This is a genomic window from Streptomyces sp. NPDC002994, from assembly GCF_040611155.1.
GTDB lineage: Bacteria > Actinomycetota > Actinomycetes > Streptomycetales > Streptomycetaceae > Streptomyces.
Genome location: NZ_JBEXNQ010000005.1, coordinates 1 through 43,461 on the forward strand (window position 1 = coordinate 1; position 43,461 = coordinate 43,461).

Consider the following 43,461-nt stretch of genomic DNA (forward strand, 5'->3'; position numbering starts at 1 on the left):
GAAATCGGTGTGGGTGTCGACGCCGCCGACCACCGCTGTCTCGTCTGCCATGCTGATACGTGCTGCCTTCCGTGCGACGCGTGAGGACAGTGCACCCGCGCCGGTCGGAAAGCCGGACAAGACAGTGACGGGACCTTTGGCCGGGCTCCTATGAAGTCACAGGCCTTCCGACCGGCGACGCGTATGACGGCACCGCCCAGACGGCCGACGATTCCGCCGAAGGACAACCACAACGTCAGTCAAGGGACGAGTCACACCCCCCAAGCAGCGCCACCCCCATCCTCACTGTCAAGGGTTAAGCGCAGCGCAATCGCCGTAGGCGACGCGACGCAGGAGCGCCCTTGAGGGGCGGGCCTCCGCCGCCACACTTACATGTGGCGGCCCCCATCGCAGAAGCGACCAACGCCCCAGGCCGCCCGAAGCCCCGCGACCCACCCAACTCCTGGCGTCCTTCCCCCCGCCGCCCCCGTCCGGGATGCTCCTGTGCCATGAGTAGACCCGTGATCCGCGCCAAGCGCCGCACGTTCCCTACGCCCCGCACTCCCCGTACCCTCCTCACTCCCCGCACCCTCCTCACTCGCCGCACTCCCCGCACCCCCCTGACTCGCCGCACGGCCTCCACCGCCATCGTCGCCGTCGCCCTCGCCTGCACACTCACCTGGAGTTCAACAACCACAACCGTCGCCGGCCCCTCCGACACCGGCCTCAAGGGGGCCATCGACACGATCCTCACCGACTCCCGCCTCGACGGCGGCGCCGCCGGCGTCGTAGTCGCCGACGCAACCACCGGCGAAACGCTGTACCGGCGCGACGGCGCCGACCGCCTGATGCCCGCCTCCAACACCAAGGTTCCAACCTCCGTCGCAGCCATGGCCCTGCTCGGCCCCGACTACCGCTACCGAACCGAAGCCCTCACCACCGGCAGCCGCAACGGCTCCGTACTCCGCGGCGACCTCTACCTGCGCGGCACCGGCGACCCCACCACCCTCGCCGCGGACTACGACAAACTCGCCGCCCAGGTCGCCGACTCCGGCATCAAACGAATCACGGGCCGCCTGATCGCCGACGACACCCGCTTCGACGCCCAGCGCCTCGGCCGCTCCTGGGCCGCCGACGACGAATCGTCGTACTACTCCGCTCAGATCTCGGCACTGACCGTCGCCCCGGACACCGACTACGACTCCGGCACGGTCATCGTCGCGGCCACCCCAGGCGCCGAACCGGGCGCCGCTCCCGAACTCGCCCTCACCCCCCGCACCGACTACGTCGATCTCGACATGCGCGGCGCCACCACCGTCCCCGCAGGCCAACCGAACACCCTCACCATCGAACGCCGGCACGGCTCGAACACCATCAGCATCACCGGCAACATCCCCCTCGGCGCGAACGCCACCAAGGAGTGGGTCACCGTCTGGGAGCCGACCGGCTACGCCGCCGCCGTCTTCGCCGACGCCCTGACCGCCCGCGGCGTACGCATCACAGGCCGCACCCACCTCAGCCGCCCCACCCCCAAGGACGCCAAGCCCCTCGCCGCCCACACCTCCATGCCGCTCAAAGAGCTGATCCGTCCCTTCATGAAGCTCTCCAACAACATGCACGCCGAGGCCCTCACCAAGACCATCGGCTACGAGACCACAGGCAAAGGCACCTGGAGCGCGGGCCTCGCCGGCATCGCCACCTACCTCAAGAAGGAGGGCGTGAACACGGCCACCCTCCGCCAGGTCGACGGCTCCGGCCTCTCCCGGATGAACAACATCCCGGCCGCCGAATTCGCCAAACTCCTCCTCGCCGTACGCACCGCGCCCTGGTACGCCGACTGGTACGCGTCCCTCCCCGTCGCCTGCGCCCCCGACCGAGCGACCGGCGGCACCCTCCGCTCCCGCATGTGCAAGACCCCCGCCGCCTTGAACGCCCGGGCCAAAACCGGCACCCTGACCGGCGCCTCCGCACTCTCCGGATACGTCACGGACGCGGGCGGCCGCGAGCTGGTCTACAGCATCGTCCTCAACAACCACCTGGCCTCGTCAGTCAAAAGCATCGAGGACGCGATCGTGACCACCCTCGCCTCCTCAACCAAGACCACCACCACCCTCGTACGCCCCACCACCCAACGCGCCGCCACCCCCACCACCGAGGCCACCGACTCCACCCTCGAATGCTCCTGGCGCAAGCCGTCGCTCTGCTGAGAAAGCGCACCCGACCGACTCACTCACTCACTCGTTCGGCGGAGCTACAGAAAACCCACGTACGTAAACGGCATGGATGCGCGAGCGTCTGCACCATGAGCAAGAGCACCGACAGCAAAGCCTTGGTCCCCGCCCAGCCCGGAACCCTGCCGTCCTGGTACGGCGACCTGCTGGGCGAGGTCAAGGAGTCCGTCTCCCGTGCACGCACCCGCGCTCGGCGGGTAATCAACACCGAACTCATCCAGATGCACTGGGAGATCGGGCACCACATCCTGGCCCGCCAGAAGGAGGAGGGCTGGGGCACCAAGGTCGTCGACCGTCTTTCGGCGGACCTGAGGACGACGTTCCCGAACCAGCGGGGCTTCTCCCGGCGCAATCTCATGTACATGCACCAGATGGCCCGGTCCTGGCCGGAGCCAATTGTGCAACAGCCCGTTGCACAATTGCCGTGGGGCCACATCGTCACCCTCGTGACCCGCCTCAAGACCCGCTCCGAGCAGGACTTCTACGCGTCCAACGCCGTCCAGCAAGGCTGGTCGCGCGACCGGCTGGAGCAGTCCATCGCGCAGCAGCTGCACCTCACCCAGGGCGCCGCCGACAACAACTTCTCCGCCACCATCCCCGACGGAGCCGCCGTGCTCCAGGAGATCGCCAAGGACCCGTACCGGCTCGACTTCCTCGGCCTCGACTCCCGCCACACCGAACGCGAACTCGAGGACGCGATCGTCGCCGACATCATCCGGTTCCTCACCGAACTCGGTTACGGCTTCGCCTTCGTCGGCCGGCAGTATTCCGTCTTCATCGGCGGCGACGAGTTCCGGATCGATCTGCTCTTCTACCACCTCAAGCTGCACCGCTACGTGGTGATCGAACTCAAGACCACGGCAGCTCTCCCCGAGCACATCGGCAAGCTCAGCTTCTACACCAACGTCGTGGACAAGATGGTCCGCGACCCGGAGCGCGACGACGAAACCCTCGGCTTCCTCGTCGTGGCCGAGCGCAACAAGGCAGTCATGCAGGCCGCCCTGGAGACCAGCAACCGCCCGCTCACCGTCAGCACGTATTCCATGCTCCCGCCCGCGGCCAAGGCCCTGCTGCCCACCGAGGAAGACCTCGCCCGCGTCGTCCAGGGCGCCATCGACAGCAGCAGCGACAACCACGGCAACGGCAACAACAACGGACATGCGTAAAGGGGTGGCCCCGGAAACCGAATGGTTCCGGGGCCACCCCTTTGCAGGGCGCTGTTACGCGTCCTTCGACATGTTCGGGCCGCTGCTGCCGCCCGTTGCCTGCTCGATCGGGGGGACGTCGGGCAGGGCCGACTTCTCCTCGCCTCGGAAGGTGAACTTCTTCGCGTCGCCTTCGGCCTCGACGTCGACGACCACGATGTGGCCGGGACGCAGCTCGCCGAAGAGGATCTTCTCGGACAGGATGTCCTCGATCTCCCGCTGGATCGTCCGGCGCAGCGGCCGGGCGCCCATGACCGGGTCGTAGCCCTTCTTCGCGAGCAGCGACTTGGCTTCCGAGCTCAGCTCGATGCCCATGTCGCGGTCCTTCAGGCGCTCGTCCACCTTGGCCAGCATGAGGTCGACGATCTGGATGATGTCTTCCTCGGTGAGCTGGTGGAAGACGACCGTGTCGTCCACACGGTTGAGGAACTCGGGGCGGAAGTGCTGCTTCAGCTCTTCGTTGACCTTGTTCTTCATGCGCTCGTAACCGGTCTTGACGTCGCCCTGAGCCGCGAAGCCCAGGTTGAAGCCCTTGGAGATGTCCCGGGTCCCGAGGTTGGTCGTCATGATGATGACCGTGTTCTTGAAGTCCACGACCCGGCCCTGGGAGTCGGTCAGGCGACCGTCTTCCAGAATCTGGAGCAGGGAATTGAAGATATCGGGGTGGGCCTTCTCGACCTCGTCGAAGAGAACGACGGAGAACGGCTTGCGGCGCACCTTCTCGGTGAGCTGTCCACCCTCTTCGTATCCCACGTAACCGGGGGGAGAACCGAAGAGACGGGAAACCGTGTGCTTCTCACTGAACTCCGACATGTCGAGGGAGATCAGTGCGTCCTCGTCGCCGAAGAGGAATTCGGCGAGCGTCTTGGAAAGCTCGGTCTTACCGACACCGGACGGACCGGCGAAGATGAACGAGCCACCGGGGCGCTTCGGGTCCTTCAGGCCTGCTCGCGTACGGCGGATCGCCTGCGAGAGGGCCTTGATGGCGTCCTTCTGGCCGATGACGCGCTTGTGCAGCTCGTCCTCCATGCGCAGCAGGCGGGAAGACTCTTCCTCGGTGAGCTTGAAGACCGGGATGCCCGTGGCCGTGGCCAGGACCTCCGCGATCAGTTCCTCGTCCACCTCGGCGACGACGTCCATGTCGCCGGCCTTCCACTCCTTCTCGCGCTTGGCCTTGGCCGCGAGGAGCTGCTTCTCCTTGTCGCGCAGAGAAGCTGCCTTCTCGAAGTCCTGGGAGTCGATCGCCGACTCCTTGTCGCGACGGACGCCCGCGATCTTCTCGTCGAACTCACGGAGGTCCGGCGGTGCGGTCATCCGGCGGATGCGCATCCGGGAACCGGCCTCGTCGATCAGGTCGATCGCCTTGTCCGGCAGGAAGCGGTCCGAGATGTAGCGGTCGGCCAGAGTGGCCGCCGCGACCAGCGCCGAGTCCGTGATGGACACCCGGTGGTGCGCCTCGTAACGGTCGCGCAGGCCCTTGAGGATCTCGATCGTGTGGGGGAGGGAAGGCTCCGCCACCTGGATCGGCTGGAAGCGGCGCTCAAGCGCTGCGTCCTTCTCGAGGTGCTTGCGGTACTCGTCGAGCGTCGTCGCACCGATGGTCTGGAGCTCACCACGCGCCAGCATCGGCTTCAGGATCGAAGCCGCATCGATCGCGCCCTCGGCGGCGCCCGCACCCACCAGGGTGTGGAGCTCGTCGATGAACAGGATGATGTCGCCGCGGGTGCGAATCTCCTTCAGGACCTTCTTCAGCCGCTCCTCGAAGTCACCGCGGTAGCGGGAACCGGCGACGAGCGCGCCGAGGTCGAGGGTGTAGAGGTGCTTGTCCTTGAGGGTCTCGGGCACCTCACCCTTGACGATGGCCTGCGCCAGTCCCTCGACGACCGCCGTCTTTCCGACGCCGGGCTCGCCGATGAGGACCGGGTTGTTCTTGGTACGACGGGACAGCACCTGCATGACCCGCTCGATCTCCTTCTCGCGCCCGATGACCGGGTCGAGCTTGGATTCGCGGGCGGCCTGCGTCAGGTTGCGGCCGAACTGGTCCAGGACGAGAGAGGTCGAGGGCGTGCCCTCGGCCGGGCCGCCGGCAGCGGCGGTCTCCTTGCCCTGGTAACCGGAGAGCAGCTGGATGACCTGCTGCCGCACCCGGTTCAGATCGGCGCCCAGCTTCACGAGGACCTGGGCGGCGACGCCCTCACCCTCGCGGATCAGGCCGAGCAGGATGTGCTCTGTACCGATGTAGTTGTGGCCGAGCTGGAGGGCCTCGCGGAGCGACAGCTCCAGGACCTTCTTGGCACGGGGGGTGAAGGGAATGTGACCGGACGGAGCCTGCTGGCCCTGACCGATGATCTCCTCCACCTGCTGGCGGACCGCCTCGAGCGAAATCCCGAGGCTCTCCAGGGCCTTAGCGGCGACACCCTCACCCTCGTGGATAAGGCCCAGGAGGATGTGCTCGGTGCCGATGTAGTTGTGGTTGAGCATCCGGGCTTCTTCCTGAGCCAGGACGACAACCCGCCGCGCGCGGTCGGTGAACCTCTCGAACATCGTTAATCGCTCCTCAGAGCGGTCGGTCAGTGAGGGGTCGGTCCCCTCCCAGTCCTTCCGCATGCTAGTCCCGCAGGACGGGACAGCTCATTCCAACTGCCGACATCCGTCCGGATCACCCCCGCCTCCGCGGGGAATCGAGCTGCCGAACAGCCGACACCTGCTCCAACCTGATGGTGGGAGACGATGTTCCCGCAGGCCAAACAGATACCCGTCCATCCACTACGCCCATGGCGAACGTGAGACGGTTCGGCAGCCGTGTCGACCCTTCCCACTAGGAATGTCTTACCCGTAAGCACTGACACTCCATGCGGCGCGCCCCAGTTCCCTCAGCTACGGGCGAACATCCTTGCGCCGCCGAATGCCTCCGCACGCCCCCACAACATCGACGCAGCGCAGTCGGACGCGGACGCAGCGTAACTCCGGAGCATCTCAGGAGTTGGTCCGGACATGACGCCCATGGTCCCGTTCCCGCGCATGCCGAGCACACCGATGCCTTCGCCGCCCGAAGACGGCATCGCGCGGTGGTACGAACACGAGCTCGGCTGGGCCACCGCGGTGAGCGGCGCCGGCCTGCCGGTGCAGCTGCTGACCGGTCTGCGCTTCGACGTACTGGAGCTGCCTGCGGACGCGGGTTTCGCTGTACTGCGGCGTCACGCGGGGCTCATGGGTCCCGTCGCGCTCATGGGACAGCGCATGCGGCTGCTGGTGGCCGCGGGGAGCGCCGAGGAGCTCCCCGGCCTGCTCGACTGGCTGGAGTGGGGCGGCGTGGCCCTTGACCTACGCGCGCTGGGCGCTGGTGGGCGGATGACCGCACCCTCACCGCCCGGATGGGCTCACTCGCAGGGGGCCGCCATTTGGCTGCGGCCCCCCGAGCCGCGGCACGAGGTGGAACCGACCCTGCCGGCCTTCGCCGGACTCGGGTGCCGTGGGGAAACACCCGGTCTCGTACGACTCGTGGGCACGGCGGCGACGGAATGCCACCGGGCCCGCTTGTTGCGTGCGAATTCCGCTTACGCGAATGCTCAGCCGTTGGCCTTCTCGTAGGCCTCACGGATGTCGGCCGGGACACGGCCGCGGTCATTCACGTTGTAACCGTTCGCCTTGGCCCACTTACGGATCTCGGCGGTGTTCTGGTTGCCGCCCGCCGCCGCGCGCGCCTTGCCACGACCGGAAGCCGCACGGCCACCGGTGCGCCGCCCGCTCTTGGCGTACGGGTCGAGCAGACTACGGAGCTTGTCCGCGTTCGCGGTGGTGAGGTCGATCTCGTAGGTCTTGCCATCCAGAGCGAACGTCACAGTCTCGTCCGCCTCGCCACCGTCGAGGTCATCGACAAGAAGGACCTGAACCTTCTGTGCCACCGGATTTCCTTTCATCGAAAATGCAGTACGCGGAAAGGAAACCGCTTTTCCCTGGAAAACACAAACCCCCGGTGGAGGTTCAGTACCTCAAGAAGACGGGAAACGTGCGCGTTTCGGACATAGGGCTCTGACAGCTTCTGACGATCACAGGTGCAGAAGCATCCGACTGTTGCCCAAGGTGTTCGGCTTCACTCGTTCGAGACCCAGGAACTCCGCTACGCCCTCGTCATAGGAACGCAGCAGCTCGCTGTAGACATCTCCGTCGACCGGCGCCTCTCCGATCTCCACGAAGCCGTGCTTCACGAAGAACTCGACTTCGAAGGTGAGGCAGAAAACCTTGCGTACGCCGAGCCAGCGCGCGGTCTGGAGCAGCTTGTCCAGCACTTGATGTCCCACTCCGGCGCCCTTGAAGGACGGATCCACGGCGAGAGTTCGCACTTCGGCGAGGTCTTCCCACATCACGTGCAGCGCACCGCAGCCGACCACGGCGGCATCCTCGTCGCGTTCCGCGACCCAGAACTCCTGGATGTCCTCGTAAAGCGTCACGTTCGCTTTGTCGAGCAGGATCCTCTTCTGCGCGTACGTGTCGACGAGACTGCGTACGGATGGCACATCACTGGTCCTCGCCCGCCGGACGGTGATGGCTTTTTGCTCTGACGGCATACGTCGACGCTATCGCCCCGGGCCCTCGGGGCTCTCGGCGCCCTCTTGGGGGCCGGCGGGTCGAGCGGGCGCGGTATCTGCCGCGGGATCTGCCGCGGGATCTGCCGCGGGATCTGCGCGCTGAACGACGCGCATCGCGTCCTCAAGAGCTTCGCGCTGCTCCGCCGACATCATGCCGAAGAAGGCGACAAGAGCCGCTGCGGGGTTGTCACTGGTCGACCATGCTTCGTTCATCAGTGCGGCCGAGTAGGCGGCCCGGGTGGAGACAGCCGTATATCGATAGGCGCGGCCCTCGACTTCCCTGCGGACCCAGCCCTTCTGATGGAGATTGTCCATTACGGTCATGACCGTGGTGTAGGCGATGGACCGTTCCTTCTGAAGGTCCTCAAGGACTTCCCTGACGGTCACCGGTCGGTTCCACTGCCACACGCGCGTCATGACGGCGTCTTCCAGCTCTCCCAATTGGCGAGGCACAGCGCCACCATAGTGGGAGATTTCGGTAATGGCAGGTTATTTGCGCAGCGAAAAGGGCGTACGACTCGAAATGAGCCGTACGCCCTCGTGAAGTACGGGCTGCGCCGGGTCAGGCATCGCCGGTCTTGGGCGTTCCCGCCTGCCGGGCGGACTCGGCGCGGGCGATCGTGGCGTCCACGGCCGCGTCTTCCTTGGCTTTGTTGGTACCACCCTGCGACTTGACGATCGTCGTGACCAGGGCGATGAAGAACGCGGCCATCACCACGGGGGGCAGGAGCGCGGAAACGTAGTCCATGCCGACCAGAGTAGCTACCCCGCCACCATTTGTTCCCGCGGGGGCACCGGGCGCTTACGTGGTGGGAAGACCTCGGAAGGCTTCGGCATAGGACGCTCCGATGGCTCGCGGTCGGGCGCCGGCTGCTTGGGCTTCGGCGGCTGGTCGGCGCCGGCGGTACGGCCGCCCGCGATGGCCAGCAGCCGGGTGCGCGGCAGGGGTGCGGCGCTGCGGCCGGCCAGGCGGGCCCGTACGGACTGTTCCGCGATGGCCCGGCAGCGGTCGAGGAGCGCCGCGCCGGCTGGCGTGCCGCGCAGCCCGCGCAGCGCCACGAGATCGTCCGGGACCGGCTGGTAGCCGGTGGCCAGGGCGTCCTGGAGCAGCCCCAGATAGCCGCCTGCGGCCGCTGGGAGTGCGTCGCGGTAGCGGGCGAGGTCGGCGAGGAGAAAGGCGCGCAGCCGGCCCGCCTCGCGGACCGCCTCGTCCAGGGAGCCGGCGAGGCGCAGACAGTCCTGGACGTCTTCGTCGGACAGTGACGCGGGATGGAGGGCGATGGCGAGGGCGCGTCGGAGCACACGCAGCTCGTCCGCGCTGAACGCCATGCCGCCACGGGATCCGTATGGCGTGGGCATGCAGTAACAATACGCACCAAACGGACAAAATCTGTTTAATTGATCTACGACGGCGCGGCGGACGGCCCGCAGTGAACGCCCGCGGTCACATCCGGGCGACGTTCCGCTCGTACACCAGGCGCAGGCCGATCAGGGTCAGCCACGGCTCGTGCTCGTCGATCTCCGAGGACTCGCCCAGCACCATCGGTGCCAGGCCGCCCGTCGCGATGACCGTCACGTCGTCCGGGTCGCCGTCCGGGCCCACGAGCTCGCGCGCCATGCGCTGGGTGACTCCGTCGACCTGGCCCGCGAAGCCGTACACGATGCCGGACTGCATGGCTTCGACCGTGTTCTTGCCGATCACGCTGCGCGGCCGGGCCAGCTCGATCTTGCGGAGCTGGGCGCCCTTGACGCCGAGCGCCTCGACGGAGATCTCGATGCCCGGGGCGATGACGCCGCCCGCGTACTCACCACGCGCCGATACGGCGTCGAAGGTCGTCGCCGTACCGAAGTCGACGACGACAGCCGGGCCGCCGTAGAGCTCGACGGCCGCGACCGCGTTGATGATGCGGTCCGCGCCAACCTCCTTCGGGTTGTCCATCAGGATCGGTACGCCCGTCTTGATGCCCGGTTCGACGAGCACCGCGGGGACGTCGCCGTAGTACCGGCGGGTCACCTCGCGCAGCTCGTGCAGCACGGACGGGACGGTCGAGCAGATCGCGATGCCCTCGATGCCGTCGCCCAGCTCGTCGCCGAGCAGCGGGTGCATGCCCATGAGGCCCTGGAGGAGTACGGCGAGTTCGTCGGCCGTGCGGCGGGCGTCGGTGGAGATGCGCCAGTGCTCGACGATCTCCTCCCCGTCGAACAGGCCGAGGACGGTGTGGGTGTTGCCGACGTCGATGGTGAGCAGCATGGGTTACTTCGCCTCGCGCAGGTCGAGACCGATGTCGAGGATCGGGGAGGAGTGCGTGAGCGCCCCGACGGCGAGGTAGTCGACGCCCGTGTCGGCGTACGCGCGGGCGTTCTCCAGGGTGAGGCGGCCGGACGATTCGAGCGTCGCGCGGCCGTTCACGAGAGCGACCGCTTCGGCGGTCTGCTCCGGGGTGAAGTTGTCCAGGAGGATCAGGTCGGCGCCGGCCTCCAAAACCTCGGTCACCTGGGCGAGCGTGTCGACCTCGACCTCGATCGGGACCTCGGGGAACGCCTTGCGTACGAGCGTGAACGCCTCGGCCACGCCGCCCGCCGCGACCACGTGGTTGTCCTTGACGAGCGCCGCGTCCGAGAGGGACATGCGGTGGTTGACGCCGCCGCCGCAGCGGACCGCGAACTTCTCCAGGGAGCGCAGCCCGGGAGTGGTCTTGCGGGTGTCGCGGACCTTGGCGCCCGTACCTTCCAGAACGTCCGCCCACGCGCGCGTGGCGGTCGCGATACCCGACAGGCGGCACAGCAGGTTGAGCGCGCTGCGCTCGCCGGTGAGCAGGTCGCGGGTGCGGGTGGTGACGCTGATCAGCTTCTGCCCGGCCTCGACGCGGTCGCCGTCCTCGACGTGCCGCTCGACCTCGAACTCGTCCGTACAGATGATGGACAGGACCGCCTCGGCGACGCGCAGGCCCGCCACGACGCCCGGCTCACGAGCCGTGAAGTCGCCGGTCGCGACGGCGTCCTCGGGGACCGTCGCGACGGTCGTCACGTCCACACCGTGGGCGAGGTCCTCGGCCAGGGCGACGTTCGCGACGTCCTCGACCTCCATCGGGTCGAGGCCCGCCGCGACGAGGAGCTGCGCGAGGTCGGGGTCGAGGCCGCACTCGGCGGTGTCGAGTTCGTACGTCTCCTCCTCACCGCCGCAGCCGCAGGAGTCGCCGCAGCCGCCGGACGCGGTCGGCAGGAGCTGGGGGTTGTCGGGCGTACTCACGGTTACTGCTCCCTCTGAGCTTTTACGGGCGGGAATGACGCGGATTCGGTGCGGTGTACGGCGAGGGTGCGCTCGGGGGTGAGCCGCACGACCAGGTGGCGGCGCCAGCCGGCGTCGTCGCGGTCGGGGCGGTCCTCGCGCCAGTGGCAGCCGCGGGTCTCCTCGCGGGCGCGGGCGGCGGCGACCAGGACGCGCGAGACGAGGAGGAGGTTGGTGGCCTCCCATGCGTCCACGCCGGGCTCGGCTTCCTTGGTGTCGTGGGCGGCGTCCTGGGCGATGTCCTGGGCGGCGCCCTGGGCGCTCCCCTGGTCCTGATCCGCTTCGGCGGCCGCGCTGCGGTACAGGATCTCCAGGGCGTCCGCGGCATGGTCGAGGCTGGCCGCGGAACGGAGCACTCCGGCGCCCGCCGTCATGATCCGCTGGATCTCGATGCGGGTGGCCGGGTCGAGGAGCGGACCGGGAGCCTCCGCACTCTGCACGGCCGGGCCGGGGGTGGCGGGGCGGGCGGCCGCGATGTCGTCGGCGATGCGTTCCGCGAAGACCAGGCCCTCCAGGAGGGAGTTCGAGGCGAGCCGGTTCGCGCCGTGCACGCCCGTGCAGGCGACCTCACCGCACGCGTACAGGCCCGGGACCGACGTACGGCCGAACAGGTCTGTCCGTACGCCACCGGAGGCGTAGTGGGCCGCGGGGGCCACCGGGATCGGCTCGGTGACCGGGTCGATGCCGTGGGAGCGGCAGGCCGCCAGGATGGTCGGGAAGCGGGACTCCCACATCTCGGCGCCGAAGTGCCGGGCGTCCAGGTACATGTGCTCGGCGCCCTGCTCGCGCATGCGCCGCATGATGCCCTTGGCGACGATGTCGCGCGGGGCGAGTTCCGCCAGCTCGTGCTGCCCGAGCATGAAACGGACGCCGTCCGCGTCGACGAGGTGGGCGCCCTCACCCCGTACGGCCTCGGAGACGAGCGGCTGCTGGCCCTCCGCGTCCGCGCCGAGGAAGAGCACGGTCGGGTGGAACTGGACGAATTCGAGGTCCGAGACCTCGGCGCCCGCGCGCAGGGCGAGCGCGACACCGTCACCGGTCGAGACGGAGGGGTTCGTGGTGGCCGAGAAGACCTGCCCCATGCCGCCGGTCGCGAGGACGACGGCCGGGGCGCGGACGGCGCCGACGCCGTCGTGCTGGCCCTCGCCCATGACGTGCAGCGTGACGCCCGCCGTACGTCCGTCGGCGTCCGTCAGCAGGTCCAGGACCAGGGCGTTCTCGATCGTACGAAGAGAGGCGAGCCGTACGGCTTCGACCAGCGCCCGGGAGATTTCGGCGCCCGTCGCGTCGCCGCCCGCGTGGGCGATGCGGCGGCGGTGGTGGCCGCCCTCGCGAGTGAGCTGGATGACGCCCGACTCGGGGTCGGTGTCGAACAGGGCGCCGGTGTCGATCAGCCGGCGTACGGCGTCGGGGCCCTCGGTGACCAGGGTCCGTACGGCCTCCTCGTCGCACAGGCCCGCGCCCGCGACGAGCGTGTCGTCCAAGTGCTGTTCGGGGGTGTCCCCGTCGCCGAGGGCGGCGGCTATGCCGCCCTGCGCCCAGCGCGTGGAACCGTCGTCCAGGCGGGCCTTGGTGACGACGACCGTACGCAGGCCGGCGGCGGTGCAGCGCAGGGCGGCGGTCAGGCCCGCGACGCCGGAGCCGACGACCACGACGTCGGCGTCGACGGTCCAGCCGGGGGCGGGGGCCTTCAGCCGTATGCCAGTGCGGGTCATGCCGAAGCTCCCTGCTCGAAGGTCAGCGGGACGTTGTCGATCAGGCGAGTGGCGCCGACCCTGGCGGCCACGGCGAGGATCGCGTCGCCGCTGTAGGTGTCGGGGACCTCGGTGAAGTCGGAGGGGTCGACGAGGGCGACGTAGTCGAGGGTGAGGGCGGGGTCGAAGCGCGAGGCTTCGTCCAGGACGGCGGCCGCTGCCGCGCGGACGGCGGCCGGGCCGCTCAGGTCGGCGTGGCCCGCCTGCTCGACGGCGTGCGCGTCGGCCGCCGCACGCGCCTCACCGATGCCCGCGAGGGCGGCCACGCGCGCGGGCGTCGTCACCGCGCCCTGGGCGACCGCACGCTCGTGCAGGGCCTCCAGGGCGATCAGCCGGTCGCGGGCGGCGAACAGCGCGCGGGAGAGGGAGAGCGCGGTGCGGCGCTCGGCGGGCGAGAGGTAGCGGTTGCGGCTGGACAGGGCCAGGCCGTCGTCCTCACGGACCGTCGGTACGCCGATGATCTCGACGGGGAAGTTCAGGTCGCGCGCCATGCGGCGGATCAGGGCGAGCTGCTGGGCGTCCTTCTGCCCGAAGAAGGCGGCGTCGGGCTGAGTGAGGTGCAGCAGCTTCGCGACGACGGTCAGCATGCCGTCGAAGTGGCCGGGACGGGACGCCCCTTCGAGGCGCCCGCCCATCGGTCCTGCGGCGATACGGACCTGCGGTTCGCCACCCGGGTAGACCTCGTCGGCGGACGGGGCGAACACGGCGTTCGCACCGGCCTGTTCGGCGAGCGCGAGGTCGGCGTCGAGGGTGCGGGGGTAACGGTCGAGGTCCTCGCCGGCGCCGAACTGGAGCGGGTTGACGAAGACGGTGACGACGACGAAGCCCTTGGGTCCGACGTGCTTGCGGGCGGCGCGGATCAGCGTCGCGTGGCCCTCGTGCAGGGCGCCCATGGTCATGACGACGGCTGTGCGGCCGGGGGCGCCGGAGTGGTCGAGGACGTACTGGAGGTCCTCGCGCGTGGGGACGAGCTCGAAAGCGCGGCTCATCGGTCCTCTCCCGTGGTCTTGTCCCCGTCGGTTCCGTCGGTTCCGTCGGCCCCGTCGGTCCCGTCGGCCAGTGCGTCGAGAAGGTCCTCGGCGAGCTCCGGCTTGAGCAGTCCGTGCGCGAGGGCGCGGTCGGCGGTCGTACGGGCCATGGCGAGGTATCCGGCGACGGCCTGCGGCGCGTGCTTGCGCAGTTCCGCGACGTGCACGGCGACCGTTCCCGCGTCGCCGCGCGCGACGGGCCCCGTGAGTGCGGCGTCACCGGAGCGCAGGGCGTTGTCGAGGGCGGCGCCGAGGAGCGGCCCGAGCATCCGGTCGGGCGCCTCGACGCCGGCCGTGCGCAGCAGCTCCATCGACTGGGCGACCAGGGTGACCAGGTGGTTCGCGCCGAGGGCGAGGGCCGCGTGGTAGAGCGGGCGCGACTCTTCGGCGACCCACTCGGGCTCGCCGCCCATCTCGATGACCAGGGCCTCGGCCGCGAGACGCAGCTCCTGGGGCGCGGTGACGCCGAAGGAACAGCCCGCCAGCCGCTGCACGTCGACGGACGTTCCCGTGAACGTCATGGCGGGGTGCAGGGCCAGCGGCAGCGCGCCGGCGCGCCGGGCGGGTGCGAGGACGCGCGTTCCGTACCGCCCGGAGGTGTGGACGATCAGCTGTCCGGGGCGTACGGCGCCGGTCTCGGCGAGTCCCTCGACCAGGCCCGGCAGGGCGTCGTCGGGAACGGTCAGCAGGACGAGCTCGGCGCGGGCAAGGACCTCGGCGGGGGTGACCAGCGGGACGTCGGGCAGGAGCGTCGCGGCCCTGCGTACGGACGCGTCCGAGACGCCGGAGACGGCGACCGGGCGATGGCCCGCGAGCTGCAGCGCGGCGGCCAGTGCGGGGCCGACTCTGCCGGCTCCGACCACGCCGACGGTGAGGCGGGCCGGGCGGTCCCTGGCGTCCAGGGACTCGTGTGCTGCGTTTGGTGCGTTCACGTTCACGCGGGGACGGCCTTCCGTTCCAGTCCGCGGGGGGTACCGGACGATTTCTCGTCATGCTACGCCAGCGTTTCGTGCGGTTGCCTCGCTGTCCACAGGCTGTGGGCAGAGGCCGCACGGTACGCGATGATCGGCTGATGACAGAGACCAGCGGGAGGAGCAGGAGCGGGAGCAGCGCCGGCGCAGGCTGACCGCATGAAAGGCGCTGGTGGCGGATGCCGGTTCGGCGTACGACCTGGAGGAGTGGACCGAGGTGTACGGCGACGGTGTCGTCGCCGAGGCTGGAGCGGCGTGTCGCGCGGACGCTGGGTCTGGAAGCGGCGAGCGCTGTCGGTGGTGAGCGGGCTGCGTACGGTGCACCCGACGCACGCGCCGCGGGAACTGCCGCTACGGGACGCCGGTTTCGTACTGCCGTCGTGGGAGGAGCTGACGGCGGTCGTCGAGGCGGCGCGAGAACGCGATGCGGTGGTGCACTTCGACGGCGCGCGACTATGGGAGTGCGCCCCCCACTTCGGGCGTACGCTCCCGGAAATCGCCGAGCTGGCGGACAGCGTGTACGTGTCCTTCTACACGTCGCTGGACGGGATGTCGGGGGCGGTACTGCTCGGCCTGGAGCGGGAGCTGCCGCGACTGCCGGAGTACGTCGCGCACGCGAAGGTGGCGGCGGCGGCGGACTTCACGGGGCGGTTGGCGGTTTAGGGGGTTTAGGGGTGGCGCCGGTGCGGGCGAGAGCCGCCTGCGGCGGGCTTTCCCCGACCCGCCCCTTCCCGAACTGGGGCTCCGCCCCAGACCCCGCTCCTCAAACGCCGGAGGGGCTGAAGGGTGCCGCGTTGCGGCAACCATCCAGCCCGTCCGGCGTTTGAGGACACGCCCGTAGGGCGTCTGTGTTGTCTGGGGGCTGGGGGCTTGCCCCCAGGCTCGGGAAGGGGCGGGTAGGGGACAAGCCCCGCAGGGAACCCGTGCCCACCCCCTAGCCGCACGCGCTGGAGCTACGAGTGGACGAGGCGAAAAGGTTCGCCAGCGCGGTCCGAAGGCGGCGGCTCCGCGCGGGCCGGTCCTCCACCACCGCCCGGACGCGCTGGTGGTCGCGGACCTCCCGAACCACCTGCCAGTCGTTGAGGCCGGGCGCCGGCGGAGCAGGAGAGCCGAGCTGGGCGGCGCGGTAGACGTCGAGCATGTGCTGCTGAGTGGCGTTCATGTCCTCACCATGCGTACGCCGCCCCCGGCAACGCGCTTCGTTTGACGAGCCCCGTCAATCGACGGCCCGACTGTCAGTGGCGCCGGGCACGATGGAGCCCATGAGCGTGTCCATCGACATCACCGGCCTGCCGCCCGAGCGCATCGCCTTCGAGACCTCCCCGCTGGCGGAGCTCGGCATGGCCCTGCACGCCCTGTCCGAACCCGGCCACCACCCGGGGCTGCACGGCTGGGCGACCGCGACCGCCGCCTCCCTCAAACCGGACCTCGCCGACCGGTTGAGCGAGGCGGAATTCCTGTGGCGGAGTACGTTCTCGGACGTGTTCATGCCGTTCGCCGGCGTACGCGGCGGCGACGGCAGGACGGGCGCGACGCTCAGCGAGGACCTGGACGCGCTGGACCGGCTGGACGACGAGCGGTTCGTCTCGGCCGCCCTGGAGTTCACCTGCTCCAGTACGTACGGAATCGTCAGCCCGTCCCCCCTCGTCGACCGGGCGATGCGCGACCGCGCCCTGGACCTGGCCGCCGCGCGCGGGCCGAAGCAGACGGACTTCGCGCGTCGGCTGCTGGCCGACCCGGCGTCCGTACGGGCCTGGCTGCGGCGGCTGTTCGAGGACTGCGACCAGGCGTTCTTCGCGGACACCTGGCGTCGCATACGGGTCCAGCTGGCCGCCGACGCCCGGCACAACGGCGAAGTGCTGCGCCACAAGGGCCTGGCCGAGGCGCTGCACGCCGTGTCCTCCGCGCTGACGCTGAAGGAGAGCCGGGGCGCGGGCGGGGCGAGAGTTCGTATCCACGCCGACAAGCTGGCCGAGGGCCGCACCAGCGCCGTGGAGCCTGCCGTCGGCGCGGGCCTCACCTTCGTCCCGTCCAGCTTCGGCTGGCCGCACCTGTCGATCCTGCACGCCCCGGGCTGGCGTCCGGTGATCCACTACCCGGTCGGCGCCCCCGAACTGCCGTGCCCCGCTTCGGTGGAGTTGCTGAAGCTGCGGATGGAGGCGCTGGCCCACCCGATGCGCATGCGCCTGTGCCGGAACCTCGCCCGCAGCCCGTACACCACGGGCGAGCTCGCCGAGGCACACGGCATCACCGCCCCCGAGGTCTCCCGGCACCTGACGATCCTGCGGAAGGCCGGCCTGCTGACCACCCAGCGCCGCGGCCGCTACGTCCTGCACGGCCTGGACCTCCAGGTGGTGTCCCGGCTGGGCAGCGACTTTCTGGAGGCCGTCCTGCGCTGAGACGAGTACCGACTGGCCGCGGACCGTCGCAGACCACACGCTGGAGGTATGGCTGTGACGTTTCCTGGTGAATCGGCGGAGTACCGCGCCGCACGCGACCGGTTGCTGCTGCAGGAGGTCTCGCTGCGCCGCGCCACCGAGGCGGTGGCCGCCGCGAGGCGCAGGCTGCCGCCGGGCGGGCTGGTTCCGCAGGATTACGTCTTCCAGGGGGCGGGGCCCGACGGCGCTCCGGCGGACGTGCGGCTCTCGGAGCTGTTCGCGCCCGGCAAGGACTCGCTGGTGATCTACGGCTTCATGTTCCCGCGCGATCCCGGCGACGACCGGCCGGGGCCGAAGGAGGGACGTACCGCGCAGCTGAGGCTCGAAGAAGGACCGTGCCCGTCGTGTACGGCCATCCTCGATCAGCTCGACGGCGCCGTCGAGCACGTCACCCAGCGCGTCAACTTCGCGGTCGTGGCTAAAGCGCCGCTGCCTCGGCTTCTCGCCTTCGCCGAGGAGCGCGGCTGGCGGCGGCTGCGGCTCCTGTCCGCCGCCGGCAATACATACCGGCGCGACTATCTGGCGGAGACGGCGGACGGGGCGTCGATGCCGATGCTGAACGTGTTCCGGCGCGACGGCGAGGAGATCCGCCACTTCTGGGGCTCGGAGCTGCTCTACGCGCCCACCGATGATCCCGCGCACGGCCCACGGCATCTCGGCACCATCGAACCGCTCTGGAACCTGTTCGACCTCACGCCGGACGGGCGCGGAACGGACTGGGACGAACAGCTGAGCTACTGAGCTGCTGAGCTACTGAGGCGGGCTCGTCACTTGTCGATGTCGCCCACGACGAAGAAGAGCGATCCGAGGATCGCCACCATGTCGGCGACGAGCGTTCCCGGGAGCAGTTCCACCAGGGCCTGGATGTTGTTGAACGACGCCGAGCGCAGCTTCAGCCGGTACGGCGTCTTCTCGCCCTTCGAGACGAGGTAGTAGCCGTTGATGCCGAGCGGATTCTCGGTCCAGGCGTACGTGTGCCCCTCCGGGGCCTTCAGCACCTTGGGCAGCCGCTGGTTGATCGGACCGGGCGCGAGCCCGGCCATCCGGTCCAGGCAGGCGTCCGCCAGGTCCAGAGAGTTGTGCGTCTGCTCCAGAAGGATCTCGAAGCGTGCGAGGCAGTCGCCCTCGGTCCTGGTGACGACCTTGAGGGTGTCCTGGAGCTCGCCGTACGCGAGGTACGGCTCGTCGCGCCGCAGGTCGAAGTCGACGCCGGAGGCGCGGGCGATCGGGCCGCTGACGCCGTACGCGTGGACGGCCTCGCGCGACAGTACGCCGACGTCGCGCGTACGGCCGCGGAAGATCTCGTTGCCGATGACGAGCTCGTCGTACACGTCCATCCGGGACCGGACGTCCGCCACGGCCTCGCGGGCCCGGCCGAGCCAGCCCGCGGGAAGGTCCTCCTTGAGGCCGCCGACCCGGTTGAACATGTAGTGCATGCGGCCGCCGGAGACCTCCTCCATGACCGCCTGCAGCTCTTCGCGCTCGCGGAACGCGTAGAAGACCGGGGTGATTCCGCCCAGTTCGAGGGGATATGAGCCGAGGAACATCAGGTGGTTGAGGACTCGGTTCAGCTCGGCGAGGAGCGTGCGGGTCCAGACCGCGCGCTCCGGGACCTCCATGCCGAGCATGCGCTCGACGGCCATGACGACGCCCAGCTCGTTGGAGAACGCGGACAGCCAGTCGTGGCGGTTCGCGAGCATCACGATCTGGCGGTAGTCGCGGGCCTCGAAAAGCTTCTCCGCGCCGCGGTGCATGTAGCCGATGACCGGCTCCGCGTGCTGGATGCGCTCTCCGTCGAGCACGAGCCTGAGGCGGAGGACGCCGTGCGTGGAGGGATGCTGCGGGCCGATGTTGAGCACCATGTCGGTGCTCTCCGCCGCGCCGCCGATGCCGACCATGGTCTCCGTCATGAGGCCAGTATCCCCCCGCCGGGATCGCCGCGGCCGCGCGGGTGCGGGGGCGTGCGGGAGGGCGTGCCGGGGTGCGGGGGCGGTGACGTGCCGGGGCGTCTCCTCGGGTGCCGAACGTTCGGGTACTCGCGGTCCTTCGGGGTGGTTGCGTTCGACACCCTGCGGGGAGCGCCCCGACACGCCCCCTCACGCACCGCCGGACAGTTCAGCCGAGCCTCCGCCGCCCTACGGGGTGAGCACCACGCCCCGCCGGACGGTCAGCCGAGCGTCCCCCGCCCAGCGGGGCGAACGTCGCGCTCAGCCGGACGGGCGGGCGAGCGTCGGTTCAGGGTGTGGGACGGGCTGTTTTAGCCAGGTGAAGTCACCCAGGCCGCCTCGGGCCGTCAGTTCCGCCGCCTCGCCCGCTCCCGACAGCGCTCGTACGTACGCCGCCGGGTCCGTGGTCGCCAGGGCCAGCGGGGGCCGGTCGGCCGTTACGCCCAGGCGGCGCAGCGCCTCGCGCTGCGGCAGCAGCTCCGCGCCGGGCAGCGCGCAGGCGTCCAGCGCGACGTGGGACGTGATGTCGCAACTGCCGTCCGGGACCGGGCGTACCTCGCGGCCCGCCCGGAAGCCGGCCAGCGTGCCGAAGGGCGGACGCGCCGCCCGCTCGTGGCCGTAGTCGACCGCGACGGCCAGGCCCGCGTCGAGCGTCGCGACCGCCGCCGCCCACGCCTCGTCGCGCGGGCGGCCGATCTCGGCCCGCAGCCCGGGCTCGGCGTCCGGCGGCAGCGGCCACCAGCGCGCGAGCCACTCCGCGTCCGGCCCGGCCACCGGGTCGCCCAGGCGCTCCTCGCCGTCTTGTCGGCGTACGAGCACGTACCGCGCGACACCCGCCGCGTCCGTCTCGGCCACGTCCACCGGGACGTTGTCCAGCCACTCGTTCGCGAACAGCAGCCCGGCGACGCCCGACGGGGGTTCGGCGAGCCACTCGATGCGGTGGTTCAGGCCCGTCGGCCGGGGCGCGCGCTCCACCGCGTACGCCCTCACGCGCGCCGAAAGTTCTGGCGCCAGCGCCGCGAGTGCCGCCGAGAGCAGTTCGCCCCGCCCCGCCCCCACGTCGACCAGCGCCAGCTCCCGTGGCCGCCCGAGCGCCTCGTCGACGTCCCCCAGCAGCCGCGCGACCGCCCCCGCGAACAGCGCGGAGGCGTGCACCGACGTACGGAAATGGCCGGACGGGCCGGGGCCGTCGGGGCGCACGTAGAAACCTTCGGGGCCGTAGAGCGCCTGCTCCGCCGCCTCCCGCCACCCCTGCCACTCATCCGTCACGGCACCAAGTCTCCACCTTGGGGAGTAGGCTCCAGGCCACCGGATCGCCCCTCCGGTTGACCCCTGCACCTATTCGTTTTCCCTACGCTGGGTTACGTGCAACGCCTCTACGATTTCATCCGCAGGCACCCGACGAGTGTCGACAGCTTCTGGGCTGTGCTGCTCCTCGGGTTCTCCCTGCTGTGGGCCGTCCAGGCGTCGATGGGCAGCGACTCACGCATCGCGGCCGTCCCGATCATCACGCTGCTCTGCCTCGTGGTCGCCCTGCGCCGCCGCGCGCCGCAGAGGATGCTGCTGCTGGCCGTCCTGATGGGCGTCGCGCAGCTCGTGCTGGACGTGGAGGTCAATCCGGCCGACTGGGCCATGCTCGTCATCATCTACACCGTCGCCGCGAGCGACGGGCCCCGCTGGATATCCCGGGTCGCGCTCGTAGGCGGCCTCGCGGCGGCTCCGCTCGCGCAGCTGCGCTGGCCGGCCGACAAGGACGGCACGGTCCTCGCCTCGGTCTTCTTCGCGGTCGTCATGGCGCTCCCCTTCGCGCTGGCGTGGGTCCTCGGCGACTCGATGCGCACCCGGCGCGCGTACTTCGCCGAGCTGGAGGAGCGCGCCGCGCGCCTGGAGAAGGAGCGCGAGGCGCAGTCGAAGGTGGCCGTCGCCGCCGAGCGGGCCCGTATCGCCCGCGAACTGCACGACGTCGTCGCGCACAACGTCTCCGTGATGGTCGTCCAGGCGGACGGCGCGGCGTACGTCCTGGACGCCTCGCCCGCGCAGGCGAGGCAGGCGCTGGAGACCATCTCGACGACCGGCCGCCAGGCGCTGGCAGAGATGCGGCGGCTGCTGGGTGTGCTGCGGACCGGTGAGCAGGCGGTGGGCGGCGAGTACGTGCCGCAGCCCGACGTCGAGCAGATCGAGGATCTCGTCGAGCAGGTACGGACCGCCGGACTGAGCGTCGACTTCAAGGTCGAGGGCACGCCGCGGCCGCTGCCGAGCGGGGTGGAGCTCACGGCGTACCGCATCGTGCAGGAAGCCCTCACCAACACGCGCAAGCACGGCGGGCCCGAGGCGGGTGCGAGCGTGCGGCTCGTGTACTTCGACGACGGGCTCGGGCTGCTGGTCGAGGACGACGGGCGGGGCGCGGCGCACGAACTGTACGAGGACGGTGGCGCGGACGGTCGGGGACACGGCCTGATCGGCATGCGCGAGCGCGTGGGTATGGTCGGCGGCACGCTCGACGCGGGGCCGCGGCCGGGCGGCGGCTTCCGGATCAGCGCGCTGCTACCGCTCAAACCGGCCCACTGAGTTGCCCGCCACCACCCTGGCTACGCCGACGAAAGGCACCCCACCCCATGTCCATCCGCGTGATGCTCGTAGACGATCAGGTGCTGCTGCGCACCGGCTTCCGGATGGTCCTGGCCGCCCAGCCGGACATGGACGTCGTCGCGGAGGCCGGCGACGGGGCGGAGGCGATCGAGGTGCTGCGTTCCACGGCGGTGGACGTCGTGCTGATGGACGTACGGATGCCGAGGCTGGACGGCGTCGAGGCGACGCGGCGCATCTGCGCGGATCCTGACGCTCCGAAGGTGCTCATCCTGACCACCTTCGACCTGGACGAGTACGCCTTCTCCGGGCTGAAGGCCGGGGCCAGCGGCTTCATGCTCAAGGACGTGCCGCCGGCCGAACTGCTGGCCGCGATCCGCTCGGTGCACAGCGGTGACGCGGTTGTCGCGCCGTCGACCACGCGGCGGCTGCTGGACCGCTTCTCGCCGATGCTTCCGAGCACGGGCAAGGAGACGAAGGCCGTCGACACCGCGCTGGCGCGGCTCACCGAACGTGAGCGGGAGGTGATGCTGCTCGTGGCGCAGGGGCTGTCGAACGGTGAGATCGCGGCGCGGCTGGTCCTGTCGGAAGCCACGGTCAAGACGCACGTTGGCCGCATCCTGACCAAGCTCAACCTGCGGGACCGGGTGCAGGTGGTGGTGCTGGCGTACGAGTCGGGGCTGGTACGGGCCGGCGGCGGCCCGCACTCGGCGTAGGGCGTACCGCTGCGCGGGGCTTTTTCCCCACGCCGCCGGACGGGCTGCGTTCGGCCGCACCATCCAGCCCCTCCGGCGTTTGAGGAGCGGGGTCTGGGGCGGAGCCCCAGCCGGGCCCCCGGGGTTACGAGATCGCGCTGCGCAGGACCGCCACGTCGAGTTGTTCCGTTTCGTCGTGGGCCGTCAGGTCGATGACCTGGCCCACCACGCGACCATCGGATGCCCGACGCGCATCGGCCAGCGCCTCCTCGCCCACCACGTCCGCGAGGTCCTCGCTCTGGACGGCTTCGATCGCCGCCGCGGCCGACTTCTGGGTGCCGAAGAAGTCGAAGCCGCCCTGGGTGCGCGACGCGCGGCGGCGCTGGGTGGCGTACGGCACGACCGCGGAGGGGGCCGGGATGGGGCGCGGCACAACGGCGGACGACGGGCGAGCGTGCTCCGGGGAGGGCACGGCGTCGCTACCGGCGGCCGCCTCGGGCTTCCCCTCCGGCTTCCCCCCGGGCTCCTCCCGCGACTCCCGCGACTTCCGGGATTCCTGCTCCGCCGCGTTGCGCGACAGCTTGTCCAGCGCCATGGACGCCCTCAGATACGCGGACGGCGTCGGCGAACTTCCCGCAGCCGGCAACGCCTTGGCGGGGGCCGCCGCCTCGATGGCCAGCAGCCGCCGGCCTTCCAGCGCGCTGGCCCGCTCGGTCTCCGCCGTCGCGTAACGCCGCAGGAGCGCGGCGTGCTCGCCGCGCAGGGCGGCCAGTTCGACCCGCTTCGTGCGCAGTTTCGCGTCGAGCTTGGCGCGCAGCTCGCGCGACTCCTCGAGGTCCGATTCGAGGTCGGCTATTCGCTCCTCGGTCTTCCACTCGTCGCTCGCACGGGCCCGCGACAATTCGGCTACACGCCGGCCCGCCGCACGGTCCCAGCCGCGCATGAGGACCGCACCGGTGACCGCCGCGGCGGCCGCGGCCGCGACCAGACCGCGCAGCACCACCGGTTCCGCGAACAACCAGGCACCGGCGGCGCAGAGTATTGACGCGCCGGCGACCGCCGAAGGCGGAAGGATCCTGTGCAGGGGTGGGGAATGGCGGTGGCGTCCACGTGGCATGGCCTGAAATTTACCGTGCGTAGACGGCGGATGGGGCACCGCCCGGCAATCTGTTCCCGGGCGGTTACCCAATTCCTTACGCGATCTACTTCTTGATCAGACCCTTCGACTCCAGATACTCCTTCGCGGCGTCGGCCGGCTTGGCCCTGTCAGCGTCGATCTTCCGGTTCAGCTCCACCAGATCTTCGGTCGTCAGCACCTTGGTGAGCTTGCCGAGAGCGTCCGCTATCTCCTGCGTTCCGGCGTCCTTCGCATTGACCACCGGCAGTACGTTGTCGGCGTTCTGGAGGTTCTTGTCGTCCTCCAGGAGTACGAGTCCGAAGCCGGCCAGAGTCGCGTCGGTGGTCGTGGTCAGCACCAGCTGATCCGCGCCGTCCTTGACGGCCTGCTTGGACTGCGGGGTGCCTACGCCCTTGGGGTCGACGCCGGTGACGTCGATCCCGTACTTCTTCTTCAGACCCGGTGCGCAGAAGGGCCGGATCTCGCATTCGTCGCCCGCCGCGATCTTCACCTTGAGCTTCGACTTACCAAGATCGGAAAGAGTCTTGAGGTTGTTCTTGTCGGCGTATTCCTTGCTCACCGCGAAGGCGTTCTGGTCGACGGCCTCGCCCGCCGGCAGCACCTTCAGTCCGCGCGGCTCCGCGAGCTTCTCCAGTGCTTTGAAGGTGGCGGCCACATCGCTGGACGCGACCGGATTCTTCTCCGGCGCCTTCGGGCCGTTGGCCTTCGCGTTGAGGAATTCGGCAAGCGTAGCGGCGTATTCCGGTACGACGTCGATCTCGCCCTTCTCCAGGGCGGGTTCGTACAGTTCACGGTTCTCCACCGTCTTGATGGAGGTGCCGTATCCGGCTTCGTCGAGGAGCTGCGCATACAGCTCGGCCAGCACCTTGGACTCGGTGAATCCGGCTGAGCCGATGACCAGCGACGCCTTCTTGCCGGTGTCACCGGTCCCGGCCGCACCACCGGTCCCGCCCTCCTCCAGGTTTTTGCCGCCGCACGCCGCCAGCCCTCCGGCCAGTGCGATCACGGCCGCTACCGCACCTGCTGTACGCGAGATCCTGCTCATGAGGTTCACCATCCAAGGAAGAAGAAAAGAGCCATCGTCAGGCCGTCTGCCGCGACACCGCACCGCGCCGCCGCATCGGGTCGAGCAGCCGGTCCGCCGCCACCAGCACGCCCTCCACCAGCAGCGCGAGAACAGCGACGAGCAATGCGCCCGCCACCACCTGCGGCGTGTTGTACGTGTTGAAGCCGGCCGTGATGATCCTGCCCAGGCCGCCCTCGCCCGCCATCGCGGCCAGCGTGGCGGTAGCCACCACCTGGACGGCCGCCGACCTGAGCCCGGTCATCACCAGCGGGTACGCGAGGGGCAGTTCGACCCGTACGAACAGCTGCCACCCCGACATGCCCATCCCGCGCGCCGCCTCCACCACCGCCCGGTCCACCTCGCGCATACCGATGTACGCGTTAGTCAGCAGTGGCGGTACGGCGAACAGCACCAGCGCGATGATCGTCGGCAGGTCGCCCTGCTTGCCCAGAGGTGTGAGCGTCAGCAGGATCAGCACCGCGAGGGTGGGGATCGCCCGCCCCGCGTTGGAGAGGTTGATGGCGAGCGCGCCGCCCCGGCCCAGGTGTCCGAGCCAGAGCGCCACGGGCAGCGCGATCAGACAGGACAGCAGCAGGCACACGCCGCTGAAGTAGAGGTGCTCGGCCAGCCGGTCCCAGACGCCGCTCTCACCCTGCCAGTTGGCGCCGGTGGCCAGCCACGCGAAGGCGTCCCCGATCACTCCCATGAATCAGCCGGCCTTCGCGATACGGGTGGTGGAGACGGCAGCGCGGCCCGTCGTACGTATTCGGGGCGTACGCGGCCTCGTCCACGGCGTCAGCAGCCGCTGGAGGGTGAGCAGCAGCAGGTCGGCCACCACCGCCAGCAGCACGCAGATCACCGAGGCCGTCAGGACCTGCGCCTTGAAGAGGGAGTCGAGGCCGTCGACGATCAGTGCCCCCAGGCCGCCGTACCCCACGATCGCGCCGACCGTCGTCAGGGCGACCGTCGACACCGTCGCGATGCGCACCCCGGCCAGCAGGGCGGGCAGCGCCAGCGGCAGTTCGACCTCCCACAGCAGCCGCCCGCGGCCGTACCCCATCCCCAGCGCGGCCTCCCGCGCCTCCGCCGGCACCGCTTCGAGCCCGGCCAGGATGTTCCGCACGAGAACGGTCAGCGAGTAGAGCACGAGTCCCGTGACCACCACGGCCGCCGAAAGGCCGAACACCGGCAGCAGCAGCGAGAACATCGCCAGCGAGGGGACCGTGTAGAGCACGGTCGTGAGGCCGAGGACCGGGCCGGCGAATCTCGACCGGCGTCCGCCGTCGCCACGGGCGAGCAGCGCCAGCGGAAAGGCGATGAGCAGGCCGATCGCCACCGAAACCAGCGTGATCCACACATGCTGGACAGTCGCGTCGGTCAACTCCTGGCCGCGGGAGCGGACATACTCCCCGCAAATCCAGTCGTTCGCCGTCAGACAGCTCTGGCCGCCGCTCACTCCGCCCCACCTCCCCCGAGACCTCGAACCTCTGTCTGACGACCCTATCCCCAGCCACTGACAACCGCCGGGGCCCGCCACATTCCCGCAACATGGTCTTGACACCGGACCGGCCACAATGGGGAATCATGATCCGATTCGAGCACGTCACCAAGCGGTACGCCGACGGCACAACCGCCGTCGACGACCTCTCCTTCGAAGTCGCCGAGGGCGAACTGGTCACGCTCGTCGGCCCGTCCGGCTGCGGCAAGACCACCACCATGAAGATGGTGAACCGGCTGATCGAGCCGACCGACGGCCGGATATTCCTCGACGGGGACGACATATCGACCATCGACCCCGTCCAGCTCCGCCGCCGTATCGGCTATGTCATCCAGCAGGTCGGCCTCTTCCCCCACAAGACGGTCCTGGACAACACCGCGACCGTCCCCCACCTCCTCGGCGTCAAGCGCGCCAAGGCCCGAGAGCGCGCCGCCGAACTCCTGGACCTGGTCGGCCTCGACCCGTCCGTCCACGGCGACCGCTACCCCGACCAGCTCTCCGGCGGCCAGCGCCAACGCGTCGGCGTGGCCCGGGCGCTGGCCGCCGACCCGCCCGTACTGCTGATGGACGAGCCCTTCGGCGCGGTCGACCCGGTCGTACGCGAGCACCTCCAGAACGAGTTCCTGCGGCTCCAGTCCCAGGTGCGCAAGACCGTCCTCTTCGTCACCCACGACATCGAGGAGGCCGTCCGGCTCGGCGACCGCATCGCCGTCTACGGGCAGGGCAGGATCGAGCAGTTCGACGCCCCGGCCGCCGTCCTCGGCGCACCCGCCACCCCGTACGTCGCGGATTTCGTCGGCGCCGACCGCGGCCTCAAGCGCCTTTCCGTCACGCCCATCGAGCCCGGCGACCTGGAACAGCCGCCCGTCGTCCATCTCGACGACCCGGTCAAGAAGGCCGCTGCCAAGCTGACCGCGGAAGGAGCCCGTTGGGCCGTCGTCCTGGACAGCTCCGACGACCTGCACGGCTGGATCTCCGCCGAGCAGGCCCGTACGGCGACCGGGACCGTACGCGAACACGCCCGCCGCATGGAGGCCTGGCTGCCCGTCGGCGCCTCCCTCAAGCAGGCCTTCTCCACGATGCTCCAGCACGACGCGGGCTGGATCGCCGTCATCGACAAGGACAGCGCCGGACGCTTCCTCGGCGTGCTCACCCCCGCCCGCCTCCACGAGGCGCTGCGCCGCTCCATCGACGCCGACGCGCAGGCCGTTCCCCGTACCGCGGTCGAAGTGGAGTCCGTCAGCTCGCCCTGAGCCTGTCGCTGATCCACTCCATGGCGGCCGGTATCTCGCGCCGCCAAGTGCCGAAGTTGTGGCCGCCGCTGTCCAGCGTGATCGAGGAAACCCGTGCGGGCGGCCTCACCTTCTCGATGAACTTCACCGTCTCCTTGAGATTTTCCTCGCCCTCCTTGGAGCTGGTCACCAGGAACGACGACGTTTTCGACGGCTTCACGTGGTCCAGGCTCCACAGCAGGTCGGCCCGCTTCCGCTCGCCGTTGTCACCGTGGAAGAGGTCACCGGTCGTCGAGTCCTCCGCCGCCCTGTAGTACGCGGACAGGCCGGCGCCCGCACCGAAGGTCCCGGGGTGGTGGATGGCGAACTTCAGGGCGCAGTAACCGCCGGTGGAGTTCCCTATGACGCCCCAGTTCCGCGCCCGGGTGCCCACCCGGTAGGACTCCGACACCGCCTTCGGAATGTCGCCGGCGAGGAAGGTCTCGGTCTGCGGGCCGCCGGGCACGTTCACGCATTCGGTGTCGCGTGGCGGCGCCACGGTCGGCCGCAGCATCACCAGGACCATCGGCTGCATCCTGCCCGCCTGCGCCTGGGTGTGCGCCGTTCGCGGGTAGCGCAGCCCCTTGAGCAGGTTCTCGGCCGTGCCCGGGTATCCGGTGAGCACCAGGGCCGCCGGGAAGGTCTTCTCGGCGTACTGCGGCCTGAAGTACTCGGGCGGCAGATAGACGTAGGCCTGGCTGGCTATCCTCGACTTCTCGCCCGCTATGACGACCTTCTGTATCTGGCCTCCCACCGCCGGCTTCGAGCCGCCCGGCACATCCATGCCCTGCGTGTCGACGACCTTGAGGTCCCTGGCACCGGCCGAGTGGTCGACGACCACGCCCATCTCCGTCTCCTGCCCGAAAAGATCGGTCCAAGAGCCGTAGAAGAGGAAGGACTTGTTGGCAGCGAGTCCCACGGAGGCGAACAGCAGCAGCTGGGTCGCGAGCAGCAGGCCGACACGGCCGAGTACGGAGCGCCAGTTACGGGCAGCCAGGCGCGGCCAGAGCAAGACTGTCGCGACGAACAGAACCACTGCCAGAAGGACCGCGAGCGTCAGAACTGTGTTACTGGTGAGACCCATGATGAGGAGCGAGCTTTCTGCCTGAGAATTTCCTGAGAGCGAGTGAACCCGCCCCCCGGATGCGCCGTCCTAGAGGGCGCAAATTGTCCGGCCTGCTTCGGCCCAAGGACAGAAATTCTCTCGCGGAGCCACGGGAAGCGATGTCTATCAGGCTAGATGGGGATAAAACTGGTGCGGTTCCGGGTCGGCTACGGCGGATCGTCCGGGGCCCGCGCCCCGAGCGCGTGCCCTCCCTGGTCGGCACGGCCTGCGCTGTCGTGGGCCTCCTCGACATCGCCGCCGGCGTCTTTCCGCGCTTCCGGCACAGCAGGATGCACTCCTTCGCCGAGGTGCTTCCTGGGGCGCTCGGCCCGTTCGCGGCCGCGCTGGCGATCAGCGCGGGCGTACTGCTGCTGCTTCTCGCGCACGGCCTCAAGCGCCACAAGCGCCGCGCCTGGCAGGCCGCCGTGGTCCTGCTGCCCGCCGGAGCGGTGGCGCAGCTCATCTACCGGAACTCGGTCATAGGCGTACTGCTCTCACTCGCCCTGCTCGCTCTCCTGGTGCGCCACCGCGGCGAGTTCGAGGCACTGCCCGATCCGCGCAGCCGGTGGAAGGCGCTCGCGAACTTCTTCCTGCTCGGGGCGGGTTCGCTCGGACTCGGCCTGGTCATCGTCAGCTCGCACCCGGCGAGGGTGGTCGGCAACCCGAGCGTGGCGGAGCGTCTGGAGCACGTCCTGTACGGCCTCTTCGGCTTCGAGGGTCCCGTCGACTACGCGGGCCGGGTCTCCTGGACCGTCGGCTACTCCCTCGGCGCCCTGGGCCTGCTCACCGCCGTCACCACCATCTACCTGGCTCTGCGGCCCGAGCACCCGGCGGCCCGCCTCACCCCCGAAGACGAGCGGCGGCTGCGCGAGCTGCTGGCCCGGCACGGCGGCCGCGACTCCCTCGGCCACTTCGCACTGCGCCACGACAAGGCCGTCGTCTTCTCCCCCAGCGGCAAGGCGGCCGTCACCTACCGCGTGGTCTCCGGCGTGATGCTCGCCAGTGGTGACCCGATCGGCGACGTGGAGGCCTGGCCGGGCGCCATCGAGCGCTTCATGGACGAGGCCAAGGCGCACTCCTGGACGCCGGCCGTGATGGGCTGCAGCGAGACCGGCGGCGAGGTGTGGACCCGCGAGACGGGGCTCGACGCGCTGGAGCTCGGGGACGAAGCGGTGGTGAACGTGCCGGATTTCTCCCTCGCCGGGCGCGCCATGCGGAACGTACGCCAGATGGTCAAGCGCATTGAGCGCAGCGGCTACGAGACCCGCGTACGCCGCGTCCGTGACCTCGGCGACGCCGAGCTGGAGCGCATCCGGCGGGCCGCCGCCGACTGGCGCGGCACGGACACCGAGCGTGGCTTCTCGATGGCGCTCGGCCGCATCGGGGAACCCGGCGACGGGGACTGTGTGATCGCGACCGCCCACAAGACGGCCGCGACGGACGGCGCGGATTCGGCGTACGGCGACCTGAAGGCCGTACTCCACTTCGTCCCGTGGGGTACGGACGGCATGTCCCTGGACCTGATGCGCCGCGACCGCTCCGCCGACCCCGGCATGAACGAACTGCTGATCGTCGCCGCGCTCCAGGCCGCTCCCCGGCTCGGCGTCGAACGCGTCTCCCTCAACTTCGCGATGTTCCGCTCGGCGCTCGCGCGCGGCGAGAGGATCGGGGCGGGACCGGTCCTGCGGGTGTGGCGCGGCCTGCTGGTCTTCCTCTCCCGCTGGTTCCAGATCGAGTCGCTGTACAAGTTCAACGCCAAGTTCCGGCCACGCTGGGAGCCGCGTTTCGTGGTCTTCCGCACCACCCGCGACCTGCCGCGCATCGGCTTCGCCGCGATGCAGGCTGAGGGCTTCGTCACGCTCGCGCTGCCCCGCCCGTTCGCCCGCCGCGCGGCGGCCGGGAAGCCGCGCCCGTGCGCTCACCCGGCACAGGTGCGGGTGCGCGAGGCCGGGCAGACCGCCGCCTGAGCCCGGCTCGGCTCAGCCGACACTGATCGCGATCTTGCCGCGGGTGTGGCCGTCCATGCTGAGCCGCAGCGCATCGGCGGCCTTCTCCAGCGGGAACACGGCGGCGACCTCGACGGCCAGCTCACCGCGCTCGGCCAGCTCCGTGAGCGCGGTCAGATCGGCGGTGTCGGGGCGCACGAAGACGTACGTACCGCCGAGGCCGAGCACCGCGCCGTCCGCGATGGAGGCCAGCCGGCCTCCGGGGGCGAGCAGCTCCGGCGAGATCTTGAGCGCGTCACCGCCGACGAGGTCGAGTGCCGCATCGACGCCTTCGGGCGCCAGCTCCCGCACACGGTCGGCCAGCCCTTCGCCGTACGTCACCGGAAGGGCCCCCAGGGACCGCAGGTACTCATGGTTGCGCTCGCTGGCCGTGCCGATGACCCGGACGCCGAAGGCGCGCGCGATCTGCACCGCGAGCGAGCCGACACCGCCCGCCGCCGCGTGCACGAGCAGCGTGTCCCCCTCGCTGAGCTTCAGGTGGCGGGTGAGCGCCTGGTAAGCGGTGAGGCCGGCCAACGGCAGCCCCGCGGCCTCCTCGAAGGAGAGGTTCGCTGGCTTGCGGGCCAGGGTGCGTACAGGCGCCGCGACGTACTCGGCGAAGGTGCCGCGGGAGACGAAGTCCTCGCGTACGTATCCGATGACCTCGTCACCCGGCGCGAATTCGGTCACCGCGACGCCCGCCTGCTCCACCACACCGGCGACGTCCCAGCCGGGGACGACGGGGAAGACCGCGTCGAGCGCGGAGTCGAGGTAGCCGGCCTGGATCTTCCAGTCGACGGGGTTGACCGAGGCGGCCCTGACGCGGACCAGCACGCTGTCCGGACCGAGCTTCGGGCTCGGCACGTCGCCGTACTCGAGACCGTCCGGGCTGCCGTAGGCGCGGTAGGTGATGGCCTTCATGGTGATGCTCCTCGCATGGCTCCTGGGTGATTGCTTGATGATCTCAAGCAATAGATAGACCGTAGACCTCAATGGTTTAGATCGTCAAGTAGCGAGCGCTAAGCTGGCGGCATGGCAGAGACGATCCGGACACCCCCCACCAAGGCCCAGCTCATGGCACGGCTCGCCGAGGCCTTCAGCGGCTACTACGGCGACTTCTCGCTGGCCGCCGCCGACGCGGGCCTCAGCGCCAGCCAGGCCAAGACCCTCGGCGTGCTGCGCGCGGCCCCCGCCTCGATGCGCGTCCTCGCGACCACCCTGGCCTGCGACGCCTCCAACATCACCGGGATCGTCGACCGGCTGGAGAAGCGCGACCTCGTACGCCGCGAGGTCAGCCCCAACGACCGCCGCGTCAAGAACGTCGTCCTCACCCCCACGGGCGAAGAGACCGTCGACGCCATCCGGGCCCGCATGAACGCCACCCATGCCGCTCTCGACGCCCTGGACGACGCCGACCGCGCCACCCTCTACGAGCTCCTCGGCCGGGTCTTCTGCGGTGCGCGCGGTCCTGGCACCACCGCCTGACGCCTACGCTGGACGCATGAGTACGTTGCGCACGCGTGGCCGGATCGAGGGTCTGCCGGAGTGGGACCGCTGTGCGGTGATGGGGGTCGTCAATGTGACGCCCGACTCCTTCTCCGACGGTGGGCGCTGGTTCGACACGACCGCCGCGGTCAAGCGCGGCCTGGACCTCGTCGCCGAGGGGGCCGACCTCATCGACGTCGGCGGTGAGTCGACCCGCCCCGGCGCCTCCCGCGTCGACGCCGACGAAGAGCTCAAGCGGGTGATCCCCGTCGTGCGCGGTCTGGCCTCCGAGGGCGTCACCGTCTCCGTGGACACCATGCGCGCCGCCGTCGCCGAGCGGGCCATTGCCGCGGGCGCCGCCCTGGTCAACGACGTCAGCGGCGGCCTCGCCGACCCCGCCATGATCCCGGCCGTCGCGGCGGCCGGAGCGCCCTTCGTCGTCATGCACTGGCGCGGCTTCAGCGAGCAGATGAACAGCCGCGCGGTGTACGCCGATGTGGTCGGCGAGGTCGTGTCCGAGCTGCGCGCGCGCATGGAGGCCGTCATCGCGGGCGGCATCGCCCCCGAGCGCATCGTCATCGACCCGGGCCTCGGCTTCGCCAAGCAGGCCGAGCACGACCTGGCCCTGGTCGCCCACCTCGCCGAGCTGCGCGCGCTGGGCCGCCCCCTGCTGGTGGCCGCCTCCCGCAAGCGGTTCCTCGGCCACGTGCTCGCGGCCGACGCCGGCGAGGGAGCCACCCCGCCGCCCGCCCGGGAAAGAGACGCGGCCACCGCCGCCGTCTCCGCCATCGCCGCCCACGAGGGCGCCTGGGCGGTGCGCGTCCACGAGGTACGGGCGACCGCCGACGCCGTACGGGTCGCCAGAGCCGTAGAAGGAGCCCTGTGAGCCGCGCGCGCACGGACGTAGAGCTGGTCGAACAGGCCAACACGGCGTTCTACGAGGCCGTGGAACGCGGCGACTTCGAAGAGCTTTCGGTGCTCTGGCTGGACGACGAGATCTCCTGCGTTCACCCGGGCTGGCCGGTGCTTTCGGGGCGCGGCGAGGTGCTGCGCTCGTACGCCCTGATCATGGCGAACACGGAGTACATCCAGTTCTTCCTCACCGACGTGAAGGTGAACGTCCTGGGCGACACCGCCCTGGTGGTGTGCACCGAGAACACGCTGAGCGGTGGCCCGGCCGAGGAGGCGGGCGAACTCGGCCCGCTCGTCGGACAGCTCATCGTGGCCACCAATGTGTTCCGTCGCACAGAGGACGGCTGGAAACTGTGGTCGCACCACGGCTCCCCCGTTCTGACCGAAAACGGTGAGGACGAGGACGACGAGTCCCCCGCCTGAGTGGGTAGGGGCCTGGAAAAGGTTGGCGTCCGGAGCCCCTGGGTAGGGGCGGCTACCAGCCCCATCAGCTTCTGTCCATAGCCCCCGTGGGCGCCCGGTGTCAGTGCTCGCAGGTAGATTCGGGTGAGGGTGGCGTGCCGACCGCACTTGGCAGCGCCCTCGTTTCTCTACGACAGCAGGAGTGATTCGCGTGGATCGTGTCGCGCTGCGCGGCCTCAAGGCCCGTGGGCACCACGGCGTGTTCCCCCGGGAGCGTGAGGAAGGCCAGACCTTCATCGTGGACCTGGTTCTCGGCCTCGACACCCGCCCCGCGGCGGCCGACGACGACCTGGCGAAGACCGTGCACTACGGCGTCGTGGCGGAGGAAGTCGTGGACGTCGTCGAGGGCGAACCGGTGGACCTGATCGAGACGCTCGCTGAGCGGATCGCCCAGCAGTGCCTCAAGCACGACGGGGTGAAGGAGGTCGAGGTCTGCGTCCACAAGCCGGACGCCCCGATCACGGTCCCCTTCGACGACGTGACCATCACCATCACCCGGAGCCGAGTATGAACCCCACCCAGAGCGACCCGACGGTGCAGCCGGTGCCCGCCTCCGTGGTGGAACAGGTGGACGCCGCGGACATCACGCTGTCCAACCCGAAACGCGCCGTGATCTCGCTCGGCTCGAATCTGGGTAACCGCCTGGAGACCATCCAGGGCGCTATCGACGCCCTGGAGGACACCCCGGGCCTGCGGGTCAAGGCCGTCTCCCCGGTGTACGAGACGGAGCCCTGGGGCGTCGATCCCGGCACCCAGCCGTCGTACTTCAACGCGGTCGTCCTCATCAAGACCACCCTGCCGCCGGCCTCCCTGCTGGAGCGCGGCCAGGCCATCGAGGAAGCCTTCGACCGGGTGCGGCAGGAGCGCTGGGGTCCGCGCACGATCGACGTGGACATCGTGGCGTACGCCGATGTGGTGTCCGAGGACCCGCTCCTCACCCTCCCGCACCCCCGCGCCCACGAGCGCGCCTTCGTCCTCGCCCCATGGCACGACGTGGAGCCGGAAGCACAGCTGCCCGGCCGCGGCCCCGTCGCGGACCTGCTCGACGGCGTCGGCGCCAGTGGCGTACTCCCCCGCCCCGATCTGGAACTCCGACTGCCCGAGTAGTCGTTAAAGTGACCGACTGGCAGTGATCACGACCGGCTGCGACATGAACCGATGTGAGGGGCACTCTCGGTGAAGCAACTTCGGCTCCGCGTACTGGCCGGTCTCTTCGCCGTGGCAGGAATCCTCTCCTGGGGCGGCGCCCAGCTCTGGGACACGGTCGGCACGCTGCCGAGCGTGCCGCTCGCGGCCCCCGTCGTGCTGGCCGTGATCGCCGTGGTCCTGCTGGCGACCGCGCTGTCGATCCGCTCCCGGCTGCGCGCCCAGCGCGAGCGCCGGCCGGGCGCGAAGGGCGTGGAGCCGCTGATGGCGGCCCGCGCGGTGGTATTCGGCCAGGCGAGCGCGCTCGTCGCGTCGCTGGTCTGCGGTATGTACGGCGGCGTGGGCGTCCATCTGCTGATGCACAGCCTCGACGTCCCGGCCCGCCGGGATCAGGCCATTTACGCGGGCCTGGCCGTCCTGGCGGGCGCGGGCGTCGTCGCGGCGGCGTTCTTCCTGGAGCGAGTCTGCAAGCTCCCCGAGGACGACAACAACGGCAACGGCACAGCCCGCGCCGCCGGAGCCTGAGCCTGCGCCTGGCCCGAACCCGAGCCGGTCAGCGGGCCATGATCAGGCTCATCGCCTCGTTGCGGGTCGCCACGTCCCGCAGCTGCCCGCGCACCGCGGAGGTGATCGTCTTGGCACCGGGCTTGCGGATGCCGCGCATGGACATGCACATGTGCTCGCACTCGATGACCACGATCACACCGCGCGGCTCCAGGATCTCCATCAGGGAGTCCGCGACCTGCGTGGTGAGCCGCTCCTGGACCTGCGGGCGGCGGGCGAAGACATCGACCAGCCGCGCCAGCTTGGAGAGACCGGTGATCTTTCCGCTGGTCGCCGGGATGTAGCCGACGTGGGCGACTCCGCGGAACGGGACCAGGTGGTGTTCACAGGTGCTGAAGACCTCGATGTCCTTGACCAGGATCATCTCGTCGTGGCCCAGGTCGAACGTCGTCGTCAGCACGTCCTCGGGCTGCTGCCACAGGCCGGCGAATATTTCCCTGTACGCCCGCGCCACGCGCCCCGGCGTTGCCCGGAGACCTTCCCGGTCGGGGTCCTCTCCGATCGAGATGAGGAGCTCGCGTACGGCGTTCTCGGCCCGCTTCTCGTCGAACTCGCCGATTGATCCTTCGCCGTCCAACGTCACCGGGTCGGTCATCTGTGCCTCGTTCCTGTGCTTTCACATACCGCAAACGTGCGGACGTACGAAAACGCCGCGTCCCCCAGGCTAAAACCTGGGGGACGCGGCATCCATTCCGGGCCCCGGGGGGCCGGAATGATCAGCTCTCGGGGCGCTCCTCGGGGATCGCCTCGGTGGCCGGGGTTTCCACGGAGCCTGCCGTCACCGCGGGAGTCGCACCGTTGGCAGTGGCGCCATTGGTGAGAGAGAGCTCCTTCGGGGAAAGCACCGGTGGCCGCGTGGACGGCATACGGCGGGAAGAACCGGTCCACGCGGGGCGGGCCGGGCGCTTCACGATCGGGCTGAAGATCTCGGCGATCTCCTCCTTGTTCAGCGTCTCCTTCTCCAGGAGGGCCAGAACCAGGTTGTCGAGAACGTCGCGGTTCTCGACGAGGATCTCCCACGCCTCGTTGTGCGCGGTCTCGATGAGCTTCTTGACCTCTTCGTCGACCAGCGCGGCGACCTCTTCCGAGTAGTCACGCTGGTGACCCATGTCACGGCCGAGGAACGGCTCGGAGCCGTCCTGGCCGAACTTGATCGCGCCGAGGCGCTCGGTCATGCCGTACTGCGTGACCATCGCGCGGGCCGTGGCGGTGGCCTTCTCGATGTCGTTCGAAGCGCCCGTGGTCGGGTCGTGGAACACGAGTTCCTCGGCCGCACGGCCGCCCATCATGTAGGCGAGCTGGTCCAGCATCTCGTTGCGCGTGGTCGAGTACTTGTCCTCGTCCGGGAGCACCATCGTGTAACCGAGGGCACGCCCGCGGGACAGGATGGTGACCTTGTGCACCGGGTCGCTGTTCGGAGAAGCCGCCGCGACCAGGGCGTGTCCGCCCTCGTGGTACGCGGTGATCTTCTTTTCCTTCTCGCTCATGATCCGGGTCCGCTTCTGCGGTCCGGCCACGACGCGGTCGATCGCCTCGTCCAAGGAGTGGTTGTCGACCAGCTTCTTGTCACTACGGGCGGTCAGCAGCGCGGCTTCGTTCAGCACGTTCGCCAGGTCGGCGCCGGTGAAGCCGGGTGTACGGCGGGCGACGGCCCGAAGGTCGACGTCCGGCGTGACGGGCTTGCCCTTGGCGTGCACCTTGAGGATCTCGAGACGGCCCAGGAGGTCCGGACGGTCGACCGCGATCTGCCGGTCGAAGCGGCCCGGACGCAGCAGCGCCGGGTCGAGGATGTCCGGCCGGTTCGTGGCGGCGATCAGGATCACGCCGCCCTTCACGTCGAAGCCGTCCATCTCGACGAGCAGCTGGTTCAGCGTCTGCTCGCGCTCGTCGTGCCCGCCGCCCATGCCGGCGCCGCGGTGACGGCCGACGGCGTCGATCTCGTCGACGAAGACGATCGCCGGGGCGTTCGCCTTGGCCTGCTCGAAGAGGTCACGCACCCGGGAGGCACCGACACCGACGAACATCTCGACGAAGTCGGAACCGGAGATCGAGTAGAACGGGACGCCGGCCTCGCCCGCGACAGCGCGCGCGAGCAGCGTCTTGCCCGTACCGGGCGGGCCGTACAGCAGCACACCCTTGGGGATCTTGGCACCGACGGCCTGGAACTTCGCCGGCTCCTGCAGGAACTCCTTGATCTCGTGGAGTTCCTCGACCGCCTCGTCGGCGCCCGCCACATCGGCGAACGTCGTCTTCGGGGTGTCCTTGGTGATGAGTTTCGCCTTGGACTTCCCGAACTGCATGACCCGGGAGCCGCCGCCCTGCATCTGATTCATCAGGAACAGGAAGACGACAACGATGAGGACGAAGGGGAGCAGGGAGAGCAGGATCCCGACGAACGGATTCTGCTTGGAGGGGGAGACCGTGTAGCCCTTGTCGATGTCCCCGCTGTCGAACTTCGACTGCAGCTTGTTGGCGAGCGCGACGCCCTGGTCGCCGATGTAGCTCGCCTGGATCTTGCTGCTGTCCTTGACCTTCTGGCCGTCCTTCAGCTCGACCTTGATGACTTGTTCGTCACCGGTCGTCAGCTTGGCCTGCTTGACCTGGTTCTTGTCGATCGCCTGGACGACCTCGGCAGTGTCCACCGTCTTGTAGCCGCCGGACGAGCCGACAACCTGCATCAACACGACCACGGCGAGGACGGCCAGCACGATCCACATGACCGGCCCACGGAAGTATCGCTTCACGTCCATCCATACGGGGCGGTAGTCGCCCCGTCCCTCCTGCCCGTAGGTAAATGCTGCTGTTTAAAAAGACTGTTCTTCGGACGGTACCCCAGCATTGTCACCCGCGGCTGCCGGGGACGGCTGACGAACCTGCCTTCCCATGCTCCAACGCCGGGGCACGGGTGGAGGTTCCCGGCTCAGCCGCCGTAGACGTGCGGGGCGAGAGTGCCGACGAAAGGCAGGTTCCGGTACTTCTCGGCGTAATCCAGGCCGTAGCCCACGACAAACTCATTGGGAATGTCGAAGCCGACCCACTTCACGTCGAGCGTGACCTTCGCCGCCTCGGGCTTGCGCAGCAGCGTGCAGACGTTCAGGGACGCGGGCTCACGCGATCCGAGGTTCGACAGCAGCCAGGAAAGCGTCAGACCCGAATCGATGATGTCCTCGACGATCAGGACGTGCTTGCCCTTGATGTCGGTGTCGAGGTCCTTGAGGATGCGGACCACGCCGGAGGACTGGGTGCCCGCGCCGTACGACGAGACCGCCATCCAGTCCATCGTGACGGGGGTGGACAGCGCCCGTGCCAGGTCCGCCATCACCATGACGGCGCCCTTGAGGACACCCACGATGAGCAGGTCCTTGCCCGCGTACTCCGCATCGATCTTCGCGGCCAGTTCGGCCAGCTTCGCGTCGATTTCTTCCTTGGTGATGAGCACCGACTTGAGGTCGGTGCCCATGTCCTTCTCGTCCACCGGGGTCACTTTCGTAGTGCTTCAGCGCATCAGCCCTGCCGGATGACCAGTCTGCCACCCTGCCGCCGCGCCTCCACCCGGCCGGGGAGGTTGATGACCCCCTGCCCGCGCCAGCCGGTGATCAGCCGGTCGACCTCTTCGACGTGCCGCGCGAAGAGGGATCCGGCCGGTGAGCCCGCCGTGATGGCCGCCCGGCGCAGGACCCGGCGGCGTACAGCCGGGGGCAGGGCGTAGAGCTTGACGCACAGCAGCTGGCCGGAGTCGTCCCGTACGGACGCGTCCGCCTCGGCGGCCCAGTCGTCCAGGGCGTCGGCGTCGTCCCGGGAGAGCTGGGCGGTACGGGCGAGGGCCTCGACGACTCCTTTGCCGAGCGCCTTCTCCAGGGCCGGCAAACCTTCGTGCCGCAGCCGCGAGCGGGTGTAGGCGGGGTCGGTGTTGTGCGGGTCGTCCCAGACGGGCAGCGACTGCACCATGCAGGCCTTACGGGCGGTCTGCCGGTCGATCTGGAGGAAGGGCCTGCGGTAGCGCCCGGCGCCGGTCACGGCGGCCATGCCGGACAGCGAGCGGATGCCGGAGCCGCGGGCGAGGCCGAGCAGAACCGTCTCCGCCTGGTCGTCGCGGGTGTGGCCGAGCAGGACGGCGGCGGCGCCGTGGCGCTCGGCGGCGGCGTCCAGCGCGGCGTAGCGGGCGTCGCGGGCGGCCGCTTCGGGGCCGCCGTCACGGCCGACGGTCACCGCGACGGCCTCGACGGGGTCCAGCCGCAGCGCGGCGAGGCGGTTGACGACCTCGGCGGCCCGCGTTTCGGAGCCTTCCTGGAGGCCGTGGTCGACCGTGACGCCACCGGCCCGGATGCCGAGCTTGGGCGCCTCGAAGGCGAGGGCGGAGGCGAGCGCCATGGAGTCGGCGCCGCCGGAGCACGCCACCAGAACGAGCGGCGGGGGCGGCGGCTCGTGCGGGGGCGTGAGGTTGTTGGGGGGCGTGATGTCGTTGAGTACGTCGTGGAGTACGCGGCGGACCGCCAGGCGTATCGCTGCGACCGCAGGATGGGGACCCATGTCCGGTGCCCTTCGGTGAAGTTGTGGGTGCCTCGGGAGGAGAAGCCAGTCACTCAGAGTGCGTCGATGGTGACAGAGCCGGGCCATTCCCCGAGCATCGCACGCCTACCCAGCGCTCACGGTCCCTCGGATGGGTGATTAGGGGGCGTTCTCCTGCCGTCGGCCGCAGCCGGATTATGACTCTGTCCTACGGTGCACCCGCGCGACCCAGTCCGCCGGTTTGGCGATCTCCGCCTTCGTGGGGAGCGTGTTCGGTGAGGTCCAGACCCGGTTGAAGCCGTCCATTCCGACCTCCTCCACCACAGCCCGCACAAAACGCTCACCGTCACGGTACTGCCGGAGCTTGGCGTCCAGGCCGAGCAGCTTGCGCAGGGCCAGGTCGAGGCGGCTGGCGCCGCGCGCCCTGCGCTGCTGGAACTTCTCGCGGATCTCGGCGACGGACGGCACCACGTCGGGCCCCACGCCGTCCATCACGAAGTCGGCGTGGCCTTCGAGCAGCGACATGACGGCGGTCAGGCGGCCGAGGATCTCGCGCTGGGCGGGGGTCTGGACGATCTCGACGAGGCTGCGGCCGCCGTCCTCGCCCGCCTCGCCCTCGGGGCGGCCGCCGGCCAGTGACTGGGCCGCCTCGCGCAGGCGCTCCAGGACCGTCATCGGGTCGACCTCGGTCTCGGCGAGGAACGACTGGATTTCGCCCTCCAGGTGGTCGCGCAGCCAGGGCACGGCCGTGAACTGGGTGCGGTGGGTCTCCTCGTGCAGGCAGACCCAGAGCCGGAAGTCGTGCGGGTGGACTTCGAGCTCACGCTCGACGTGCACGATGTTCGGGGCGACGAGCAGCAGGCGGCCGCCGCCGGTGCCGGCGGGGAGCTCGCGGGAGGGCGGGGCGAACGTCTCGTACTGTCCGAGGACGCGTGAGGCGAGGAAGGACAGCAGCATGCCGACCTCTACGCCGGTCACCTTGCCGCCGACCGCGCCGAGCACGGCGCCGCCGGGCCCAGTGCCCCTGCGTTCCTGCATCTTGTCGAGGAGCGGCCGCAGGACCTCCCTGAATCCGGCGACGTTCGCCCTGATCCAGCCGGCCCGGTCGACGACGAGGACCGGGGTGTCCTGTGGCGCGTGTCCTTCGGGGATCATCCGCGTGAAGCCACGGACGTGTTCCTCGGAGGCCTTGGCGTGCCGGCGGAGCTCGGCGACGACGGCTCGCGCCTCGTCCCGGCTCACGTCGGGGCCCGGCCTCACCAGTCGGGTCGCGGTCGCCACCGCGAGGTTCCAGTCGACCATCTCCGCACCACCGATGCTCGTCATGCGTCAACCGTACGTTGTCGACCCGGCCCGCGGAGAGGTGTTGTGCTCCACCTGTACCCCTGAGGTTCCTCGGGGTTCACGTGCGGCCGGGCCGCCCCGCGGACGGCTCGCAGCCGCAGTTGGCGATCGTGGAGGCCAGCCGGTCCAGGGCGGACTGGGCGGCGTCGCGGCCTTCGGTGCCGGAGGTGAGGAAGGCGAAGGACAGGAGCCGGCCGTCCGCGTCGACGACGGTTCCGGCCAGCGTGTTCACGCCGGTCAGAGTGCCGGTCTTGGCGCGGACCATGCCCGTACCCGGCGAGTCGCTGGTGTACCGGCTCTCCAGGGTGCCGCTGAATCCGGCCACCGGCAGGCCGGTCAGGACGGGGCGCAGTTCCGGGCGGGCGGGGTCGGCGGCGCGGGCGAGGAGGCCGGCCAGCAGGGCGGCGGACATGCGGTCGTCGCGGTCCAGGCCGCTGCCGTCGGCGAAACGGGCGCCGGGCAGCGGCAGTTGGAGCTTCTTCAGCCGGGACTCGACGGCCTTGGCCGCGCCTTCGAAACTGGCCGGTTCGTCCGAGGCGAGGGCCGTCTGGCGGGCCAGGGCCTCCGCGAGGTCGTTGTCGCTGTGGGTGAGAGTGCGCTCGACGAGGGCGGACAGGGGCGCCGAGAGGACCCTGGCCACCGGTTCGGCGTCGTCCGGGCCCGTGCCGGATGCGGGGTCGCCCTTCCCCTTGATGCCGCGCTCGCGCAGCATCTGGGCGAAGGCGTGGGCGGCGTCGCGCGCGGGGTCGGTGCTGCGCGGGGCGGGGCCGCTGCGGGAGCCGTCAAGCCGGCCCTCTTCGATCATCAGGGGGCTGACGGGGCTGATGTTCGGGTTGGGGCTGATGGGGTGGAGCTCGGGTCCCGAGTAGAGCGAGGTGTCGTACGCGAGCTCCGTCTCGCCGACGCCCCGGTCCCGCAGCGCCCGCGCGGTGTCGTCGGCCAGGGAGGCCAGGGCGTCCCGGTCCAGCGTCGGATCGCCGCCGCCGACGAGCACGGTCTTCTTGCCGTCGGGGCTCGCGGTGACGGTGGTGGCGATGCGGTGGTCCGGTCCGAGGGCAAGGAGCGCGGCGGCCGATGTCGCGATCTTGATGGTGGACGCCGGGGTCATCGCCCGCGCGTCACCCTTCCCGTACACCTGCGTGCCGGTCGCGGTGTCGATCACCGACGCGGTACGCAGCGTGCCGAGCGCGGGGTCGCGCAGCAGCGGATCCAGGGCGTCCGCGAGGCCGCTCTCGGTCGGCGGCGGTACGGGGGAGCCGAGCGCGATGAGCACGCCGGGCGCGCTGGGGGCGGGCGCGGGGACGGCACGCGCCGGGGCCTCGTGATGTGCGCCACCAGTACGGTCCTGGGAGGCGGCCCACGCCCGCTCGGCCTTACGCTGACCGGAGTCCCAGGGGCCTGCTGCGGCCACCGCCCCGGCAGAGAGGGCGAGACCAGCCACAGCTGCGATCGTCGCGAGCTGCCATGTTTTGCGCTCCGGCACCTCGGACCAGCCCCTTTCGCGATCACACACCTGCGTGAGGGACACTTAACCACTGCGTGTTGCCGGGAGCATGACGCCCCGGCTCGTCCGGCCTACCGAACCGGCCGGCGGTCCGGGGCTCACCCCCGGAAGGACGCAGCACCACCCGGAGTATGTGCTGATCATGGAGGAACCACCCGTGGAGTTCGACGTCACCATCGAGATTCCGAAGGGTTCGCGGAACAAGTACGAGGTGGACCACGAGACCGGCCGGATCCGCCTGGACCGTCGACTCTTCACTTCCACGAGCTACCCGGCGGACTACGGCTTCGTCGAGAACACCCTCGGCGAGGACGGCGACCCGCTGGACGCGCTCGTACTGCTCGACGAGCCCACCTTCCCCGGCTGTGTCATCAAGTGCCGCGCGATCGGCATGTTCCGGATGACCGACGAGGCCGGCGGCGACGACAAGCTGCTGTGCGTCCCGGCGTCGGACCCGCGGGTCGAGCACCTGCGCGACATCCACCACGTGTCGGAGTTCGACCGCCTGGAGATCCAGCACTTCTTCGAGGTCTACAAGGACCTGGAGCCCGGCAAGTCCGTAGAGGGCGCCGACTGGGTCGGCCGCACCGAGGCCGAGGCCGAGGTCGAGGCCTCGTACAAGCGCCTGCAGGCGCAGGGCGGCAGCCACTGACGAGCCCCTGGGCTCAGCTGACATCACGGCGGGCGGTGCACCCCAATATCCCGAGGAAGTACTCGCTGATGTGCGCCGGGCCTCGAAGTCGGCCAAGTAGTCCGCGCGG

General features: G+C 70.1%; 42 protein-coding genes and 1 pseudogene. 17 read left to right on the forward strand and 26 right to left on the reverse strand.

Features of this window, described 5'->3' with window-relative positions; genetic code table 11:
- The first annotated feature begins 488 nt into the window (after positions 1-488).
- Positions 489-2,186, forward strand: coding sequence for a D-alanyl-D-alanine carboxypeptidase/D-alanyl-D-alanine-endopeptidase (gene dacB / locus ABZX79_RS07195; protein ID WP_355252979.1), 1,698 nt, complete (start codon positions 489-491; stop codon positions 2,184-2,186).
- Positions 2,187-2,281: 95 nt separating this feature from the next.
- Positions 2,282-3,376: a PDDEXK nuclease domain-containing protein gene (locus tag ABZX79_RS07200; protein ID WP_355252982.1), complete on the forward strand. Its 1,095-nt coding sequence runs from the start codon at positions 2,282-2,284 to the stop codon at positions 3,374-3,376.
- A gap of 54 nt (positions 3,377-3,430) precedes the next feature.
- Here ABZX79_RS07200 and ABZX79_RS07205 read toward each other — a convergent pair whose 3' ends face one another.
- Positions 3,431-5,959, reverse strand: coding sequence for an ATP-dependent Clp protease ATP-binding subunit (locus ABZX79_RS07205; RefSeq protein ID WP_355252985.1), 2,529 nt, complete (start codon positions 5,957-5,959; stop codon positions 3,431-3,433).
- Positions 5,960-6,418: 459 nt separating this feature from the next.
- Here ABZX79_RS07205 and ABZX79_RS07210 point away from each other — a divergent pair, with 459 nt between their 5' ends.
- Positions 6,419-7,006, forward strand: coding sequence for an SCO3374 family protein (locus ABZX79_RS07210; RefSeq protein WP_355253687.1), 588 nt, complete (start codon positions 6,419-6,421; stop codon positions 7,004-7,006).
- On the opposite strand, the gene ABZX79_RS07215 is transcribed toward ABZX79_RS07210, so the two are convergent.
- From ABZX79_RS07215 to ABZX79_RS07260, 10 genes are all read right to left on the reverse strand, one after another.
- The gene (locus tag ABZX79_RS07215) at positions 6,985-7,320 is read right to left on the reverse strand and encodes an Lsr2 family protein (protein WP_214973995.1); all 336 of its coding nucleotides are present in this window, start codon (positions 7,318-7,320) and stop codon (positions 6,985-6,987) included. The genes ABZX79_RS07210 and ABZX79_RS07215 overlap by 22 nt on opposite strands.
- 144 nt (positions 7,321-7,464) lie before the next feature.
- Complete coding sequence (locus ABZX79_RS07220) at positions 7,465-7,983, reverse strand: amino-acid N-acetyltransferase (protein ID WP_355252989.1); 519 nt, start codon at positions 7,981-7,983, stop codon at positions 7,465-7,467.
- A 9-nt stretch (positions 7,984-7,992) separates the two neighbouring features.
- Complete coding sequence (locus ABZX79_RS07225; protein WP_355252992.1) at positions 7,993-8,457, reverse strand: BlaI/MecI/CopY family transcriptional regulator; 465 nt, start codon at positions 8,455-8,457, stop codon at positions 7,993-7,995.
- Positions 8,458-8,566: 109 nt separating this feature from the next.
- Entirely contained in the window at positions 8,567-8,752 is a 186-nt protein-coding gene (locus ABZX79_RS07230; RefSeq protein WP_355252995.1) for a hypothetical protein, read from the reverse strand.
- 14 nt (positions 8,753-8,766) lie between these two features.
- Positions 8,767-9,333, reverse strand: coding sequence for a hypothetical protein (locus ABZX79_RS07235; protein ID WP_355253689.1), 567 nt, complete (start codon positions 9,331-9,333; stop codon positions 8,767-8,769).
- A 115-nt stretch (positions 9,334-9,448) separates the two neighbouring features.
- Entirely contained in the window at positions 9,449-10,255 is an 807-nt protein-coding gene (locus tag ABZX79_RS07240; protein WP_355252997.1) for a type III pantothenate kinase, read from the reverse strand.
- Between the two features lie 3 nt (positions 10,256-10,258).
- Positions 10,259-11,254 carry a carboxylating nicotinate-nucleotide diphosphorylase gene (nadC, locus tag ABZX79_RS07245; RefSeq protein ID WP_355253000.1) on the reverse strand — a complete coding sequence of 332 codons (996 nt, stop codon included), beginning with the start codon at positions 11,252-11,254 and terminating at the stop codon, positions 10,259-10,261.
- A 2-nt stretch (positions 11,255-11,256) separates the two neighbouring features.
- Entirely contained in the window at positions 11,257-13,008 is a 1,752-nt protein-coding gene (locus ABZX79_RS07250; RefSeq protein ID WP_355253003.1) for an L-aspartate oxidase, read from the reverse strand.
- Positions 13,005-14,036, reverse strand: a complete 1,032-nt coding sequence (gene panC / locus ABZX79_RS07255; RefSeq protein ID WP_355253006.1) for a pantoate--beta-alanine ligase — start codon at positions 14,034-14,036, stop codon at positions 13,005-13,007. The genes ABZX79_RS07250 and panC overlap by 4 nt, the downstream gene beginning before the upstream one ends.
- Positions 14,033-15,007 carry a DUF2520 domain-containing protein gene (locus ABZX79_RS07260; protein WP_355253009.1) on the reverse strand — a complete coding sequence of 325 codons (975 nt, stop codon included), beginning with the start codon at positions 15,005-15,007 and terminating at the stop codon, positions 14,033-14,035. Before ABZX79_RS07260 ends, panC begins: the two co-directional genes overlap by 4 nt.
- Before the next feature lie 205 nt (positions 15,008-15,212).
- Between ABZX79_RS07260 and ABZX79_RS07265 the strand changes: the two are divergent.
- Positions 15,213-15,682 (forward strand): annotated as a pseudogene (locus tag ABZX79_RS07265) (beta-eliminating lyase-related protein); the annotation flags it as partial.
- A 298-nt stretch (positions 15,683-15,980) separates the two neighbouring features.
- Here the strand turns inward: ABZX79_RS07265 and ABZX79_RS07270 are convergent.
- Positions 15,981-16,208 (reverse strand): hypothetical protein, encoded by a 228-nt coding sequence (locus tag ABZX79_RS07270; RefSeq protein WP_355253012.1) that lies wholly within the window; start codon positions 16,206-16,208, stop codon positions 15,981-15,983.
- A 106-nt stretch (positions 16,209-16,314) separates the two neighbouring features.
- Between ABZX79_RS07270 and ABZX79_RS07275 the strand changes: the two genes are divergently transcribed.
- The gene (locus ABZX79_RS07275) at positions 16,315-17,445 is read left to right on the forward strand and encodes a DUF5937 family protein (protein ID WP_355253691.1); all 1,131 of its coding nucleotides are present in this window, start codon (positions 16,315-16,317) and stop codon (positions 17,443-17,445) included.
- 48 nt (positions 17,446-17,493) lie between these two features.
- The gene (locus tag ABZX79_RS07280; RefSeq protein ID WP_355253015.1) at positions 17,494-18,225 is read left to right on the forward strand and encodes a DUF899 family protein; all 732 of its coding nucleotides are present in this window, start codon (positions 17,494-17,496) and stop codon (positions 18,223-18,225) included.
- 26 nt (positions 18,226-18,251) lie between these two features.
- Here the strand turns inward: ABZX79_RS07280 and ABZX79_RS07285 are convergent, their stop codons facing one another.
- Complete coding sequence (locus ABZX79_RS07285; protein WP_355253018.1) at positions 18,252-19,394, reverse strand: NADH-quinone oxidoreductase subunit D; 1,143 nt, start codon at positions 19,392-19,394, stop codon at positions 18,252-18,254.
- Between the two features lie 297 nt (positions 19,395-19,691).
- The gene (locus ABZX79_RS07290) at positions 19,692-20,699 is read right to left on the reverse strand and encodes an SAM-dependent methyltransferase (protein WP_355253021.1); all 1,008 of its coding nucleotides are present in this window, start codon (positions 20,697-20,699) and stop codon (positions 19,692-19,694) included.
- A 96-nt stretch (positions 20,700-20,795) separates the two neighbouring features.
- On the opposite strand from ABZX79_RS07290, the gene ABZX79_RS07295 reads away from it, so the two are divergent.
- Both ABZX79_RS07295 and ABZX79_RS07300 read left to right on the forward strand, forming a co-directional pair.
- Positions 20,796-21,998, forward strand: coding sequence for a sensor histidine kinase (locus tag ABZX79_RS07295; RefSeq protein ID WP_355253024.1), 1,203 nt, complete (start codon positions 20,796-20,798; stop codon positions 21,996-21,998).
- A 47-nt stretch (positions 21,999-22,045) separates the two neighbouring features.
- Positions 22,046-22,732 carry a response regulator transcription factor gene (locus ABZX79_RS07300; protein ID WP_355253027.1) on the forward strand — a complete coding sequence of 229 codons (687 nt, stop codon included), beginning with the start codon at positions 22,046-22,048 and terminating at the stop codon, positions 22,730-22,732.
- Positions 22,733-22,856: 124 nt separating this feature from the next.
- Here the strand turns inward: ABZX79_RS07300 and ABZX79_RS07305 are convergent, their stop codons facing one another.
- The 4 genes from ABZX79_RS07305 to ABZX79_RS07320 all read right to left on the reverse strand — a co-directional run bounded on the left by ABZX79_RS07305 (position 22,857) and on the right by ABZX79_RS07320 (position 26,371).
- A complete protein-coding gene (locus ABZX79_RS07305) occupies positions 22,857-23,828 on the reverse strand; it encodes a hypothetical protein (RefSeq protein ID WP_355253029.1) in 972 nt (323 codons plus the stop codon).
- A gap of 85 nt (positions 23,829-23,913) precedes the next feature.
- On the reverse strand, positions 23,914-24,894 hold the full coding sequence (locus tag ABZX79_RS07310) for an ABC transporter substrate-binding protein (protein ID WP_355253032.1): 981 nt from the start codon (positions 24,892-24,894) through the stop codon (positions 23,914-23,916).
- Between the two features lie 37 nt (positions 24,895-24,931).
- Positions 24,932-25,621, reverse strand: coding sequence for an ABC transporter permease (locus ABZX79_RS07315; protein WP_355253035.1), 690 nt, complete (start codon positions 25,619-25,621; stop codon positions 24,932-24,934).
- 3 nt (positions 25,622-25,624) lie between these two features.
- Positions 25,625-26,371, reverse strand: coding sequence for an ABC transporter permease (locus ABZX79_RS07320; protein ID WP_355253038.1), 747 nt, complete (start codon positions 26,369-26,371; stop codon positions 25,625-25,627).
- Positions 26,372-26,499: 128 nt separating this feature from the next.
- Between ABZX79_RS07320 and ABZX79_RS07325 the strand changes: the two genes are divergently transcribed.
- The gene (locus tag ABZX79_RS07325) at positions 26,500-27,666 is read left to right on the forward strand and encodes a betaine/proline/choline family ABC transporter ATP-binding protein (protein ID WP_355253041.1); all 1,167 of its coding nucleotides are present in this window, start codon (positions 26,500-26,502) and stop codon (positions 27,664-27,666) included.
- Here ABZX79_RS07325 and ABZX79_RS07330 read toward each other — a convergent pair.
- On the reverse strand, positions 27,653-28,768 hold the full coding sequence (locus tag ABZX79_RS07330; RefSeq protein ID WP_355253044.1) for an alpha/beta hydrolase-fold protein: 1,116 nt from the start codon (positions 28,766-28,768) through the stop codon (positions 27,653-27,655). The genes ABZX79_RS07325 and ABZX79_RS07330 overlap by 14 nt on opposite strands.
- A gap of 140 nt (positions 28,769-28,908) precedes the next feature.
- On the opposite strand from ABZX79_RS07330, the gene ABZX79_RS07335 reads away from it, so the two are divergent.
- Positions 28,909-30,756, forward strand: coding sequence for a phosphatidylglycerol lysyltransferase domain-containing protein (locus ABZX79_RS07335; protein WP_355253047.1), 1,848 nt, complete (start codon positions 28,909-28,911; stop codon positions 30,754-30,756).
- Positions 30,757-30,768: 12 nt separating this feature from the next.
- Here the strand turns inward: ABZX79_RS07335 and ABZX79_RS07340 are convergent, their stop codons facing one another.
- Positions 30,769-31,695, reverse strand: a complete 927-nt coding sequence (locus tag ABZX79_RS07340) for an NADP-dependent oxidoreductase (protein ID WP_355253050.1) — start codon at positions 31,693-31,695, stop codon at positions 30,769-30,771.
- 153 nt (positions 31,696-31,848) lie between these two features.
- Between ABZX79_RS07340 and ABZX79_RS07345 the strand changes: the two genes are divergently transcribed.
- The 6 genes from ABZX79_RS07345 to ABZX79_RS07370 all read left to right on the forward strand — a co-directional run bounded on the left by ABZX79_RS07345 (position 31,849) and on the right by ABZX79_RS07370 (position 35,304).
- A complete protein-coding gene (locus ABZX79_RS07345; RefSeq protein ID WP_355253693.1) occupies positions 31,849-32,259 on the forward strand; it encodes a MarR family transcriptional regulator in 411 nt (136 codons plus the stop codon).
- Between the two features lie 16 nt (positions 32,260-32,275).
- Positions 32,276-33,145: a dihydropteroate synthase gene (gene folP, locus ABZX79_RS07350; protein ID WP_355253053.1), complete on the forward strand. Its 870-nt coding sequence runs from the start codon at positions 32,276-32,278 to the stop codon at positions 33,143-33,145.
- Complete coding sequence (locus ABZX79_RS07355) at positions 33,142-33,594, forward strand: nuclear transport factor 2 family protein (RefSeq protein WP_355253055.1); 453 nt, start codon at positions 33,142-33,144, stop codon at positions 33,592-33,594. Before folP ends, ABZX79_RS07355 begins: the two co-directional genes overlap by 4 nt.
- A 190-nt stretch (positions 33,595-33,784) precedes the next feature.
- Positions 33,785-34,144 carry a dihydroneopterin aldolase gene (gene folB, locus ABZX79_RS07360; protein ID WP_355253058.1) on the forward strand — a complete coding sequence of 120 codons (360 nt, stop codon included), beginning with the start codon at positions 33,785-33,787 and terminating at the stop codon, positions 34,142-34,144.
- Entirely contained in the window at positions 34,141-34,740 is a 600-nt protein-coding gene (gene folK / locus ABZX79_RS07365) for a 2-amino-4-hydroxy-6-hydroxymethyldihydropteridine diphosphokinase (RefSeq protein WP_355253061.1), read from the forward strand. Before folB ends, folK begins: the two co-directional genes overlap by 4 nt.
- A gap of 69 nt (positions 34,741-34,809) precedes the next feature.
- On the forward strand, positions 34,810-35,304 hold the full coding sequence (locus ABZX79_RS07370; protein WP_355253064.1) for a DUF3180 domain-containing protein: 495 nt from the start codon (positions 34,810-34,812) through the stop codon (positions 35,302-35,304).
- 28 nt (positions 35,305-35,332) lie between these two features.
- Here the strand turns inward: ABZX79_RS07370 and folE are convergent, their stop codons facing one another.
- From folE to dacB (ABZX79_RS07400), 6 genes are all read right to left on the reverse strand, one after another.
- Positions 35,333-35,938 (reverse strand): GTP cyclohydrolase I FolE, encoded by a 606-nt coding sequence (gene folE, locus ABZX79_RS07375; RefSeq protein WP_355253067.1) that lies wholly within the window; start codon positions 35,936-35,938, stop codon positions 35,333-35,335.
- A 121-nt stretch (positions 35,939-36,059) separates the two neighbouring features.
- A complete protein-coding gene (gene ftsH, locus ABZX79_RS07380; protein ID WP_355253070.1) occupies positions 36,060-38,093 on the reverse strand; it encodes an ATP-dependent zinc metalloprotease FtsH in 2,034 nt (677 codons plus the stop codon).
- A gap of 170 nt (positions 38,094-38,263) precedes the next feature.
- Positions 38,264-38,803, reverse strand: coding sequence for a hypoxanthine phosphoribosyltransferase (gene hpt / locus ABZX79_RS07385; protein ID WP_215133727.1), 540 nt, complete (start codon positions 38,801-38,803; stop codon positions 38,264-38,266).
- Between the two features lie 44 nt (positions 38,804-38,847).
- Entirely contained in the window at positions 38,848-39,873 is a 1,026-nt protein-coding gene (tilS, locus tag ABZX79_RS07390) for a tRNA lysidine(34) synthetase TilS (RefSeq protein WP_355253073.1), read from the reverse strand.
- A 174-nt stretch (positions 39,874-40,047) separates the two neighbouring features.
- Complete coding sequence (locus tag ABZX79_RS07395; RefSeq protein ID WP_355253076.1) at positions 40,048-41,178, reverse strand: zinc-dependent metalloprotease; 1,131 nt, start codon at positions 41,176-41,178, stop codon at positions 40,048-40,050.
- 76 nt (positions 41,179-41,254) lie between these two features.
- Complete coding sequence (gene dacB / locus ABZX79_RS07400) at positions 41,255-42,679, reverse strand: D-alanyl-D-alanine carboxypeptidase/D-alanyl-D-alanine-endopeptidase (RefSeq protein ID WP_355253079.1); 1,425 nt, start codon at positions 42,677-42,679, stop codon at positions 41,255-41,257.
- A 178-nt stretch (positions 42,680-42,857) separates the two neighbouring features.
- Between dacB (ABZX79_RS07400) and ABZX79_RS07405 the strand changes: the two genes are divergently transcribed.
- Positions 42,858-43,352: an inorganic diphosphatase gene (locus ABZX79_RS07405; protein ID WP_069930540.1), complete on the forward strand. Its 495-nt coding sequence runs from the start codon at positions 42,858-42,860 to the stop codon at positions 43,350-43,352.
- Positions 43,353-43,461 lie beyond the last annotated feature (109 nt).

Bases quoted from the DNA above. Each gene is read 5' to 3' on its own strand.
- ABZX79_RS07210 (WP_355253687.1), top strand. From the start codon at position 6,419: ATGGTCCCGTTCCCGCGCATGCCGAGCACACCGATGCCTTCGCCGCCC.
- tilS (WP_355253073.1), bottom strand. From the start codon at position 39,873: ATGGGTCCCCATCCTGCGGTCGCAGCGATACGCCTGGCGGTCCGCCGC.
- folP (WP_355253053.1), top strand. From the start codon at position 32,276: ATGAGTACGTTGCGCACGCGTGGCCGGATCGAGGGTCTGCCGGAGTGG.
- ABZX79_RS07230 (WP_355252995.1), bottom strand. From the start codon at position 8,752: ATGGACTACGTTTCCGCGCTCCTGCCCCCCGTGGTGATGGCCGCGTTC.
- ABZX79_RS07205 (WP_355252985.1), bottom strand. From the start codon at position 5,959: ATGTTCGAGAGGTTCACCGACCGCGCGCGGCGGGTTGTCGTCCTGGCT.
- ABZX79_RS07285 (WP_355253018.1), bottom strand. From the start codon at position 19,394: ATGACGGAGACCATGGTCGGCATCGGCGGCGCGGCGGAGAGCACCGAC.
- ABZX79_RS07250 (WP_355253003.1), bottom strand. From the start codon at position 13,008: ATGACCCGCACTGGCATACGGCTGAAGGCCCCCGCCCCCGGCTGGACC.
- ABZX79_RS07310 (WP_355253032.1), bottom strand. From the start codon at position 24,894: ATGAGCAGGATCTCGCGTACAGCAGGTGCGGTAGCGGCCGTGATCGCA.
- ABZX79_RS07235 (WP_355253689.1), bottom strand. From the start codon at position 9,333: ATGGCGTTCAGCGCGGACGAGCTGCGTGTGCTCCGACGCGCCCTCGCC.
- folE (WP_355253067.1), bottom strand. From the start codon at position 35,938: ATGACCGACCCGGTGACGTTGGACGGCGAAGGATCAATCGGCGAGTTC.
- ABZX79_RS07220 (WP_355252989.1), bottom strand. From the start codon at position 7,983: ATGCCGTCAGAGCAAAAAGCCATCACCGTCCGGCGGGCGAGGACCAGT.
- ftsH (WP_355253070.1), bottom strand. From the start codon at position 38,093: ATGGACGTGAAGCGATACTTCCGTGGGCCGGTCATGTGGATCGTGCTG.
- ABZX79_RS07315 (WP_355253035.1), bottom strand. From the start codon at position 25,621: ATGGGAGTGATCGGGGACGCCTTCGCGTGGCTGGCCACCGGCGCCAAC.
- ABZX79_RS07335 (WP_355253047.1), top strand. From the start codon at position 28,909: ATGTCTATCAGGCTAGATGGGGATAAAACTGGTGCGGTTCCGGGTCGG.
- panC (WP_355253006.1), bottom strand. From the start codon at position 14,036: ATGAGCCGCGCTTTCGAGCTCGTCCCCACGCGCGAGGACCTCCAGTAC.
- ABZX79_RS07270 (WP_355253012.1), bottom strand. From the start codon at position 16,208: ATGAACGCCACTCAGCAGCACATGCTCGACGTCTACCGCGCCGCCCAG.
- hpt (WP_215133727.1), bottom strand. From the start codon at position 38,803: ATGGGCACCGACCTCAAGTCGGTGCTCATCACCAAGGAAGAAATCGAC.
- ABZX79_RS07330 (WP_355253044.1), bottom strand. From the start codon at position 28,768: ATGGGTCTCACCAGTAACACAGTTCTGACGCTCGCGGTCCTTCTGGCA.
- folK (WP_355253061.1), top strand. From the start codon at position 34,141: ATGAACCCCACCCAGAGCGACCCGACGGTGCAGCCGGTGCCCGCCTCC.
- ABZX79_RS07280 (WP_355253015.1), top strand. From the start codon at position 17,494: ATGGCTGTGACGTTTCCTGGTGAATCGGCGGAGTACCGCGCCGCACGC.
- ABZX79_RS07325 (WP_355253041.1), top strand. From the start codon at position 26,500: ATGATCCGATTCGAGCACGTCACCAAGCGGTACGCCGACGGCACAACC.
- ABZX79_RS07200 (WP_355252982.1), top strand. From the start codon at position 2,282: ATGAGCAAGAGCACCGACAGCAAAGCCTTGGTCCCCGCCCAGCCCGGA.
- ABZX79_RS07305 (WP_355253029.1), bottom strand. From the start codon at position 23,828: ATGCCACGTGGACGCCACCGCCATTCCCCACCCCTGCACAGGATCCTT.
- ABZX79_RS07340 (WP_355253050.1), bottom strand. From the start codon at position 31,695: ATGAAGGCCATCACCTACCGCGCCTACGGCAGCCCGGACGGTCTCGAG.
- ABZX79_RS07300 (WP_355253027.1), top strand. From the start codon at position 22,046: ATGTCCATCCGCGTGATGCTCGTAGACGATCAGGTGCTGCTGCGCACC.
- ABZX79_RS07240 (WP_355252997.1), bottom strand. From the start codon at position 10,255: ATGCTGCTCACCATCGACGTCGGCAACACCCACACCGTCCTCGGCCTG.
- ABZX79_RS07395 (WP_355253076.1), bottom strand. From the start codon at position 41,178: ATGACGAGCATCGGTGGTGCGGAGATGGTCGACTGGAACCTCGCGGTG.
- dacB (WP_355252979.1), top strand. From the start codon at position 489: ATGAGTAGACCCGTGATCCGCGCCAAGCGCCGCACGTTCCCTACGCCC.
- ABZX79_RS07345 (WP_355253693.1), top strand. From the start codon at position 31,849: ATGGCACGGCTCGCCGAGGCCTTCAGCGGCTACTACGGCGACTTCTCG.